General features: G+C 44.1%; 44 protein-coding genes and 1 pseudogene. 28 read left to right on the plus strand and 17 right to left on the minus strand.

Annotated features, from left to right (window positions below):
* The first annotated feature begins 6 nt into the window (after positions 1-6).
* Positions 7-6,720 (plus strand): Ig-like domain-containing protein, encoded by a 6,714-nt coding sequence (locus QTN95_RS02745; protein ID WP_331416248.1) that lies wholly within the window; start codon positions 7-9, stop codon positions 6,718-6,720.
* A 180-nt stretch (positions 6,721-6,900) separates the two neighbouring features.
* Here the strand turns inward: QTN95_RS02745 and QTN95_RS02750 are convergent, their stop codons facing one another.
* Entirely contained in the window at positions 6,901-8,094 is a 1,194-nt protein-coding gene (locus QTN95_RS02750) for a class I SAM-dependent methyltransferase (RefSeq protein WP_138972340.1), read from the minus strand.
* Between the two features lie 96 nt (positions 8,095-8,190).
* On the minus strand, positions 8,191-9,594 hold the full coding sequence (locus QTN95_RS02755) for a methyl-accepting chemotaxis protein (protein WP_331416249.1): 1,404 nt from the start codon (positions 9,592-9,594) through the stop codon (positions 8,191-8,193).
* 246 nt (positions 9,595-9,840) lie between these two features.
* Here QTN95_RS02755 and yccX point away from each other — a divergent pair, with 246 nt between their 5' ends.
* Positions 9,841-10,113 carry an acylphosphatase gene (yccX, locus tag QTN95_RS02760; protein ID WP_138972341.1) on the plus strand — a complete coding sequence of 91 codons (273 nt, stop codon included), beginning with the start codon at positions 9,841-9,843 and terminating at the stop codon, positions 10,111-10,113.
* 29 nt (positions 10,114-10,142) lie between these two features.
* On the opposite strand, the gene QTN95_RS02765 is transcribed toward yccX, so the two are convergent.
* The 6 genes from QTN95_RS02765 to QTN95_RS02790 all read right to left on the minus strand — a co-directional run bounded on the left by QTN95_RS02765 (position 10,143) and on the right by QTN95_RS02790 (position 15,635).
* The gene (locus QTN95_RS02765) at positions 10,143-10,472 is read right to left on the minus strand and encodes a TusE/DsrC/DsvC family sulfur relay protein (RefSeq protein WP_269376781.1); all 330 of its coding nucleotides are present in this window, start codon (positions 10,470-10,472) and stop codon (positions 10,143-10,145) included.
* Positions 10,473-10,601: 129 nt separating this feature from the next.
* The gene (locus tag QTN95_RS02770) at positions 10,602-11,264 is read right to left on the minus strand and encodes a Bax inhibitor-1/YccA family protein (protein WP_138972343.1); all 663 of its coding nucleotides are present in this window, start codon (positions 11,262-11,264) and stop codon (positions 10,602-10,604) included.
* A 194-nt stretch (positions 11,265-11,458) separates the two neighbouring features.
* Positions 11,459-12,208: an amino acid ABC transporter ATP-binding protein gene (locus QTN95_RS02775; RefSeq protein ID WP_138972344.1), complete on the minus strand. Its 750-nt coding sequence runs from the start codon at positions 12,206-12,208 to the stop codon at positions 11,459-11,461.
* A 20-nt stretch (positions 12,209-12,228) separates the two neighbouring features.
* On the minus strand, positions 12,229-13,326 hold the full coding sequence (locus QTN95_RS02780; RefSeq protein ID WP_331416250.1) for an amino acid ABC transporter permease: 1,098 nt from the start codon (positions 13,324-13,326) through the stop codon (positions 12,229-12,231).
* 1 nt (position 13,327) lies between these two features.
* Positions 13,328-14,530, minus strand: a complete 1,203-nt coding sequence (locus QTN95_RS02785; protein WP_331416251.1) for an amino acid ABC transporter permease — start codon at positions 14,528-14,530, stop codon at positions 13,328-13,330.
* A gap of 76 nt (positions 14,531-14,606) precedes the next feature.
* Complete coding sequence (locus tag QTN95_RS02790) at positions 14,607-15,635, minus strand: amino acid ABC transporter substrate-binding protein (protein ID WP_138972347.1); 1,029 nt, start codon at positions 15,633-15,635, stop codon at positions 14,607-14,609.
* A gap of 460 nt (positions 15,636-16,095) precedes the next feature.
* Here QTN95_RS02790 and QTN95_RS02795 point away from each other — a divergent pair, with 460 nt between their 5' ends.
* Positions 16,096-17,034 carry an NAD(P)-dependent oxidoreductase gene (locus tag QTN95_RS02795; RefSeq protein WP_331416252.1) on the plus strand — a complete coding sequence of 313 codons (939 nt, stop codon included), beginning with the start codon at positions 16,096-16,098 and terminating at the stop codon, positions 17,032-17,034.
* Positions 17,035-17,089: 55 nt separating this feature from the next.
* Here the strand turns inward: QTN95_RS02795 and QTN95_RS02800 are convergent, their stop codons facing one another.
* Entirely contained in the window at positions 17,090-17,575 is a 486-nt protein-coding gene (locus QTN95_RS02800; protein WP_138972349.1) for a YajQ family cyclic di-GMP-binding protein, read from the minus strand.
* 16 nt (positions 17,576-17,591) lie between these two features.
* Positions 17,592-18,644 (minus strand): 3-deoxy-7-phosphoheptulonate synthase, encoded by a 1,053-nt coding sequence (locus QTN95_RS02805; RefSeq protein ID WP_331416253.1) that lies wholly within the window; start codon positions 18,642-18,644, stop codon positions 17,592-17,594.
* 214 nt (positions 18,645-18,858) lie between these two features.
* On the opposite strand from QTN95_RS02805, the gene QTN95_RS02810 reads away from it, so the two are divergent.
* Together QTN95_RS02810 and QTN95_RS02815 are read left to right on the plus strand one after the other, a co-directional pair.
* Positions 18,859-19,746 carry a putative PEP-binding protein gene (locus QTN95_RS02810; protein ID WP_138972351.1) on the plus strand — a complete coding sequence of 296 codons (888 nt, stop codon included), beginning with the start codon at positions 18,859-18,861 and terminating at the stop codon, positions 19,744-19,746.
* A 110-nt stretch (positions 19,747-19,856) separates the two neighbouring features.
* Complete coding sequence (locus QTN95_RS02815) at positions 19,857-20,336, plus strand: DUF4442 domain-containing protein (protein ID WP_138972352.1); 480 nt, start codon at positions 19,857-19,859, stop codon at positions 20,334-20,336.
* Here the strand turns inward: QTN95_RS02815 and QTN95_RS02820 are convergent.
* On the minus strand, positions 20,305-21,690 hold the full coding sequence (locus QTN95_RS02820; RefSeq protein WP_138972353.1) for a hypothetical protein: 1,386 nt from the start codon (positions 21,688-21,690) through the stop codon (positions 20,305-20,307). The two genes, QTN95_RS02815 and QTN95_RS02820, sit on opposite strands and share 32 nt — an antisense overlap.
* An 89-nt stretch (positions 21,691-21,779) precedes the next feature.
* Between QTN95_RS02820 and QTN95_RS02825 the strand changes: the two genes are divergently transcribed.
* Positions 21,780-22,613 (plus strand): CvfB family protein, encoded by an 834-nt coding sequence (locus QTN95_RS02825; protein WP_331416254.1) that lies wholly within the window; start codon positions 21,780-21,782, stop codon positions 22,611-22,613.
* A 186-nt stretch (positions 22,614-22,799) separates the two neighbouring features.
* On the opposite strand, the gene rsmF is transcribed toward QTN95_RS02825, so the two are convergent.
* The 4 genes from rsmF to QTN95_RS02845 all read right to left on the minus strand — a co-directional run bounded on the left by rsmF (position 22,800) and on the right by QTN95_RS02845 (position 30,029).
* The gene (rsmF, locus tag QTN95_RS02830) at positions 22,800-24,224 is read right to left on the minus strand and encodes a 16S rRNA (cytosine(1407)-C(5))-methyltransferase RsmF (RefSeq protein ID WP_331416255.1); all 1,425 of its coding nucleotides are present in this window, start codon (positions 24,222-24,224) and stop codon (positions 22,800-22,802) included.
* Between the two features lie 86 nt (positions 24,225-24,310).
* A complete protein-coding gene (locus QTN95_RS02835) occupies positions 24,311-26,944 on the minus strand; it encodes a PqiB family protein (protein ID WP_331416256.1) in 2,634 nt (877 codons plus the stop codon).
* The gene (locus QTN95_RS02840) at positions 26,937-28,196 is read right to left on the minus strand and encodes a paraquat-inducible protein A (protein WP_331416257.1); all 1,260 of its coding nucleotides are present in this window, start codon (positions 28,194-28,196) and stop codon (positions 26,937-26,939) included. The genes QTN95_RS02835 and QTN95_RS02840 overlap by 8 nt, the downstream gene beginning before the upstream one ends.
* 36 nt (positions 28,197-28,232) lie before the next feature.
* The gene (locus tag QTN95_RS02845; protein WP_331416258.1) at positions 28,233-30,029 is read right to left on the minus strand and encodes an ABC transporter ATP-binding protein; all 1,797 of its coding nucleotides are present in this window, start codon (positions 30,027-30,029) and stop codon (positions 28,233-28,235) included.
* Between the two features lie 86 nt (positions 30,030-30,115).
* On the opposite strand from QTN95_RS02845, the gene QTN95_RS02850 reads away from it, so the two are divergent.
* The 14 genes from QTN95_RS02850 (at position 30,116) to rmf (ending at position 50,864) form a co-directional block, all read left to right on the plus strand.
* On the plus strand, positions 30,116-30,589 hold the full coding sequence (locus tag QTN95_RS02850; RefSeq protein ID WP_138972359.1) for a GAF domain-containing protein: 474 nt from the start codon (positions 30,116-30,118) through the stop codon (positions 30,587-30,589).
* 99 nt (positions 30,590-30,688) lie between these two features.
* On the plus strand, positions 30,689-31,318 hold the full coding sequence (gene proQ, locus QTN95_RS02855; protein ID WP_138972360.1) for an RNA chaperone ProQ: 630 nt from the start codon (positions 30,689-30,691) through the stop codon (positions 31,316-31,318).
* Positions 31,319-31,335: 17 nt separating this feature from the next.
* The gene (gene prc, locus QTN95_RS02860; RefSeq protein ID WP_331416259.1) at positions 31,336-33,333 is read left to right on the plus strand and encodes a carboxy terminal-processing peptidase; all 1,998 of its coding nucleotides are present in this window, start codon (positions 31,336-31,338) and stop codon (positions 33,331-33,333) included.
* Positions 33,334-33,469: 136 nt separating this feature from the next.
* Complete coding sequence (locus QTN95_RS02865; RefSeq protein WP_331416260.1) at positions 33,470-34,132, plus strand: hypothetical protein; 663 nt, start codon at positions 33,470-33,472, stop codon at positions 34,130-34,132.
* Between the two features lie 231 nt (positions 34,133-34,363).
* Positions 34,364-36,970, plus strand: a complete 2,607-nt coding sequence (gene pepN / locus QTN95_RS02870; protein WP_331416261.1) for an aminopeptidase N — start codon at positions 34,364-34,366, stop codon at positions 36,968-36,970.
* 97 nt (positions 36,971-37,067) lie between these two features.
* Positions 37,068-37,286 carry a DUF2835 domain-containing protein gene (locus QTN95_RS02875; RefSeq protein ID WP_269376760.1) on the plus strand — a complete coding sequence of 73 codons (219 nt, stop codon included), beginning with the start codon at positions 37,068-37,070 and terminating at the stop codon, positions 37,284-37,286.
* 186 nt (positions 37,287-37,472) lie between these two features.
* Positions 37,473-42,314 (plus strand): NAD-glutamate dehydrogenase, encoded by a 4,842-nt coding sequence (locus QTN95_RS02880; protein WP_331416262.1) that lies wholly within the window; start codon positions 37,473-37,475, stop codon positions 42,312-42,314.
* An 87-nt stretch (positions 42,315-42,401) separates the two neighbouring features.
* Entirely contained in the window at positions 42,402-43,412 is a 1,011-nt protein-coding gene (gene pyrD, locus QTN95_RS02885; RefSeq protein ID WP_331416263.1) for a quinone-dependent dihydroorotate dehydrogenase, read from the plus strand.
* A gap of 181 nt (positions 43,413-43,593) precedes the next feature.
* The gene (locus QTN95_RS02890) at positions 43,594-44,139 is read left to right on the plus strand and encodes a cell division protein ZapC (protein ID WP_331416264.1); all 546 of its coding nucleotides are present in this window, start codon (positions 43,594-43,596) and stop codon (positions 44,137-44,139) included.
* A 471-nt stretch (positions 44,140-44,610) separates the two neighbouring features.
* A complete protein-coding gene (rlmKL, locus tag QTN95_RS02895) occupies positions 44,611-46,734 on the plus strand; it encodes a bifunctional 23S rRNA (guanine(2069)-N(7))-methyltransferase RlmK/23S rRNA (guanine(2445)-N(2))-methyltransferase RlmL (RefSeq protein WP_331416342.1) in 2,124 nt (707 codons plus the stop codon).
* Between the two features lie 7 nt (positions 46,735-46,741).
* The gene (locus QTN95_RS02900) at positions 46,742-46,981 is read left to right on the plus strand and encodes a glutaredoxin family protein (protein ID WP_331416265.1); all 240 of its coding nucleotides are present in this window, start codon (positions 46,742-46,744) and stop codon (positions 46,979-46,981) included.
* A complete protein-coding gene (locus tag QTN95_RS02905; RefSeq protein WP_331416266.1) occupies positions 46,962-48,878 on the plus strand; it encodes an ABC transporter ATP-binding protein in 1,917 nt (638 codons plus the stop codon). Before QTN95_RS02900 ends, QTN95_RS02905 begins: the two co-directional genes overlap by 20 nt.
* Before the next feature lie 5 nt (positions 48,879-48,883).
* Positions 48,884-50,488 (plus strand): DUF3466 family protein, encoded by a 1,605-nt coding sequence (locus QTN95_RS02910; RefSeq protein ID WP_331416267.1) that lies wholly within the window; start codon positions 48,884-48,886, stop codon positions 50,486-50,488.
* 202 nt (positions 50,489-50,690) lie between these two features.
* A complete protein-coding gene (rmf, locus tag QTN95_RS02915) occupies positions 50,691-50,864 on the plus strand; it encodes a ribosome modulation factor (RefSeq protein ID WP_004414030.1) in 174 nt (57 codons plus the stop codon).
* 132 nt (positions 50,865-50,996) lie between these two features.
* On the opposite strand, the gene fabA is transcribed toward rmf, so the two are convergent.
* Both fabA and QTN95_RS02925 read right to left on the minus strand, forming a co-directional pair.
* Positions 50,997-51,515 carry a bifunctional 3-hydroxydecanoyl-ACP dehydratase/trans-2-decenoyl-ACP isomerase gene (fabA, locus tag QTN95_RS02920; protein ID WP_138972371.1) on the minus strand — a complete coding sequence of 173 codons (519 nt, stop codon included), beginning with the start codon at positions 51,513-51,515 and terminating at the stop codon, positions 50,997-50,999.
* Between the two features lie 91 nt (positions 51,516-51,606).
* Positions 51,607-53,253, minus strand: coding sequence for a Lon protease family protein (locus QTN95_RS02925; protein ID WP_331416268.1), 1,647 nt, complete (start codon positions 53,251-53,253; stop codon positions 51,607-51,609).
* A gap of 171 nt (positions 53,254-53,424) precedes the next feature.
* Here QTN95_RS02925 and matP point away from each other — a divergent pair, with 171 nt between their 5' ends.
* The 8 genes and pseudogenes from matP to QTN95_RS02965 all read left to right on the plus strand — a co-directional run bounded on the left by matP (position 53,425) and on the right by QTN95_RS02965 (position 57,570).
* Positions 53,425-53,871 (plus strand): macrodomain Ter protein MatP, encoded by a 447-nt coding sequence (gene matP, locus QTN95_RS02930; RefSeq protein WP_331416269.1) that lies wholly within the window; start codon positions 53,425-53,427, stop codon positions 53,869-53,871.
* A gap of 13 nt (positions 53,872-53,884) precedes the next feature.
* The gene (locus tag QTN95_RS02935) at positions 53,885-54,196 is read left to right on the plus strand and encodes a DUF3634 family protein (RefSeq protein ID WP_138972374.1); all 312 of its coding nucleotides are present in this window, start codon (positions 53,885-53,887) and stop codon (positions 54,194-54,196) included.
* A gap of 254 nt (positions 54,197-54,450) precedes the next feature.
* Positions 54,451-55,191 carry an outer membrane beta-barrel protein gene (locus QTN95_RS02940; protein ID WP_331416270.1) on the plus strand — a complete coding sequence of 247 codons (741 nt, stop codon included), beginning with the start codon at positions 54,451-54,453 and terminating at the stop codon, positions 55,189-55,191.
* A 142-nt stretch (positions 55,192-55,333) separates the two neighbouring features.
* On the plus strand, positions 55,334-55,828 hold the full coding sequence (locus QTN95_RS02945; protein ID WP_331416271.1) for a hypothetical protein: 495 nt from the start codon (positions 55,334-55,336) through the stop codon (positions 55,826-55,828).
* 172 nt (positions 55,829-56,000) lie between these two features.
* Positions 56,001-56,185, plus strand: a pseudogene (locus QTN95_RS02950) (Txe/YoeB family addiction module toxin).
* Positions 56,181-56,603 carry a hypothetical protein gene (locus tag QTN95_RS02955; RefSeq protein WP_331416343.1) on the plus strand — a complete coding sequence of 141 codons (423 nt, stop codon included), beginning with the start codon at positions 56,181-56,183 and terminating at the stop codon, positions 56,601-56,603. The pseudogene QTN95_RS02950 and the gene QTN95_RS02955 overlap by 5 nt, the downstream one beginning before the upstream one ends.
* A gap of 8 nt (positions 56,604-56,611) precedes the next feature.
* A complete protein-coding gene (locus QTN95_RS02960; RefSeq protein WP_331416349.1) occupies positions 56,612-56,758 on the plus strand; it encodes a hypothetical protein in 147 nt (48 codons plus the stop codon).
* Positions 56,759-57,414: 656 nt separating this feature from the next.
* Positions 57,415-57,570 (plus strand): hypothetical protein, encoded by a 156-nt coding sequence (locus tag QTN95_RS02965; protein WP_331416272.1) that lies wholly within the window; start codon positions 57,415-57,417, stop codon positions 57,568-57,570.
* Positions 57,571-57,671 lie beyond the last annotated feature (101 nt).

A 57,671-nucleotide genomic window follows, 5' to 3' on the forward strand; every position in this document is an offset into this window, starting at 1 on the left:
ACGCTTGTGATCCCTGAAAGTGGTAATGCAGTTCGTGTCCGCGTTGCTGTGATTGATGATCTGGAAACCGAGTCAACGGAAGGCGTCAAGCTAACAGCGACGACAACGGACAACAACGTAGCCGATCAAGAAGCATCGGATACGGTTTATATCTTTGATGACCGAGGCACTGGTAACCCTGACGTCGATGAAGACACCAAGGCAAGTTTTCAAATTGAAGGCGGTGATACTGTCGAAGAAGGAGACGATGCGTATTTGAGCTTTAATGTCTCCATTAGTAACGGAGTTGCTGAAGACGTAAGTTTCGCACTATCGGCCGCTATAGATGGTGTCTCGACTACACAGGATGCACAAGCAGGCATAGATTATGTAGATTATGAGTTCTATGTTTCTGATGGTAACGGCGGATTTGTTAAAGCTGAGGCTAGTGATCTTGTAATTCTTGCTGGTGAAACTTCTACTCAAGTCTTTGTAAAAGTAATTAATGACGGTGATTATGAAGGTGATGAGGTCGTAGGCCTAACAGCTGAAACAACGAGTGACCTTGTCACTGGGAATAAAGTAGATACAGCAACAGGAATTATTACTGATTCTACTGACAACCCACCTACAGCCGAACACTTTACTGCTCCGGTAAATTCTACCGGTAAAACGCAGGTTGTCTTTGAAACAGCAGATACGCCTATCAATACTGATCCATCTGATACTTCAACAGACCATATATCTGATGCTGAAGATGATGCAGCAGGCGTTGACCCGAAAGTAGTTATTGTTGAACTACCAGACCATGGCCAGTTGTTCTACAAAGAGGGCGGTGAGTTCTTCCCTGTAGAGGAAGAGCACTTACTCGGTGGCTCAAACGAGAAACACTTTGACGCAAACTCTATTCACTACGAACCAGATGCAGATTCTGAAGGCTTTATTCTTGGCGTTAAAGATGCTGAGCTTTCTGAAGCAGGAGCTTCAAACGAAGAGTTCCTTAACTGGGGTGACGCTACATCAGATAGCAATGTTAGAACCCTAGACTTGGGTAATGGTCACGTTGTGACTATTACTTCAAACGGTGATCTATTCCAGCATATGGGTGATCCAAGCGCGAATCACGTCGGTTACGGCATTGGCGTCAACAATGATAAAGGCATTGATAAAAATGATTCCATCTCGATTGACTTTGGTTCTCGCCCTGCGACTAGCGTCACTCTCGGTTTAGATGGTGTTGGTGGTTGGTTCCATGAAGGACTTGACACAAACGACGAAACCTCAGTCAGAATTGTAGTTCACTACGAAGGTGGACCAGCAGAAGGGGTTGAGTATACATTCCAGAAATCGACATCTGGCGACAGCAACCTATTCCACGAGATTACTATCCCAGCTAACGGTGAGTTAACTAGTGGTACTTTGGTAGGTGCCTCGCTTCCTGACGGCGCAATTATTACAAGTGTTGAGCTAGGAACTAATGGTAATGGTAACTGGGAGTTACGCTACCTAGAGACTGAAGCGACAGATAGCTTTGATTACCGTGCTGTTGATAGTGACGGCAATATGAGTGAAACCAAGACAGTTACTGTCGATGAAAGTAACGGTAGCTTGGAAGCAAATAATGATCCTCAAGGCTTTGAAGTTAAACTTGGCGAATACAGCGATGACAATAGCTCACCTTGGACAGACGAGGGTGTAGCGTTAAGTGCCAGCTTTAATGGTCAAGATAAAGCCTTCGCTCACGACGGCATTAAGATTGGCGTTGCGGGTCAAGTAGGTGGCCTTGGTGCTCAGATAGAGTACGACCGTGACGAACAAATCTCTGAGAAGTTTGAAATCAACTTAGACAAGCCAGCGACTCAATTTACCTTCTCTGTTTCTAATTTGTTTGAGAATGAAGGTAATGACGGTGGCTTTACAGACAACCATGAGCAAGGTCGTTGGGTTGCTTACCTTGACGGGATTGCTGTAGCCAGCGATACATTCGTTGCTGAGGGTAATGGTAAGGGTACTTATGAAATCGTTCCAAAAGGACCTGATGGCACTCCGATCGCATTTGATAGTGTTGTATTCGAAGCAACGGAATACTCTAACAGACCTACGCATGACAATGACGCATCAGATTATTTCCTAACGGGATTTAAAGCGTCTAGCGAAGGCGCATATGCTGTGAATCAAGGCGGTATCCTTACGATTCCAGCATCGCAACTTGCTGGCATAAATGGCTCTGAACTGCTTGATAACGACTTTGACTCTGACGGCGATAGTCTACGTATCACTTACGTATATGGTGAGACTGAAGGTAATGCTTACATCAAAGATGGTGTGGTGTACTTCGATCTAACTGGCGATGACTTTGTTGGCGAAACAACATTCAAATACCAGATTACTGATGACAATGGTGAAGTCGCAAGTGCTACAGTCAATGTTATCGTTAACCCTCAGCCTACTGCTTCGAATGTTGCGTCTGTCGACTTACTAGCAGATTCAGTATTGGAAGGCGATGAGCTCGGTTTCAAAGTAACGTTAGATTCGAGTGCGCTTGTCGAAACTAAGCTAGATGTTACGTTCGGCAAGGATAGCGATGATGCTAAAGATTCTGGTAATGAGAAGGATCTCGACCTAAGCAAGGTTCGCTTTACAAACGGTGTTACCTATGATGAGCAAAGCGGTAAGCTGATTGTTCCAGTAGGCGTGATAGATTTCGCAGTTCTTATTCCAACTCTTGTTGATGGTGTTCATGAGCTTGATGAAAGCTACAGCTTAAACGTTGGTGGAGTATCTGATACTGGTATTATTGAAAATGTTGATTCAACGACTCTAACTGTTGAAAGTGTTGCAGATGTAGCTGAAGGATCTAAAGCGGTATTCTCGGTAAGTCTGTCTAATCCATCTTCAGAAAATATCGATGTATCGCTCGCCATTTCGCTTGATGGTGATGCTACATCTGCAGAACAAGCTGACTTTAAAGATATCAGCGAATTGTTTACTGCCTACTATCTAGAACCTCAGCTGTCTGGTGAACCACTACGTGTTGAACTTGAAATAGTCATCAAGGATGGAAAACCTACTGTTACTATCCCTAACGGTGAGACAGAGATCTTCGTTGAAGTAGCAACAAAAGACGACTCTGTATTTGAAGGCGCGGAAGACTTTACTCTGGTTGTCACTGATGAGTCAGGTTATGTATCGAATGATTCTGCTTCAGATGAAGCGACTATCCTAGATGATGGTACAGACCCAGATGGTCCTCAAGGTCCACAAGTTGGTAATGATGATCGCCCTGTCGTAGAGAGTATCTCTAATCCTCAAGTCGATGAAGAAGCGCAAAGCCCTCAAGCAGTATTCGACGTAGAGTTATCAAGTGAAAGTACTTCGACAACAAAAGTCGAGCTGACACTGCGTGAAGGAACAGCGGGTAAACCGGAAGACTTTGATGCGACACAAGTGGTCATAAAAGTTTCTGGTCAGCCAGACCAAATAATTGGCGTGGACAGTAATGGCAAGTTTGTTATTGAGGCGCTACCTGCAAATACAAAGGCATTCCAGGTTGTTGTAGCGGTTAAACCTGATGATATCAGTGATGATGGTGAGCAGTTCCGACTGGACGCAAAAACAGAGTATCAAGTAGGTGGTGTAGTTACAGGTACAGCGACAATACTGGACAACGAGAAACCAACAATCGATTTAGATGGCAGCGATTACAGATTTGAGTTCGTTAGTCAGAGCGCAAGCTACAAGAACGTCTTTGGTTACTACGTAGTTGATGGAACAACCGGTAATAAAGAGCTACATGTATTGGTATCAAACTCGCACGAACCGCAAGATGGATCAGTACTTCCGGGAACAGTTAGCTCAATTGGAAATATTGAGTATTTCTTGATTCCTAATGGTGCAGACTTAGTCAAGGGTAAAGAGCTTTACATCACAGACAAAGGTAAGTTAGTGATCGATGGAAAAGAAAACGATCTGCCTATCTTCACATCTAACGATTCCCTTGGTCAGTTGCGTGTTAACAGCGATGGTAACGGTAATCTATTACTAGAGATCGACGATCAACATACGGGTAATGATGACAACGACTTTAATGACTTAGTGATTAAAGTGGTGAAACAGGACTCAACCAATGACTACCAAACCACCTTTACAGAAGGTGGAGCAACGGTCGGCATTGTAGATGAAGATGTTGATATCATCGACGATAAGAACACCATTGTGTCGATGACGATCGAGTTGTCACAACAACATATTAATGATGAGCTGTTACTTACTGGCTCCTTTGCGGGCTTCACGGTTAATAACCGTGGTACTACTATCACCGTAACTTCTGATAGTGGGGCTACGCCAGCCGAGTTTGAAGCGATTCTAAAACAGGTTCAGTTTAACAACACGAGTAGCGAACCAGGTACCGTTGACCGTACCGTTACTATTACAGTGTCTGATGGTGTTAACACCAGTGACCCTGCTTACACTACCGTTAAGGTTATCCCAGTTGATGATATTCAAACACCAGATGCAGAGAGCAAATCGGTTTATGGTTTTGAAGACACCGTATTAACCTTGTCACTCAATGATTTTGGTATCGAACATGGCAGCGATGTTCTCATCGTGACTAAACCAGTGTTGGGCGATCTGGTAATTAATATTGGAACCGCCGAGCTGCCAAACTGGCAGGTACTGGATGCAAACGAAATTATGTCAGAACAACTTACTTCTGGTGTGATTGGCTTTAAACCAGATGCAAACCAAGCTGGACACGATGATTTTGCTGACAACGGTGTTGGTAACAAGCTAAGCGATTACGCAGAAATCGTCTTTAAGGCTAAAGATGGCGATATCACTTCAGGAGAACACACTTTGACAGTCGATATTGCTGCAGTTTCCGATGCCCCGATTGTCGACATTAGTGTGCATCAAACAGTAACAATACCAGTCAAACCTGAAATTGATACTACAACAATCAAAACTAAATCTGATTCTGAACTTGAAGCTATATTTAATGGTAAAGTCTACTCAGATAAACATTCAGTAAGTCAGGACGATGTCGAAGGCCGTGTCAATGCGATTTTCATAGCTCAAACTGATGCTGATGTACATACGTACACAGGTTCTTATAAAGGCGAAGATGTGTTCATTGGTGGTGGGCAAAACGAGACTTTCCACGGAATGGTTGGAGAGGCTGTCGACCATGAAGCCTTTGGCATAGATGACCCGAATCATGACTACTTTACGAACGAAAAAGGTGAGGTAGTTCAAGCAGTAGATACTGTCATTTACCAAGGTAGTTATTACGATGAGAACGGTGTACCTCGTTTTGAAATAACGTGGAATGATAAAAAAGGTGGTGGCTATTTCCAAGTTGTAGACTTAAGCGAAACGGAAACTAAAGGTAAAGTCGGAGACCATCTTTACTATATTGAACGTGTCGTATTTGCCGACGCGATTATTGAATTAAACAATGAGACTGGCGATAATAATGTTCTCACTGAAAGTCTAGTTCCATTAACTATCGACGTGTTCATTCAAGATAAAGATGGTAGTGAACAATTAACGAGTAAGGGTGTTGAGCTTTCAGGGGTTCCTGTTGGCGTTGATCTGTTCATTGGTAATGTACTTCAAACACCGTCTAGCGTTGTTAACGGTATTAAGACCTATACACTAAACATCGCTATTAGCGAACTAACTCATTCTGGTTCTATTTCAGACGCGAAGCTTCATATTCCCGCTAACTACGATGGAACCCTAGACTTCGAAGTAACCGCGACAGCAGTCTCAACAGAGACAAGTAATGGCAGTCAATCAATCGGGCAGGATAGCGAAACTATCTTCTTGTCTGGTGATAGAAACACTAATGCAGACGAAGTAGATACAGTTACGGTTAAACCTCACGAACAAGGTACAGAGAGTGAAACATTAGATTGGGTTGTAACAAAAGGTAAAAACCCAGATTACGCTAGTGGAAATAATAACTCCGATCGCATAGATGTTGGTGGCTCAGGCGACCTAGTTGAATCAGGAATAGGTGATGATGTTATATTCTTGGGCGATAGTGCGGGAACATCACCAAACAAGAATGACAAATCCGAAGAAAATTTAGAGAACTTCGTTATTGGTGCCGACAGCCAGATCTATGACTCAAATAACGCTGAGAAACTGCACGTACCACATAGCGAATCTGATGATATTGACTACGCTCATGCGGGTAAGGGCAAGGACATTGTCTATGGTGAAGAAGGAATTGATGCAATTTACGGCGGTGAAGGTGATGATTCGCTATTTGGCGGTGAAGGTAACGATGGTCTTCGTGGTGGACAAGGCGATGACTTACTCTCTGGTGGCCAAGGGGATGATGTTTTAATCGGAGGTATCGGTGGCGATATCCTGATAGGTGGCGAAGGCGAAGACATCTTCAAATTCGTTGACCAAGGCTCAGGTGTCCGCAATGGCGAAGTCGATACCATCAAAGACTTTACCAAAGGTGAAGACAAGATTGATATCTCTGAGTTACTTAATACTGATGCGGATGATTCAATCGCTAGTCTATTGGGCAGCAATGCAATCGGCTTGTCTATTGATGGTGATAACTTGGAATTAACGATCTCTGACAACGGGGCTAACCAAAAAGTTGTTATAGAGGGAGCGACATCACAATATAGTGACTATATTTCAGGCAGTTCTATTACCGACACTAGCGCAATCCTAAACGACCTACTGAAGGTATACGACACAACTAACCACTAAACCAAAAAGGGCCGCAAGGCCCTTTTTTAATCCTAGTTACTTAGGCTGTGTATTCTTCAGCACCAGTAAAAAGAAAGGGTTGACACCAAGTGCCAACCCTTCAAAATTTTCTCGCAACTCGCAACTCGCAACTCGCAACTCGCAACTCGCAACTCGCAACTCGCAACTCGCAACTCGCAACTACAACACCTTACAAGCAAACCCCTTGAGGTAGAAACCTTCAGGATAAGCGCTGTCAGTTGGGTGGTCAGCCGCTTGTTCAAAGCGTTCGACAAACTTGACTTGGCGACCCGAATCGACAGCAGCGTCGGCAATCACTTTCTGGAATAGCTCACCACTCATTAAGCCTGAGCAAGAGTAGGTCAGTAGTGTGCCACCAGGTTTAAGGATCTGCATTGCCAGCATATTGATATCTTTATAGCCGTTAGCACCTGAAGTTAGATTGTTTTTGCTGGACACAAACTTAGGCGGGTCCATGATTACAACATCAAATTTGGTGCCTTGATCGCGATATTCGCGCAACAACTTAAATACGTCGGCATTGAGGAATACCGCGCGTTTTTTAGAGATATCAAACTCGTTGAGTTCAGCGTTGTACTTAGCAGTATCTAGCGCAGGCTGAGAGACATCCGCGTTGATCACACGTTTGGCACCGCCTTTAAGAGCGTACAAGCCAAAGCCACCAGTGTACGAGAAACAGTTAAGCACTTCTTTGTCTTTAACGTATTTCATCGCTTGCTGGCGACTGTCGCGTTGATCGAGGTAGAAGCCGGTTTTGTGGCCTTCGATAATATCCACGCTGATCTTTACACCGTTTTCTTCAATGACTACTGAGCGTGGTGGCTGTTCACCGTGCAATACACCCGTTGTCTCCTCAAGACCTTCTTTCTTACGTACTGCCACGTCTGAGCGCTCGTAGATGTTGCAATCAGGGAACACTTTTAATAGCGCATCGACAAGGGTTTGCTTGTGGTACTCTGCACCAGCGCTCAGCAGTTGGCATACCAAGTAGTTCTGAAACTTATCGATTGTGATACCAGGTAGGCCATCAGATTCAGCCGCAATCAAACGGTATCCAGTTAAACCGTCACGCTCGATGATGTCTTCACGTAACAGTTGCGCGTCTTGAATGCGTTTAACAAAGAAATCGGTGTTGATGTCTTGTTTGTCAAAACTCCAGACTCGTGCACGAATCTGAGAGTTTGGTGAGTAGGCCGCTTTCGCCAGCCACTTTCCATCGTGTGTGAATACATCAACCGTTTCACCTAATGTCGGTTCACCCTCAACACGGTGGATACCACGAGAGAATACCCATGGGTGTTTACGGCGGAGTGATTTATCACGGCCTTTGACTAGATAGATAGCTGGAGTCATTGGATTACTCAATTGTTTGTTTTTCAAGGTGGGGTATTTTCAAGGAACTACTAGGGAAAAGCAAATAAAAGAGCCGCTTAAAAGCGGCTCAATCGATTAGGCTTTAAGGCCTGTTAGCAGTGACTCCATCTGGTCACTCTGACTTCGGAGCTGGGCGATGTTAGCGTTGGTTGTGTTAATCATGTCGTGAACATTGTCGGCCTGAACACGGATCTCCTCAACGCTAGCGGCAATATTGTCCGCCACCACGCCTTGCTCTTCAGCGGCCGTCGCGATTTGTACACTACTGTCTGAGATGGATTGGTTCTTTTCAGCCAATGCGCCAATCTCAACATCGACTTCAGACATCAACTGCTGACCTTCTGAAGCATTAACGACGGTAGTCTCCATTAAACGAGTTAAAGATTGGCTATTGCGCTGTAGCGCTTCAATCATGCTCTGGATCTCAACGGTTGCTTGCTGAGTTCGTCCTGCTAATGCTCGTACTTCATCTGCAACGACGGCAAATCCTCGACCTTGTTCACCGGCACGGGCTGCTTCAATCGCAGCGTTGAGCGCGAGAAGGTTAGTTTGCTCTGAAATTGCGTTAATGGTTGTCACCACTTCATCGATTTGCGCAGCATTGGCGTCAAGTTCAGCAACGGCTTCAGAGGCAGACTGAATCTCCTTCGACAGCTGTGAAATCGAAGAAAGGGTGTGGACGACTTTGGCCTGTCCTTGAGTTGCAACGCTACGAGCATCTTCAGTTTGTGTGCTTGAGTCATGTGCTAGAGTGGCCACTTCGCGAATTGTTGATGCCATCTGCTCTGTCGCACTGGCCAGTGAGTTCAGGTGCTCTTGCTGAGTACCAGAGACTTCTGCGCTTTGCTGGTTAGACAGATTAAGGTCAGAACTGATCTGTTGCATCAGAGCGATGGACTCCTGAATAGAAATCACCATATTTTGTTCACGCTCAGCCACTTTATCAATGGTAATCGCAATTTCACTGAACTCGTCGCGTACTTTAAAGAAGTTCATACGGCTGGTCAGATCGCCGTTTGCTAATGTGGCCAATGCTTTATTCATGGTAAACATCGCGCCACCAATAAAAGTCATGATGTAGTAAACACCTAAAGCAATAAGTGACAGGGTGACTAAAACAATCACCATTTGAGTTGTCGACATTGCTGACCATAAATTTTGCTCATGGGAAGCGACGAGGCTGAATGCACCGTTATTCACTGAAACTGAGCCTAAACCACTGCCGATAGAGATGGTGTCTGAACTCGCCACAATACTTGCTACCTGTGCTTGCGTCAGGTTGCCCGCTTCGATCAAGTTACGCATCAAGTGGAGCTCATCCTGATAAAGATGAGCAAGCATGGTGTTTGCTGCACTGTTAAGTACCAGCGTTAGAATGATCACAGCCAGTAGGGGTAGAGCAAACAGTAAGTAGAATTTTTCCTGAATTTTGAGATGAATGAGATATTTGTCAATCCAGCGAAACGGTATTTCTTTCATTGCGAACATCCTATTATTGAGAATATGCAAACACTAATACATTTTATATTGAAATATACACAGATAACGTACGGCAGCATAGATAACTGTGATAAATATGCGCGCTTTCAACAGCAGCGATTAACTTGTCATCAAACCTTGGTGTGAAAATATCCAACACGGTATGATTGCGAATATATCGACCACAGATTCGTATCGGAATGAATTGATTAATTACTTAAAGTCTAACGGTGGGAGGCGTAAATCATGCAGGAGTGCAGTGCGAAGTTTATCGTTTCAGGAATAGTGCAAGGTGTAGGGTTTCGTTACCACACTTCGTATCAGGGGAAAAAGTTAGGCCTAGTTGGCTACGCTAAGAACCTCAACAATGGTGACGTAGAAGTCGTGGTTTGTGGGGCGCAAGAGAAAATTGATGAGATGGCTGACTGGCTGACTCAAGGGCCTAAAACATCAAGTGTTGACCATGTTCAAAGACAGAGCGTTTCCTACAAGCCATACAAAGGATTTCAGATCCTGTAGCGTGGCAACAGGATCTCAATCGCATCTTTTTATAAGCACTTGGCAGGCTTAGGCAGACCCGCTAATTTGGTAGCCTGTTTAGCTGGCCCTTGTTTAAATAGCTTAAACAGATATTTGCTGTTGCCTTTCTCCGGACCGTGGGCTTTTTCCATTGCCTTAACCAGCATTCGAACGGCTGGAGATGTGTTGAATTCTTCATAAAAATCACGCACGAAATGAACCACTTCAAGATGGGCTTCAGTTAGCTCAATGCCTTCTTGTTGAGCCAATATCTCTATCATGCCTTCTTCCCACTGAGTATGGTCTAGTAGGTAGCCTTGAGCGTCAGTTTCGATTTGTTTGCCGTTATACTCAAACATCTTAACGATCCTAAATAGTTTGATATTCAATAGGGTAGCGCAGCATACCGCGATTGGACAATATGGCAAGAAAGAAAAAGCCCGAAAGATTATCTTTCGGGCTTTTTGGTGTTTGATTAAACGTTAATCTTAATCGTCATTCATAATGCCAAGGATGCTTAGCAGGCTGATGAAGATGTTGTAGATTGAAACGTAAAGCGTAATCGTCGCTGAAATGTAGTTTGTCTCACCGCCACGGATGATGCCTTGAGTCGTCATCAGGATCGCCATGGTAGAGAACACGATGAACAGGCTGCTTAGTGCCAGATGTAGAATCGTTGACTGGATAAAGAAGCTCGCAATCATACCTACAACCAGTACGACAAACAATGACATCATCAAACCGCCCATCATAGACAGGTCACGGCGTGTCGTTAGAGCATAAGCAGATGCAGCCATGAAGGACAGAGCAGTACCGCCAAGTGCCGTTAGGATCACATCGCCCATTCCTGCGCCAATGTATGCGTTAAGGATTGGACCAAGCGTGTAGCCTAGGAAACCAGTAAACAGGAAGGTAAATACCAAACCCATGCTATTATTACGGTTCTTTTCGGTTAGGAATAGCAGACCGTAGAAGCCAACAAGTGTGATGATGATGCCTGGACGAGGAAGATTCATCGCCATAGAAACACCAGCAACCACTGCAGACCAAAGCAGAGTCATAGAGAGTAGAGCGTAAGTATTACGCAATACTTTGTTTGTTTGCAGAGCACTTTCTTGCGTTGAAGTGCGGGTAAACATAGGACTGTTCATAATCTTCCTCGTAAGGTTTTATGTTTATATCTACATTTATGAGGTTTAATGACCAAAAGATCAAGCCCCAAGTCAGTTAGTAGTAGATAAAATAATAATAGAAATAAAAACTTATGTATTTTGAAAGATGTAACACAATATAACAACTGCAAAGGGCGACCGAAGTCGCCCCTGTGTTATGCCATCTTTAGAAATTAGTGGTGCAGGATCTGAGCAAGGAAATTTTGCGTTCGATCTGACTGTGGGTTTTCGAAGAACTCAATTGGGTTGTTCTCTTCAATAATCTCACCCGCATCCATAAAGATAACACGGTCAGCCACTTCTTTAGCAAAGCCCATTTCGTGTGTTACACACAACATGGTCATGCCTTCTCCGGCTAACTCAACCATAACGTCAAGTACTTCACGAACCATCTCTGGGTCAAGTGCCGACGTTGGTTCATCAAACAGCATCACTTGCGGGCTCATACAAAGTGAGCGAGCAATGGCAACACGCTGCTGCTGACCACCAGATAGCTGGCCTGGATATTTATCGGCTTGATCTGGAATCTTAACGCGTTCTAGATATTTCATCGCAATCGCTTCAGCTTCCTCCTTAGGCATTTTTTTCACCCAAATTGGAGCCAGCGTACAGTTTTCTAAAACAGTTAGGTGAGGGAACAGGTTGAAGTGTTGGAAACACATACCAACTTCGCGACGAACGGCCTCAATGTTTTTCAGATCTTCAGTCAGCTCATTGCCAGAAACGATAATCTGTCCCTTTTGGTGTTCTTCCAAACGGTTAATACAGCGAATCATGGTGGATTTGCCAGAACCAGAAGGGCCACAAATAACGATTTTTTCGCCTTTCTTAACGTTTAGGTTGATGTTTTTCAGTACGTGGAATTCGCCGTACCACTTGTTCATATCCTTTATTTGGATCATGTAATCTTGTTGTTGCGTCATAATACGTCCTTGAGCTCTAATTATCGTTTGTGACCGGTATGAAGTTTGTTTTCTAGCCAGATCGAATATCTCGACATGCCGAAACAAAATACCCAGAACACTAACGCGACAAATACATAACTTTCCGTTGCAAAGCCTAACCACTCAGGGTCAGTGTTTGCAGCTTGTCCGATACCCAGTACGTCAAACATACCGATGATAAGCACCAGACTAGTGTCTTTGAACAATCCGATAAAGGTGTTCACGATAGATGGGATAGTAATCTTCAGTGCTTGTGGAAGAATAATCAGCCCCATTTTTTTCCAATAACTTAGACCTAACGCGTCTGCGGCTTCGTATTGTCCTTTTGGAATAGCTTGAAGACCACCACGAACCACTTCCGCCATGTAGGCAGCACTAAACATCACCACACCAATCAATGCGCGGATAAGTTTGTCTGTTTCTGAACCTTCAGAAAGGAACAGGGGCAGCATAACTGAAGCCATAAACAGAACCGTGATAAGAGGTACACCACGCCATACTTCAATGTAGACAGTACACATACTGCGAATGATCGGCATTTCTGAACGGCGCCCTAGTGCCAGAGCAACGCCGATAGGTAGCGAAACGACAATACCGACAAGTGCGATAATCAGTGTAACCAGCAAGCCACCCCATTTGTGCGTCTCGACAACTTCCAGACCAAATACACCGCCATAAAGTAAAGCAGCAATGATAAATGGGTAGACGTTTACGAAGAATAACCAAATCCATAGACGCTTAGGTGTTTTCTCGTAAGCCAGCAATACCGTAAAGATAGCCAGTGTCACGTAGAAAAACTGAGGTCGCCAAAGCTCGTCGGAAGGGTAGAAACCATACATAAACTGGTCCCAGCGAACGCTGATAAATACCCAGCACGCACCCTCACGACTACATGCGTCACGGGTTGTGCCAACCCAGTCTGCATTGAGAATAGCCCAGTTAAACACGTCCCATAGTACCATCGCGGATAAAACGGCGAGGATAATCGTTACGACTGAGTTTATTGGACCATTAAATAGGTTTTTTCTTAGCCAACCTACCAGACCAACCGTATTTGCAGGCGGCGGAAGGCTAGGCTGAAATTGATGTACTTTCATTCTATCTCTCCACCAAAGCCACTTTCTTATTGTACAAGTTCATCAGAGCCGATGTGACTAGGCTGAGTGTTAAGTAAACACCCATCGTCATCGCAATGATTTCAATCGCCTGACCAGTTTGGTTCAGCGTTGTACCAGCAAATACTGAAACCAAATCGGGGTAACCAATCGCCATCGCAAGCGATGAGTTTTTGGTTAAGTTCAAGTATTGGCTAGTCAGCGGTGGAATAATGATACGCAGTGCTTGAGGGATAACCACCAGCTTTAGCGTGCGAGAACGTGGTAGCCCTAGTGACATAGCGGCTTCTGTCTGACCATGGCTAACGGCATTGATACCTGAACGTACAATCTCAGCAATGAACGACGCCGTGTAAACACTAAGCGCGATGAGCAAAGCCGCCAGTTCTGGGATGATGGTAATACCACCTTTAAAGTTAAAGCCTTTTAGCACAGGGTATTCGGCAGAGATAGGTGAACCCGTTAAGAAGTAAACGATGACAGGTAGAACAACACAGAGCCCCAGCATGATACGTCCCATGGGCGTTTGCTGACCGGTCAGTTTTTGCTTGTTTTTCGCCCATACACCGATCAAAAGCGTCGCGATAATGCCAATAATCACACTTGCTACAACAAAGGAAGAACCTTCGCCAAAGACTGGGGCAGGGAAGTAGAGGCCACGAACGTTGAGGAAAATGGCTTCACCCAGACTTAAACTTTGGCGAGCTGACGGAAGTGCTTGCAGAACCGCGAAGTACCAGAAGAAAATCTGAAGAAGTAAAGGAATGTTACGGAATGTCTCAATATAAACAGCAGCAAAACGGCTAACTAACCAGTTAGACGAAAGGCGTGCGATACCCATTAGAAAGCCAATCACCGTCGCGAGGATGATACCAAAAAACGAGACTAGCGCAGTGTTGAGTAGCCCGACCATAAAGGTGCGGCCGTAAGAGAAGGTTTCATCGTACTCAATCAGCGTTAAGCCAATCCCAAAGCCAGCTTCTTGAGTTAGAAAGTCAAAACCCGTGGCAATACCACGTGCTTCTAAGTTGGTTAGTGCATTATTGACAATTGTGTAAAAGAAAAAGACGAGTGCTGAAATCGCTATGATCTGGAAAACAACAGCTCTAAAGGTGGGATTGTATAAAAGGTTAGCGTTTGAATTCGGTCCGTTATCCGATTTCGTCGCAAAATTAGTAGGTTTCATACAGCTATAACCTCAAATCCATTTTTATAAAAAGGGCGGCCAAAACCGCCCATTTTCTATTGTAACTATGTAAAAATTAACGGATTGGAGGAGCGTACATGAAGCCACCCGCATTCCACAGTGCGTTTACGCCACGTGAAATTTGTAGTGGTGAACCTTCACCGACTGTGCGCTCGAAGCTCTCGCCGTAGTTACCCACTTGTTTCACAACTTGGTAACCCCAATCGTCACGGATGCCTAGGCCTTTACCTTTAGGACCGTCTACACCAAGAATACGCTTGATGTTTGGATCTTGAGACTTAAGCATTTCGTCTGCATTTTTAGAAGTGATGCCGTATTCTTCAGCGTTCACCATTGCAGCTAGAGTCCACTTAGCGATGTTAAACCATTGATCGTCACCTTGACGAACCACTGGGCCTAGAGGCTCTTTAGAAATGATTTCTGGAAGAACTTGAGCAGATGCAGGATCTTGAAGATTCAAGCGAAGTGCGTAAAGACCTGATTGGTCAGTTGTTAGTACGTCACAACGGCCAGCGTCGAAACCTTTCGAAGTTTGAGCGGCTGTATCAAATACAACTGGCTTGTAAGACATACCACTGTTACGGAAGTAGTCCGCTAGGTTAAGTTCAGTTGTCGTACCAGACTGAACACATACAGAAGCACCGTCTAGCTCTTTAGCGCTTGTTAGACCAAGGTCTTTCTTAACCATGAAGCCTTGACCATCGTAGTAGTTAACACCAACGAAGTTTAGACCTAGAGCTGTATCACGGTGAAGCGTCCAAGTTGTGTTACGAGAAAGAACATCGATCTCACCAGATTGAAGTGCAGTGAAACGCTCTTTCGCTGTTAGAGGAACGTATTTAACTTTTGATTTATCGCCAAGCACTGCCGCAGCAAGCGCCTGACAGTATTCAACGTCAATGCCTTCCCATTCACCTTTAGAGTTAGGGTTAGAGAAACCTGGCAAGCCAGTACTTACACCACAAGTTAGGAAACCTTGTTTAGTTACTTTATCTAGCGTGCTATCCGCAGCAGCAGCGCTTGTAGACATCAGTGCAGTAGATGCCGCTACAACTGAAGCAAGAAGTGTTAGTTTATGTGCCATTTGTATCCTTCCTGTATGATCCATGTTAAATCAGGTTCAACCTGATACAACGATTAAATGGTGTTGTGTTTCTTAATTATTAGGTTGCGTATGCCCATATTTGAGCCTTAAACAAATCAACCAGTTATAAGCGTAGGAAAGGATTCGCAATTTCTCAAATGTATAATTTAAAAAGATTTTTGAATGAAATCACAAATCCTGACAGACTTTAGAATGACGAAATGTTGCTTAAATGTAAATAGTGCAAGAGGTCACAAATTTGGTGCGACAGGATGGTGTAATAAATTTATCAATACATATAGGGTTCAAATTGGTATCACTGTTATCAATTAGTTAAAAAAGCTAAAAATAGTTCAAAATTCGGTCATTTATTAGGTGTGATCTGAATTGGGAATGAATCTATTGCTCTATTTTTGGTAGTATCAAGGCTGAAGATGTTTTTAGTAACTCAAGGAATGAAATGCAGTATTTTCCACTGTTTATAGACTTAACTCATAAACCCGTTCTGGTCGTTGGTGGGGGTGAGGTCGCAAGCCGCAAAGTAGATAGCCTAGTTAGGGCGGGAGCGAATGTTACGATCGTCTCACCCAATGTGGAGTCTTACCTCGCCAACTTGATCGAAAAAGGGGACTGCCAATGGATCCAAGGGTTCTATTCTGCCGAGTTACTCGAAAGTTGCTATGTTCAAGTTTGGGCGACAACCGACAATCCAGATTTGAATCACCAAGTCCATCATGACGCTAAGCGTAAAGGGATATTGGTGAATGTCGTGGATGACCTACCATACTGCGACTTTATTACCCCCTCGATGATTAACCGTGGCCGGATACAACTCGCGATATCGAGTGGTGGCTCTTCACCGGTTTTGATTAGGAATGTGAGAGAAAAGCTAGAGGCTGTGTTACCGCAAAACCTAGCGATACAAGCTGACTTCGCGGCCTCTAAGCGTAATGACATTAAAAGTCGTTTTGCTAGCGTTGAGCAACGACGTAAGTTTTGGGAAGCTTATTTTTCGCGCTCAGATGTTGAAAGAGCGACCAACAATGGCGATCTAGAGAGAGCCTATCAAGCGCTGCTGCAAGAGGGGGTCGACCAGAGTGGTTCGGTAACTTGGATCGAGTATGGTGAAGATGTCGAGCTTCTTACCTTGAAAGCATTGAGATTGATGCAGCAGGCCGAGATAGTGTTGCATGACCCGAACTGTCCTTTTGCGTTTATTGACCTCGTTCGCCGTGATGCGGAAAGAGTTGAATGCAAGAGTGAGGCGGGTTTTAGCAATGAACTGCAGAAAGCTCGAAGTCACGATCAAAGAGTGGTGGTGTTAATGCCACCTAAATCGAAAAGAGTTACCTTCTTACAGGGCAAGGATCTGCTAATAGAGCTGGGATCGGTGAAATAGAAAAGGGCCACTAAGATGTGGCCCTTTTGCTTATCAAACAGGCGAATAAAAGATATTAGTCGCGGAAGTTCTCATACTGGAATGGTTGACCTAGATCTGATTCACGGATCAGTGCAATAGCAGCTTGCAGATCATCACGCTTCTTACCGGTTACACGAACCTTGTCGCCTTGAATCGATGCTTGAACTTTCATCTTGTTGTCTTTAATCAGTTTAACGATTTTTTTCGCCATTGGCGTTTCGATACCTTGCTTAAATACAACGATTTGATGCCAGTTTCTTCCTGATGCTTCTTCTGGTTTGGCTTCCATTGCATTAACATCAACGCCGCGCTTAGTTAAGTTACCGCGTAACATGTCGCGTAGTTGCTTAAGCTGAAATTCACCTTCTGCGCTTAGCTTTACCGATTCGTCTTTTTGCATCTCGAATGACGCTTCAACGCCACGAAAATCAAAACGAGTCGTTAGCTCGCGTGACGCATTGTCTACTGCGTTACGTAGTTCAACAGTATCGATTTCAGAAACAATATCAAATGATGGCATGTTGGAGTCCTTATTATTACGAGCGAGCTTTTACGGCATTTGCCAGCATGTCAAGCATAGTGGCTGTATCATCCCAGCCCAAGCAAGGGTCTGTGATCGACTGACCGTAAGTAAGATTACTTAGGTCTTCCATGGATTGATTACCTTCGTTAATGAAGCTTTCAGCCATGATGCCTGCTACTTGATTTTTACCTGACTTGATTTGTTTACAGATGTCTTCAGCGACTTCAAGTTGCTTTCTGTGCTGCTTTTGGCAGTTAGCGTGGCTAAAATCAACCACAAGGCGTTCAGGTAGGCCAAACTCGCCCAGTTGTTTACATGCTGCATCGACGGATGCTGCATCAAAGTTAGGGCCTTTTTCACCGCCACGAAGGATAACGTGACCAAATGGGTTACCGCTAGTGCGATATACGGTCATACGGCCGTTTTTGTCTGGTGAATAAAAATAGTGAGACGCTTGAGATGCACGAATTGCATCGATAGCGATCTTGATGTTCCCGTTGGTACCATTTTTAAAACCAACTGGGCAAGAGAGTGCGGACGCCATTTCACGATGGATTTGTGATTCGGTCGTACGTGCACCAATCGCACCCCATGTAATGAGATCTGCAATGTACTGGCCAGTGATCATATCTAAAAACTCGGTAGCAGTTGCTAAACCAAGCTTATTGATATCGAGCAATAGCTTACGGGCTTTGTTCAAACCTGTTTCTAGCGCATAAGAGCCATCAAGATTTGGGTCAGTAATTAACCCCTTCCAACCTACGACAGTGCGAGGCTTTTCAAAATAGGTGCGCATAACGATGAACAGTTCATCTTTATACTGATCTTGCACCGCGGCTAAACGCTCTGCGTAGTCAAGGGCGGCATCGGTATCGTGCACGGAACATGGGCCGACAATTACCAATAGGCGCTGGTCTTCCCCTGTAAGGATATTTTCAATTTGGCGACGTGACTGTGCGATACGCTCAGCGACCTCATCGGTAATTGGATGGGCGCTTCCTAATTCTGCCGGAGTTGGCATTGGACCCAATGGTTGGGTTCTTAATTCATCGGTTTTTAATGGCATACGACAGCCTGTTCTTTTTATTACGAAGCGGTAAAGATAACGGAAACCAAGATAGGAATAAACCACTTATCGCGATTCTTATTGGTATCAAACTGTAAAGTGCAAATTTATGCATTTTTATTTACTAAAAATGCTCACAACCCCTTGTATTATCGACATACGATAGGTATGTTGAGGAATAGAAATACAACGAAAACCTTTGCCTGGAGCAGTAATGAGTTTAACCCGTTCTAGCAGTATGCATCCTGCGCTAAACCTCGGCGATTCACTTCCTCAGCTTGATCAAGCAACCAGTGGTTCGCACCTTTTTGTATCATTGTCAGAAATGATTTTAGAACATGTCTTCTACCATCCCGATCATGCCGCGATTTTGCCATCTCTTGAAGAGAGTGAAGTGGCATCAATTAATGCCATCTTGGGCGAGCAGACGCTAGAGTTGCACTTCGTATCGACACTCACTGAACAGATTTTAGCGGCCGTGAAGCCACAACATCAGTCGGTACGCATCGATCTAGGTGGTGCCGACAGCTACAGTTTCCGAACACTGCTGGGGGGACAGCTTGAGCCAACTGAAGTTAACCCAGCGCTTGGTTTGCGCGGTGTCTCTCGTTTTGCCCATGAGAAATTTGTCCAGTTGTTTACGCTAGAGTGTCAGGTGATTAAGGCATTGCAGCAGCAAGGTTGTGATGTTGAAATTGTCGTACCTTTTGTCAGAGGATTGTCTGATGCCGCCAAAGTAATCGACTTACTCGCAGAACAAGGTTTACCAAGGGGACTCAATGGTTTGAAAGTTCTCTATACCGTTGATGTACCATCGGGCGCGTTGTTATCAGAGCGATTACTTCATTACTTTGATGGCTTGGTGATCAATGTGGAAAACTTAGCTCAATTCACCTTAGGGGTTGATCGCCTTAGTGAGGAGTTGGAGTATCTGTTTGATCCGGAAAGTGAAGCTGTCATGATGCTGATTGAGCAGGCCGTCGACGCGGCGACGAACAGCAATAAGCCGATTGTTTTAGTCAGCAATGGGTTAGTTCAATATGCTCGTTTACAAGAGTACATCGTTGAGCATCCACAGATAGACGTTTTGGTGACGTTGTAACTCAAACTGGTTGTTAAGTCACTGTTTATAACGCCCAATGTTAATGAAATGTTGACATTGGGCGTTATTCGTTATGAACTAAGATGAGTGTCACTGGTCGGACTAGTTCAATGTTGTCAGCTCTCTCAAAAGCAAATCTCTATCTCAATCTGTTCGGATTTTTTAAAGTGCCGTTTATTTGGCTGGCTCGGCCAAAGATATTGGAACTGAATGCCGAGCGTGTTGAAGTCAAAATTCCCCTAAAAAGAAGAACCAAAAATCACCTCAACAGTATGTATTTTGGTGCATTGGCTGTCGGGGCTGATGTCGCAGGAGGTTTTATGGCGATGAGTAAAGCTGAGCAGTGCGGCAAAAGGGTATCACTAGCCTTTAAAGCAGTAGAAGGGCAGTTTCTCAAACGTCCCGAAGCAGATGTTCATTTCGTTTGTGAAGATGGCAAGTTGATCGATGACATGCTAGAGAGGACTTTCGCTACTGGTGAGCGCGTCAATCAAGCAGTGAAAATTACCGCCATTTGCCCAAGTCTGCACGGCGATGAACCTATGGCGGAATTTTTACTTACTCTGTCATTGAAGAGAATGGATGGCTAACGTCATCCACTTCAATTTGTTCAATTGCGACGATCTTGCTTCGGTTGAGAATGATCTTCCAACGATAGTAGCGTGGCTGGCCGTCGTGATTATCTTCTTTGGCAATCAGATTGATAAGATGACGTTTTTCAACCGACTCGCGACTTACCTGCCCGTTATTGTTCATGTAAACCTTATTTGAGCCTTTGTCCATCAAGCGAGTTAATTCACGCATGCTAACCAACAAAGACTCACGCGTTTCTTCATAACCACTCATAAACTTCGATGTCGACATTTCAGTTTTAGAGCTGTAGTGAAGCACTTGTTCTTCACGCTGGACAACGCGTTTCTTGCGGATTGACTGAATTCGGTCAGGCAACTTATCGAGAACCTTATAGTCTAGCCATTCGAGTTTCTGTCCCACCGCTTTCATGGTTGTTGGGTCTAAGTAAAGTTTACGCCATTTTGGGCGGCCTTTGCGAAGCCATCGCCACATCACATCACGCAGGTCATCTTTAAAAATTTCCCTTAATGCGTAAACAAATGACATTAAGACAATGAAAGAGGCGGTGATCTCTCCCCAGTAGTCACGAGCAAGAATGGCTGTGATGGTAACAAACACCATGACAAAGCCAGTTGCACTGCCTTTAACGACTCGCTTCATATTGTTACCCAGCGACTGCGTGCGCTCCTTCAATACCACCGGATGTTCTATCAGGCGTCGCAATAGGCGCATTTTATTACTGAGTCGTATGACGTCATCACGAACACTTTTGGAGTTATAATTGTTGAGCTTTCGGTGCGCTGCTTCTTTTTCTACAATGGCGAGCAAACTCTCTTTAAGGCTCTTATACTCGCTATCACGAGGCATATGTGCGACAAGCGACATCAAACGTTGTCCTGTGTACCAAGAAAGATAGTTGTCTATATTGGCGTAGTAACGCTTTAAGCTCTCTTCGTAAGGAATACTGCGGCGCAGTTTCTTGAGAATATCGAGAGAGAGGTTGATGACTTCGTCGACCTCGTCAGTAGTGACAGACTCGGTATTGTGTTTATTGAGTTCGTTGACCGCTTTGTCTAGCGCGATAACATACTGATAGGCGAACAAACTCAAACTGACACGGTATTGAGTTGAAGAGAGCCTACCTCGTTTAGCTAAGCGGCTGTGCACGAGAGGAAGGAGGGTTTTGTCACTGTAGTAAGCGCGTTTTTGAGATATCGACTCATAGTAGAATTCACTCTCTTTAAGGATGTCCGGCGAAAGCCCAAGCTCACCAGGTACGAAAAAATAGAGATCTAAATCCGATTTCTTTGTCGCTGCCATCGCATGAGAAATCTTGAGAGTGATGCCGTCCTGCTTATCAACAGTGATCAATTAACGCTCCTAAAAAAGGTATAAATATCTGGCGCAAGCATAACAGAGATTCGCTATAATCACCGCAAATTTAACAAGAGACAGTTGAAATGATTAAAGTTGGTCAGACGAACCACTTAGAAGTAGTAAAAATAGCCGATTTTGGCGTATTTCTCGATGCCGGAGATTACGGTACGACCTTGCTTCCAAAACGTTTTGTACCTGAAGGTGTGGAAATTGGTAGCGTTATAGATGCATTTTTATACTTTGATTCTGACAGTCAGTTAGTCGCAACAACTGAGACTCCTGTTGCTCAAGTCGGCGAATGGGGGTTGATGAAGATCGAAGGTGTCAACTCTACCGGTGCTTTCGCTGATTGGGGTATCAAAGGTAAAGACCTACTGATACCTTTTAGTGAGCAACGTGCACGTTTTGCGGCGGGGCAAACCGTACTTGTTTATGTCTACAGCGATAAAGCTTCTGGACGAATTGTTGGAACAACGAAGTTTAATAAACTGCTGGATAAAACACCGGCAAATTACACTCGCAACCAACAGGTTGATTTAATCATCGCAGAGCGTAGCGAACTTGGTTACAAAGCCATTGTGGAAGGCCAGCACTGGGGAATGATTTTTAAATCAGATGTGTTTGGTAAGTTATTTATTGGTAAGCGACTTAAAGGTTACATCAAGAATATTCGCGAAGATGGCAAAATCGACCTGTCCCTGCAGAAAATCGGGGTTGGTAAGATGGATGAACTGAGCCAGAAGGTGATGGACTTATTGGAGAAGAAGGGGGGATTCTTACCTCTCAATGACAAGTCATCGCCAGAAGCTATCTTTGCCGCTTTCCGCACTAGTAAAGGCACGTTCAAGAAGACGATCGGCGGTCTGTACAAACAGGGTAAAATTGTGATTGAGAAAGAGGGCATTCGCCTGAGTTAACACAATTGGTTTGACTGTTAAGCCGAAAAAAAGGCCCAGAGCTGATCCTGCTTTGGGCCTAGGGGAACGGCTCCTACAGAGCCTGCGCTAACTGTCTGATATATTGTATATATCGATAACCTAATTGTAGTTTATGATCGGCAATGCGCTAGGCTTTTGTAGAATTTCATACTATTTAATGACCGCTTAAAACAAGTTTTTGTCTCTGACCAACTCTCTTGGTAGTCCATTCTTGATACGGTTACCCACCCACTTTCCTAATCCAATCACATCGTTAGCGAGTGTTACGATCACTTCACCTTGACCGGATAGGTCAGCAGGGCGAACATCACGTCCCATAAACCACTCACGAGCCTCATCAATAGAAAGTGCTAGGGCTGTTCTCTCTTTACCAGTAGCTAATGCCGTTGCAACTTGATGCTGCCAGCGGTAGCCCTTTTTGTGGGCTTCAGCAATTTTGATCCCCATTCGGGAGAATCTAAGCTCACCAAGCATAGGTTCAAGAGCATCAGGGAACAACCATACGTCGTTGTCTCTCAACCAGATAGAAGATGCTTGAGGTAAATTAATCTCCAGTTGAGTGTGGAGTTGTTTAGCAATGTCCGTTTGTACTTTAGCGCTCGCTTTCTCAAACGGAAATTTGCCCAAACGCTTTTTCACTTGAGGGGCGGTGACTGACGCAAGTTTGCGCATACGTGCAACAAAGAAGCCTTCACAATCATATACCTGAGGGAATATGTGTAGAAAACCGTCTTCGGTAAGAGCTTTATCGGCATCAGGGAAAAGGGAAGCGAGGCTATCGAACTCTACAGCATCACCAAAGGACGCTTTAAGGTGATGACATACTTGTTGATTCTCTTCAATACTGAGCGTGCAGGTTGAGTAGACCATAACGCCGCCAGGTTTTAACGCATGAAAAGCGCTTTCAATCAGATCTTTTTGTGTGTCAGAAATCGAAAGGACCGACTCTTTACTCCAGTTCTTCATGGCGTCTGCGTCTTTACGTACCGTACCTTCACCTGAACAAGGTGCATCAATCAATACTGCATCAAAGTGCTCGGGCAACCAGCCACCAAACACACGACCATCAAAGTTGCTAAGAGCGGCGTTACGTACTCCACAGCGCTCTATGTTAGCGTGGAGTACTTTTACACGGCTTGCGGAAAACTCGTTGGCAACGAGCACACCTTGGTTGTTCATCTTTGACGCAATCTGAGTGGTTTTCGAGCCTGGTGCAGCCGCCATATCGAGCACACTGGTGAAGTCATCTTGGTCATCCAAGAATAAAGCGGATACGGGCATCATAGAGCTGGCTTCTTGGATATAAAAAAGCCCAGACATGTGTTCTGCCGAGTTACCTAGCGGGACTTCCGATTCGTCTGCGTCAATCCAGAATCCTTCCTCACACCAGGGTACAGGTTGAAGTTGCCATCCTTTGTGTTGTGCTCGTTGAACAAACTCATCGATTGATATTTTGAGTGTATTGACCCGAATACTCTTACGCAATGGGCGCTGACATGCGGCGATAAAATCCGCCATGTTCAGTCCTTGGGGTAGGATTGATTGCATTTCAGCGAGAAAGTCGTCTGGTAGGTATACGTTCTGGTGCAAGGTTCTGTCTCTACAAGCGTAAAAGGTCGGTGATTATAGCTAATTTCAATAAAAAACGCAGCGAATTCGCTGCGTTTCCCCATGGATTAAGGTTTTGGTATTGCTGTACGCCATGTGCGCCAGCTGTCTTCTGCTTTGGTATATAGGTAGAAGGACTGACCTTGACGAGCGATTGGCTCCAATTGTTTTTGCTCTGGCGTCGCAAAAGTTATTCCACCACGAACAATACTATCAATTGTGCCGGCTCTAACATTGGCACCGGTAATACCGATCGATACGTCGACGCCAGATGTGTTCCAGAAAACACTGTTTTGACGAACTAAATAGGCGTATTGAGGCTCAATAGCAATGGTCGATATGACGCGATCAGCAAATTCACCTAACTGAACATTGGTTACTTGACCGACTTCTATCTCACGATAGAGTACCGGTGTACCAACAGTGATAGAGCCGCGAGATTCACTTTGTAGGGTGAAGGTTATGCCGTTTATCGCCGGTTGTTGGTGGTTAAGTTCAAAGGCATATGTCGCTTTTCCGTTACCCGGTAACACGTTGATCGATTGTGCCAGGAGATTTTGAATGTTCTTCACACCACTAAGACCCACTTGCGCTTTAGGTAACCAGAAGTACGACCCAGCAACCGCAATTGTATTGGTGTATTCAGGTAATATACGCGCCTTGACTTCTACTCTGTTGAGTTTGAAGTCTGGAATAACCAAAGTGACCTCACCAACTTTTACTCCGTTATAGTTGATTGAAGTGCCTTTTGCGACTGTGTTTTCGCCATTGAGTGTCAATGAGATCACTTGGCCATATTTCCTTGCAGTCTTGAAGTCTGAGTAGAGCAACCATTTGTCGTTTTGCTTATTTTCGACTCCAGGCAGAGAATCGAATGCAATGCCTCCCTGAATCAAAGAGGTGAGTGGGGCCGCCTTAACGTTGATGCCTGCAAGGCTTGCATCTATCTCAACGCCTGAGCGGTTCCAGAATACGGTTTGATCAGTGACAAGGTGCTTATATTGATTTTCTATACTCGCGCTGATGATGACACCACCGTCGACCAAATAGAAGTCAGCAACATTACCCACTTGCAGATTTCGATACAACAGAGGACTGCCTTTACTGATCGAAGGTAATTCGTTAGCAAAAAGGGTCAACTTGGTAGAACCTGAGATATTGTACTTAGCGAGTTCAGCAAGTGACTTGTTTTGATAGAGCGTGTATTGCGCCTGTGGCTGAGCTTTTCCTTCACTAACGAAACTAATAGAACCCGTTAGAAGCTGTTTTGCTGGTGGCACGGTAATATTCAAGCCTGATTCAGTCAATTCGGCACTGGCGCTACCTGTCACGAAGAAGCGGTTTTGAGACTTAATAAGGTGCGCATAGTCGCTATCGATTAGCGCATCTAGCTGCACTTTGTCGTTAACTAGGCTCACTTGCGTTACCGAACCTACGCTGATACCACGGTAGAGGATGTTGGCACCCTGATCGAGTCCAAACGAATTGTCTGACACTAATTGAAGTGAGACAGAGCGGGCTTGTTGGCGTTTGAAGTCGTCTTTTCTTACTGCGCTAAAATGTCGTGAACGCTCGCCGTCACCAGGAACCACGGTCAGGAAGTTACCTTTAACGATGTTAGCGATGTTTTCTACTCCCGATAGAGAGACTTTCGCTTCTTCAAGAATGAAGCGGCTACCCGTTGTCAGCATGTCACTAAAAGCAGGCTGGATTGCCGCAGAAGCAACGATGTTCTCTCTACCATGACTCAACTCTAAATCTGTAATCTGTCCGATTTCGATACCACGGTACATAATTGGTGCGCCAGAAGCGTTGATCTTGTTGTCATCTGGTAAATCAATCTTTATTGCGATACCTCGACCAGCGGTTTTTAAATTTGGGTAGAGTTTAAACTGAGAGTTATCTGCAACAGGCTCACCACCATCAGGTGAGTCGACAGCAATAGAGCCTCCAAGCAGAGCACTGAAACTTTCCAGTTTTACATCAACCCCTTCGAATCCTATGTTGGCACCAATACCACTGACGTTCCAGAAGCGGCTATCGTCAGTGATGATGTGGCGATACTCATCGCGTATTGAGGCTTGGATGATGACGTTTTTCGAATCACGGTCAAGCTGATAGCTATACACTTCACCAATCGGTATCTTTCGATAAACGATTTGTGAACCGACCGAGATACCGCCTAAGTCTCTCGATTTTAGTGAAATATTAAGCCCTTGGTTTGCCAGTAAATCGGAGGGAGCACGCTCTAGAGCGGTAAACTTGGTCTCAGGCTCGGAAGGGTTATTACCTGGAGAAATCGCGATATAGTTACCCGAAACAAGTGCATCAAGGCCAGAAATCCCAGACAGACTCGCTGTGGGTTTGACCAACCAGAAACGCGCTTCTTTGGTCAGCAATTTCGTGGCTTGTGGGTAGATGTCCGCATCGACGTAGATACTCTGTAAGTCTGGGGACAAATTGATATCTTTCACCATGCCCACTTCTAAGCCTTGATAGCGAATGGTGGTTCTTCCTGCGATCAAGCCTTGTGCATCAGAGAAGTAGATCTGGACTCGTTGCCCGGCATCTTGCACGGCTTTGAACACCAGCCATCCTGCCAGTACCATAGTTAAGATTGGTAGCAGCCAAAGTGGTGATATTCCTTTATTACGCTTGATATGCGGGGAATATGAGTTTTGTGTGGGAGAAGGGTTACTCATTTAACGACTCTTTTCTATCAAATTCTTCTGGGTAATTGTCCCAAATTAGTCTCGGATCCATGCTTTCTGCGGCTAACATGGTGAGCACAACTACAATACCAAATGCGACCGCGCCATAGCCTGGTGTAAAGTCGAGAATTTGGCCTCTATCAACTAATGTCATCATGATCGAGATGACAAACAGATCCATCATCGACCAGCGACCAATCCATTTAATGACAAAATAGATGCGCATTCTGTGTTTGTGGTAAATCTTGCGTTTGAACTGTATCGCCAGTAACAGGTAAGACAGCCCTAGGATCTTGGCAACGGGAACCACGATACTGGCAACAAAAATGATGATGGCGATGCCAGTCATTCCACTATTCACTAACGAAGCAACGCCAGAAAAGATGGTATCTTCTAAGCGTTTGCCGTTAGTTAATAAAATGGAAATTGGAATGATGTTAGCGGGAAATATCGCAATACTGGCCGCGATGAGATAAGCCCATGTTTTTTGAATCGAGTACGGTTTGCGATGATGGATAGGGCTTTTACAACGCAAGCATTCCGTCCCTTCAGGTTGAGAAAGGTGACAGTGATGGCAGTGAAGCGTTTTTTCTGACAACGCGTATTGCTCTTCCGCATGAAACACTTCCCAGTATCGGCGCACGCTTACTCGTGTCACCAGTAGTACGGTAGAGACTTGCAGCAACACTAGACCAATCAAGCCCGGTCCAACGTAGATATCCGAGTAATCTTGGAGTTTGAAACACGAAATGGCGATGCTAACAAGAAAGACATCAATCATTACCCACGCTTTGACATAGTCAATAATTGACAGCGAACTCTTGAGCAAACGAAACGAGCCTTTGCTAAGCGCGATATGCGCCGCGACAACCGAACTACACAACAAAAGGGGCGCTATCGAACTGCAAAAGAAAATAAGCAGTGACAGGAGTACAAAACCTTCTTGAAAAAGTGCAAATACGCCGGAGGGTAAAGTCGCAGGAATCATCATGCCGAAAAGACGAATGCTTATAAACTCGAAAAAGTGCGAAGGAACAAACAGTAAAAGGCAAGTTATTGCAATCGCTAAATTGCCTGACAGAGAAGGATTCCCCCCTCGGTATAGATGACTATTGCATCTCGGGCAGTAGGCGCTTTTGCCTCTCTCCACAGAGACAAGGTCAACGGGTAGTTCACAGCCGTGGCAAAGCCTAATATTGGTTGGCTTGGAGCCATGAGCATGCAATACCTGAGGGGCGTTCATCGCAGCCCCTCTATATTTTTGGCACGAGAAAAGGACCTAAGCGTGACTTTGCACGTTGCCGTATAAGGTTTGATATAAGCCTTGCTGTTCAACCAATTCTCCATGAGTACCTGCTTGAGATACTTGACCGTCTTCAAGTACGTAGATCAAATCTGCCTGTTTAACCGCGGACAATCTATGTGCGACAATTAACGTTGTACGACCACGTAGAAACTCGGTAAGCGCTTTATGCAATGCGGCTTCTGTTGCAGTATCGAGTGCCGACGTCGCTTCATCCAAAATGACAAACTTAGGATTACTCAAGATCATTCTTGCAATCGCTAGGCGCTGACGTTGTCCACCTGACAGCCGAATACCATTGCGGCCTATTTGCGTATCAAGCCCATCACTGAGTTGACTGATGACATCTTGCATCTGCGCGACTTCAAGCGCGCGCCATAAAGATAAGTCATCATATTCTGAGCCTAGCGTCAGATTATGCCTTAAAGTGTCATTAAAGAGTATAGGCTGTTGTAATACAACGGCAATTTGCTCTCTAATTATCTCAAAACTGATATCATTTGTAGTTTGACCATTGTAGCGGATATAGCCGGAGTTAGGCTGATACACACCGATAAGCAACTGGATCAATGTTGATTTGCCCCCGCCGCTGGAACCGACCAGCGCCACTTTTTTACCCGCTGGTATGGTGAGGCTCAATTTAGAGAGGACTTGTACTTCATCATTGTAAGAAAAACTCACCTTGTCGATTTCAACATCGACTTCTCGATCATCAGTAAATGGATTCACCTTACTTTGAGGGCGATGTTCTTCTTCTAAATCTAATAGGGCATTGATCCGTTTCAGTGCGGCTTTGGCACTATACCAAGAAAACTGAATGCCAAGCAGTTCTTGAACAGGAGAGAGCATGAACCAAAGGTAGCCAAATACTGCGAAGATTTGACCTATGGTCAGGTCACTAAACAAGACCATTAACATTGCAACTGCGCGGAATAACTCAAATCCTAATAAAAATAGAAGGAAAGAGACTCGACCAGCGGCTTCCGATTGCCATGCATACTTATCTGCATCTTGGCGAATGTGGTCTGCATGGGTTTTTAGTTCGTTAAGAAATTCCCGTTCTCGATTTGCCGCTCTTAGTTGATAGATGCCATCTAAGGTCTCGACTAATCGATTCTGAAAACGTTCAAACGATTGATTTTCGCGCTTTTTAAGATGCTTTACTTTACTGCCTAGCTTACGCGAAAAATAGATTACAACCGGATTGACCAACAGAATAAACAGACCTAAACGCCAGTCTAGCCAGAGAAGAACCCCTGCGGTACCTATGACAGTCAACAGGCTGATAAGAAATTTACTGAGAGTTGAACCAATAAACTGATCGATGGTTTCTATGTCAGTAATCAAGTGAGCATTGATACCTCCAGAGCCACGAGTCTCATACTGCCGAATGCTGATACGGCCCAGTTTATCGATCATTTTGCTACGCATTTGATACGTAATGGTTTTAGATACCAAAGTAAACTGACGGCTCTGTACGATGGAAAGTGCTTGGCTAGCCGTACGCATAAGTACAACTAGCAGCAGGGTCAAAAAGATATAGCCAGTTGCTGTCTGCATTGAATCAGGTAACAGTTGGTTCATCACTTTAAGGCCCGTACCGGGTTGGTTGAGCAACACTTCGTCGACCATAAGTGGCATCAACAATGGAATGGGCACACTGATTAAGGTGGCGATGAAAGCAATGACATTGGCAAATATCAGCTTATTGCGGTGTTGTTTTACTTGTGTTATCAACCAAGAACGGCTAATAGTGTTGGAATTGTTAGTCATTGTAATGAGAATGCTTACTATTTGTAGTTTGCGAAATTGTACGCAGATTCATAGTGGAAGTCTCTAGTTTTCAAATGGATGTATAAATGAAAATAGAACATTATCAACGCTTAACCAAACAAGTCATCGCACTTATCGAATCTGAGACCGATTTGATCGCCAATTTGTCAAACATCAGTGCTTTACTCAACATGGAACTTGAAGAGTTAAATTGGGTTGGTTTTTATCTAATGAAAGATGACCAACTGGTGCTTGGTCCGTTTCAAGGCAAGCCTGCATGTGTGCGCATTCCGGTAGGGCGTGGAGTCTGTGGAACCGCGGTCGCGACCAACACGGTTCAGCGTGTTCATGATGTGCATGAGTTTGAAGGACATATCGCCTGTGATGCAGCGAGCAACTCAGAGATCGTGATTCCATTTTCGATTGATGGTGAAATGTTTGGTGTGTTGGATATTGATAGTCCGAAAGTGGGGCGATTCAATGAAATCGATGAGCAGGGGCTAACTTTTTTGATGCAGGAAGTAGAAAAGCTGCTTAATTCACACGCTATCAAGGCATAAATTATCTATTGAGTGTGGTTTTTCGCTTGCAGGTCACTATAATACCTCAAATATTTAATCTTAATGCTCGCGGATGAACCGCAATAACCAGGAACCCACATGGAAAACACTGAAAAGTTAAAAAACAGCAAAGAAGTTATCGCATATATTGCTGAATGTTTCCCTAAGTGCTTTACTTTAGAAGGTGAAGCTAAACCACTTAAAATTGGTATCTTTCAAGATCTTGCGGATCGTCTAAGCGATGATCCTAAAGTAAGCAAAACTCAACTTCGTGCAGCGTTAAGACAATACACTTCATCATGGCGTTACCTTCACGGTGTTAAGCCTGGTGCAGTACGTGTAGATTTAGATGGCAACCCAGCAGGCGAGCTTGACGAAGAGCACGTAGAACACGCAAAAACAGCACTAGCTGAAAGCAAAGCTAAAGTGCAAGCTCGTCGTAAAGAGCAAGCGACTAAAACTCGCGAAGAAAGTAAAGAGAAAGCTAAGCCTGCGGCGAAGAAGCCTCAAGGCCGTCGCCCGCAACAAAATAAAGTACAAAAAGCCGCTAAGCCTGTAGAAACGCGTGCTCTGAATGCTGACGAAGTGAAAGTTGGTAATCAAGTAAACGTCAATATGGGCAAAGGAAACATGGCTGCGACTATCGTTGAAATCAATAAGGAAGATGTGCGTGTTCAACTGACTAACGGCCTACAAATGGTTGTAAAAGCGGAGCACTTGCGCGCATAAAGGAGATACTCCTACGCATGAAATGCCGTTCAAAATTGTCGCTGATTGCTGCTAGCTTATTGCTAGCAGCTTCTACTGCTCATGCTTTAGAAGCAAATATCAGTTTAGAGGACCTACCAGTCCTGACTCCAGAAGCTCAGCATGAGACAGCCAGCAAACGTGTCACATCTCGCTTTACACGTTCTCATTACAAACACTTCTCGCTAAACGATCAATTTTCTCAAGCTATTTTCGAACGTTATATCGAAATGCTTGATTACAATCGTAATATCTTTACGCAAGCGGATATCGACTCTTTCAAAAAATGGACATCAGGAATCGATGACCAATTGAAAGCGGGAGATAACCAGATTGCATTTGATGTCTACAATCTGTCAATCAAGCGTCGTTATGAACGTTTTAAGTATGCTTTGTCTATCCTCGATCAGGAGATGAGTTTCGATAATGATGAAACCATTGAGCTTGATCGCAGTGAAGCCGCATGGCCAGCCGATACCGCAGAGCTTGATGAACTTTGGCGTAAGCGAGTCAAGTATGATGCGTTGAACTTAAAGTTAACGGGCAAAGATTGGGATGAGATTAAAGACACGTTAGGCAAGCGTTATAACAACGCGCTCAAGCGTTTAGGTCAAACTCATAACGAAGATGCGTTCCAGCTCTACATGAACGCATTTGCTCGTCAGATTGATCCTCATACTAGCTATCTTTCACCTCGCAGTGCAGACCAGTTTCAAACTGATATGAATTTGTCGCTTGAAGGTATTGGTGCGGTACTGCAAATGGAAGACGATTACACTGTTATCCGTTCGTTGGTGGCTGGTGGCCCAGCGTCGAATAGTAAGCTTCTAGCGGAAGGTGATCGAATCATTGGTGTTGGTCAAGATGGTGAAGATATCGTTGATGTCATCGGTTGGCGTCTTGATGATGTTGTTCAGCTAATCAAAGGACCGAAAGGCACCAAGGTTAATCTGCAAATCTTGCCTGAAGGCAAGGAAGCGAAAGCGGATGTTGTTACCATCGTTCGAGACAAAATCCGTCTAGAAGACCGAGCGGTAAAATCTGAAGTGATTGAGAAGGATGGCAAAAAAATTGGTGTTCTAGAAGTACCAAGTTTTTATGTCGGACTTGCAAAAGACACCGATAAACTTATCGAAGAGCTCAAGGGCAAGGGTGTTGATGGCATCATTGTTGATCTTCGTAACAACGGTGGTGGTGCACTCACTGAAGCAACAGAACTTTCCGGTTTGTTTATCACTAGCGGCCCTGTTGTCCAAGTGAGAGACAGCTATGGTCGAGTCAACGTCAATAGTGATACCGACGGTAAGAGCAGTTATGACGGTCCATTAACGGTATTGATTAATCGCTATAGTGCTTCCGCTTCAGAGATTTTTGCTGCGGCAATGCAAGACTATGGGCGTGCCATTATTTTGGGTGAAAACTCTTTCGGTAAGGGAACGGTTCAGCAACATCGTTCGCTAAACCATATCTACGATCTTTTCGACAAAGAGTTGGGTTACGTTCAGTATACCATCCAAAAGTTCTATCGTATTGATGGTGGTAGTACACAAAACAAGGGTGTCGCCCCAGATATAGCGTTCCCTACAGCGATAGATCCAAGCGAAACGGGTGAGTCGGTAGAAGACAATGCACTGCCTTGGGATAGTATTGACAAAGCTAAATACGAAATGTTACAGCGTAATGAGGCATTGATTGGTAAGCTTGCCGCTAACCACCAAACTCGTATTGCTAAGGACCTAGAGTTTCGTTTCGTGGCCGAAGATATTGAAAAATACAAGGCAGAGAAAGACGATAACTCTTTGTCGCTCAACGAAAAAACACGTAAAGCGGAAACCGATGCAGCAGACGCACGCCGTTTAACTCGAATTAATGAGAGACAAAAAGCAGCAGGTCAAGAGCCGTATAAGACACTGGATGATATCCCTAAAGATTATGAATCGCCGGATGCCTACCTTAGCGAATCGGTAGCGATAATGGTTGATATGATTAAATCTTAATTGAAATCAATCGATTAAAAAGCGAGTCATTTGGGCTCGCTTTTTTTATACAATAAAATATTGTGATAAAGATCAATTTTTTTAGCTAAATATACCTGACGTGCCTAAGCTTAAAGAAAAGAGTGAGGAGCACGTGATGAGATTGTTAGCTCTAATATCATTAATTTTTAGCCTTTCGGTGCTCGCTGATGGAGTGAAAGACAACAGCGATTTAACTCAGTTCGATCAACCGTTTCTGCTAGGAGACTGGTACCTCGTTAATCCTAATCCTGAACAGTCGCAGGAAAACTTTTTAGCGATCAAGCTGTCCCTGGATTCAAACTATAGTTTTAAGATTGATATTCAGAAAAGGGACTATTCAGTCGACCACTGGGAAGGGTTGTACACAGCCAATGAAGATACTTTGGTTCTTGGATTGAATACTTCAGAGCCTCAAATGTACGAGTATTCAGCCAACCACAATTTACTCAGTTTAAATGGCGTTACTTTCACTAAAGCGTTGTCCAACGCATTGTCTGGTATGTGGTCGAGTGCACATTTGGGTGGCGATGATATTCATGCCAGCGACGTACAAAAGTTGGATCTGATTTTACAGCCAGATTTTGTCTTTATGTTCCGGGTGAGTAATGATGATGGCGATGAGGCGATACACAAAGGTGTTTACTATACAGAGGGCGAGCACTTGGTGCTTCTCTATGAAAATGGTGAACATGAAACACGATACACGCTGAACCGAGATACGCTGACTTTGGAAATGGAAGAAGGCGCGCTGTATGCCGTATTAAATCGAATCCGTTGATAAAGCGTGGTAGAGAAATGTGCCCCTTGCTGACTAAATAGACAAACAGTTTGAGTTTTATGTCAACAATAGAGAAAAAACGAGGTATTTCGACATCGAACCTCGTTTTTTTATATCCAGAGTTGTAAGCTAATACGCAAATTGTAACGGGAAAATTCCCGAACTTTATTATTACTGCGCTAGACTTTTACAGCGCAATGTTCAGATGCATTCAGTCAGAAGGATTTCGACATGGCTCAGACTCCTCAAGCCAAGTACCGCAAAGATTATCAATCACCATCACACACCATCACTGATATTGATTTGACCTTTGATCTCTACGATAACGAGACGACAGTAACCGCGGTTTCTCAAGTTAAGCAATTTAAAGATGCAACAACACTTCGCCTAGACGGAGAAGAACTCAAGTTACAAAGTATCACCGTCAATGGTGAAGCTTGGTCAGACTACAGCGAAATTGAAGGTGGATTAGAAATTCATCAGCTTCCATCTGAGTTCACTCTGACGATTGTGACCTTAATTGATCCTGAAGCTAATACCGCTCTAGAAGGTCTGTATAAATCGGGTGGGGCTTTCTGTACTCAGTGTGAGGCGGAAGGTTTCCGTCGAATCACTTACTACATGGATCGCCCAGATGTTCTAGCGAAATACACCACGAAAGTGATTGCAGATAAAGCACACAACCCATTCTTACTCAGCAATGGTAACCGTATTGCGCAAGGTGAGTTAGAAGGCGGACGCCATTGGGTGCAGTGGCAAGATCCTCATCCAAAACCAGCTTACTTGTTCGCTTTGGTCGCTGGTGATTTCGATGTACTACGTGACAAATACGTAACTCAATCTGGTCGTAATGTTGAACTCGAAATTTTTGTTGATAAGGGCAACCTAGATCGTGCTCCGCATGCGATGACGTCATTGATCAACTCGATGAAGTGGGACGAAGAGCGTTTCGGCCTTGAATATGACTTGGATATCTACATGATTGTAGCGGTCGATTTCTTTAACATGGGAGCGATGGAGAACAAGGGTTTAAATATCTTCAACTCTAAGTTCGTATTAGCGAATGAGAAAACAGCGACTGACACTGATTATTTAGGCATTGAAGCGGTCATTGGTCATGAATATTTCCATAACTGGACTGGTAACCGTGTAACTTGTCGCGACTGGTTCCAACTGAGCCTTAAAGAAGGTTTGACTGTATTCCGTGATCAAGAATTTTCTTCAGATCTTGGCTCTCGTGCTGTGAATCGTATCAACAATGTAAGAATCATTCGTGGTCCTCAGTTTGCTGAGGATGCCAGCCCGATGTCTCATCCGATCCGCCCAGATCAAGTGATTGAAATGAACAACTTCTACACTTTGACGGTTTACGAAAAAGGCAGTGAAGTGATTCGTATGATGCATACCTTGCTTGGTGAAGAGGGTTTCCAAAAGGGCATGAAGCTGTACTTCGAACGCCACGACGGTACGGCCGCGACTTGTGAAGATTTTGTCTCAGCGATGGAAGATGCAAGCGGTGTTGACCTTAAGCAATTCCGTTTATGGTATAGCCAATCTGGAACACCAACATTACGCGTAGCGAGCGAGTACGATGCACAAGCAAAAACCTACACATTGACGGTTGAGCAATCGACGGAGCCAACTCAGGATCAAGCAGAAAAGCAGGCCCTGCATATTCCTTTTGATGTCGAGCTCTATGCGGTAAATGGAGAGATGATTGAGTTACGCTGTAACGGTTCTGTTGTTGGTAATGTTCTTGATGTGACTGAAGCGAAGCAGACATTTGTGTTTGAAGACGTTGCTGAAAACCCCGTTCCTTCATTGCTACGCGAATTCTCTGCGCCAGTAAAACTGGAGTATGATTACAGTGATGAAGAGCTGATTTTCTTGATGGTTCATGCGCGCAACGAGTTTGCTCGTTGGGATGCAGGACAAATGCTTCTTGCCAAGTACATTCGTACGAATGTCGAAAATGTTCAAGCTGGTGGCGAGGTTAAACTTGCTGAGGCGGTCATTGACGCTTTCCGCGGTGTACTTCTGTCTAGTGACCTTGAACCTGCATTCATTGCAGAGATGCTATCGCTACCAAGTTTCAATGAAGTGTTAGGTTGGTACAAGCAGGTGGATGTTGATGCGATTGCTAAGGTGCTGAAAGCATTGAAAGTAATTCTCGCCACTGAATTGAATGATGAGCTGAGTGCGATTTATCATAGCTCTAAGCAAGCCAAGTACTCTATCGAACATGCGGCAATCGGCCAACGCTCTCTTCGAAACACTGCTTTAGGCTTTTTGGCTTACACCGAGCAGGGTAACGAACTTGCCAAGACGCAATACGCTGAGGCTAATAACATGACTGACACCATTGCAGCAATGAGTGCCGCGAATAGTGCACAGTTAGAATGTCGTGAAGCATTAATGCAAGACTACAGCGATAAGTGGAAACATGATGGTCTTGTGATGGATAAGTGGTTTACTTTACAAGGTACCAATCCAGCGCAAGATGCACTTGAGGTGATCAAGAAGACGATGGAACACGAAGCGTTTAGTCTTAAAAACCCTAACCGTATTCGTAGCCTAATTGGTTCTTTCCTCAATATGAACCCAGTACGCTTCCATGCAAAATCTGGTGAAGGTTATCAGTTTGCGGGGGAGATCTTACGCGAGCTAAATAGTAGTAACCCGCAGGTAGCTTCGCGTCTGATCGATCCGCTGTTGAAGTTCCGCAAGTACGATACTGCTCGCCAAGAGCTTATCAAAATGGAACTAGAGGCATTAAAATCAATGGATAATCTGGCTAAAGACCTGTTTGAAAAAGTGACCAAAGCGTTGGAATCTTAATCAATATGGCGAAAACAGTAGCACTTTTTAGTGCTACTGTTTATTTATACAGCTGTCTATCACTGTCAGATAAAACGTGACTTTTTTGACCGATTTCATGAAGCATTACTATTTTACTCTCAACATCAGTTATCAAACTTTTCTCGCACACTACAGTGGGGCAGCAAGCAATGTTTTAGTGGTGACTGACAATGGCTTACGCCTACAATTGCCTGCATCGCGTTTCAGGCCTTTTCTTAGTCAAATTGGCCTAAAAGGGCGCTTTAGATTAACAACTGACCAAAATAATAAGTTTTTAGAGTTAGAACTTCTGTGAGCAACTGATTTTATAGAAGTTTAAATAGAACATCAGTCACATTATCAAACATTTCACCTCCTACCACTCCCAAAAGAATTAACTATTTATCAATAAAGCTTTTACAATAAAGCGGCATTACCCGTGTTAAGCACTATGCTTACAACATCCCCAAAATACATACAATTCTAATTGTGGAGTGTGATTATGACCGCGCGTGAAACATTGATGCCGGTTCTGCTTGAAAAAGTATACAAACTTATTCAAGACAAACTCGAGCTTGCTCATCAACCCCTAGTCACCCAACTTGCTCAACATTTATTTAGCAACATTTCTCAGGACGATTTGGTCGAACGTAACGAATCTGACTTGTATGGCGCAGTAGTGTCACTTTGGCACCATATTAATGAGAAAAAAGCTGACGAGATTTCTGTTCGAGTTTTTAATCCAACCGTAAGTCGCCAAGGCTGGCAATCAACGCATACAATCGTTGAGATTGTGGTACCTGATAGTCCATTTTTGGTCGACTCAGTAAAAATGGCACTAAGCCGCTTGGATCTTTCATCACACTTAATGCTTCATGGTCCGACTCAAATCGCTCGTTCTAAGACAGGGGCGATTACCGGTATTAACCAAGGTGAGGGCGGACTTCAATCTCTTTTCCATATTGAAGTTGACCGTCTGAGTGACAAAGAAGCGATGGCGGCACTTAAAGAAGAGCTGTTGAGCATTCTTAACGACACCGGCTTGGTTGTTAAAGACTGGTTACTGATGGTCGAAAAATTAGAAGAAGTGACCACAAAAGTTGAGGCGCAGCAGGGTAAGATTGAGATTCAGCGTGATCGTTATGATGAATCTATCCAGTTCCTACGCTGGTTAGGCAGTCATAACTTTACCTTCATGGGTTACAAAGAATACGATCTTGTTACTGTCGATGGTGATACAGAGCTTAGACCTACTGCGGATAAAGGACTTGGTTTGTTTGCAAGCCGTGACCGTGTTCGTACCGTCAAACTTTCGGACTTCCCTGATTCTGCACGACTAGAAGCAAAGAAACCTTTCCTATTGATCGTCACCAAAGGTAACCAACCTTCACGCATCCATCGCCCTGCCTATACTGACTACATTGGCATCAAGAAGTTTGATGATAACGGCAAGGTGATTGGTGAGCATCGCTTCACAGGTTTATACACATCAGCGGTGTACAACCAAAGTGTTGCGAGTATCCCTCTGATCCGTGAAAAGGTAGGCCGTATTCTTGAAGCGAGTGGCTATCGCGAAGGATCATACTCTTACAAAGCACTTCACAATATTCTAGAAAACTACCCAAGAGATGAGTTACTTCAAGCAAAAGAAGAAGAGTTGCTAGAAGTCGGTATGGGTGTTGTTCAGATGCAAGATCGCGATCTGCTGCGTCTGTTCGTTCGCAAAGACCCGTTTGGTCGTTTCTTCAGTTGTATGGTGTATGTGACAAAAGATCGTTACAACACAGAACTTCGCCGTCAAACACAGCGCATATTGAAACAGTATTTTGGCTGTGAACAAGAAGTCGAATTTACTACCTACTTCTCAGAGAGCCCTCTCGCTCGTACACATTACATTGTTCGTGTTGATAACAACAACATGGGCGTAGACGTCAAAACGATTGAGCAAAATTTAATGGAAGCATCTTCAACTTGGGATGATCGTTTATCAGAAGCGATCGTAGCGAACTTTGGTGAGAGTAAAGGCCTGCCTTTAGCGAAAGAATACCTTCGTGCTTTCCCTCGTTCGTACAAAGAAGATGTTATGCCTGGCTCGGCAGTTGCGGATATTGAACGTCTAGAAAAACTCAGTGATGATAACAAACTTGGAATGCTTTTTTATCGTCCGCAAGAGTTGGCGGCGGATTCGAAGTCTGTCCGTCTAAAGCTATACCACCGTGATGAGCCAATCCACCTTTCTGATGTGATGCCAATGTTAGAAAACCTTGGCTTAAGAGTGATTGGTGAGTCGCCTTATGAAGTTCGCAAAACGAACGGTCAAGTATTCTGGATCCTCGACTTCTCAATGCTTCATAAGAGCGAAAAGAGTGTTGATCTTCGTGAAGCTCGAGATCGCTTCCAACAAGCTTTTGCTGCTATCTGGGCAGGCGAACTAGAGAGTGATGGCTTTAACCGCTTAGTTCTTGGCGCTTCATTGACAGGTCGCGAAATTTCGATCTTGCGTGCTTATGCTCGCTACATGCGTCAAGTGGGATTCCCATTTAGTCAACAATACATCGAGGATACTCTTAGCCATTATCCTGATTTGGCGAAAGGTCTAGTTGATCTATTTACTAAACGTTTTGAACCAAAATTCAAAGGTAGCCAGAAAGGGCAAAGTGAACTGATTGCTCATATCACAGAGCAACTTGATCATGTCGAGAGCTTGGACGACGATCGGATCATCCGTCGTTACATGGAAATGATCACGGCAACACTACGCACTAACTACTATCAAGTCGACGATAACAAGCAGTTTAAGCCTTGGCTTTCGTTGAAGATGAAACCAACCGAGATTCCAGAGATTCCTCAACCGGTACCTGCGTTTGAAATCTTTGTTTATGCACCTGATATCGAGGGTGTTCACTTACGTGGCGGTAAAGTGGCACGTGGTGGATTACGTTGGTCTGATCGTCAAGAAGATTTCCGTACTGAAATCTTGGGATTGGTTAAAGCTCAGCAAGTTAAGAACACGGTCATTGTTCCTGTCGGCGCTAAAGGTGGTTTCGTTTGTAAACGTCAGCACACGCTTAACGGACGTGATGAGATTTTTGCTGAAGGTCAACGTTGTTACAAACGTTTCATCCGTGCATTACTAGACGTTTCCGACAACATCATTGAAGGTGAAGTTGTTCATCCTAAGAATGTTGTTCGTCATGATGAGGACGATCCATACTTGGTTGTTGCCGCTGATAAAGGTACAGCGACTTTCTCAGATTTGGCTAACTCTGTGTCAGAAGAGTACAACTTCTGGCTTGGTGATGCATTTGCTTCCGGTGGTTCAAATGGCTACGACCACAAAGCCATGGGTATTACTGCTAAAGGTGGTTGGGAATCGGTCAAACGTCATTTCCGTGAAATGGGCATAAACTGTCAGACCACTGACTTTACCGCTATTGGTGTTGGTGATATGGCAGGGGATGTGTTTGGCAACGGTATGTTGCTATCTAAACATATCCGTCTCCAAGCGGCATTTAACCACATGCACATCTTTATTGATCCTAATCCAGACTCAGCAACAAGCTGGGAAGAGCGTAATCGTCTGTTTAATCTACCTCGCTCTAGCTGGCAAGATTACAACGCGGATCTTATTTCTAAGGGTGGTGGTATTTTCTTGCGTAGCGCAAAATCAATTGCACTGACGCCTGAAATCCAGAAAATGCTGCGTACTAAGAAAACGTCAGTCGCACCAAGTGAATTGATCAAAATGATTCTATCTATGGAAGTGGATCTTCTATGGAATGGTGGTATCGGTACTTACGTTAAAGCATCGACCGAAACGCATACGGATGTTGGCGACCGTGCTAACGATGTATTGCGTATCGATGGTCGCGATCTGAAAGCTAAGATTGTGGGTGAAGGTGGTAACTTGGGTATGACTCAGTTGGGACGTATTGAATACGCTCTAACTGGTGGTCGTGTCAATACGGACTTCGTCGACAATGTTGGCGGTGTAGACTGTTCGGATAACGAAGTGAACATCAAGATCTTCCTAAATGGTTTGGTTGCCAATGGTGATCTTACTGTTAAACAGCGCAACGAGATCCTTGAGTCGATGGAAGATGAAGTGGGTCAGATTGTTCTGGAAGATGCTTACTGTCAGTCAGAATCGATTTCGGTGACTGAACAGCAAGGCACTTCTTTAGTCAAAGAGCAAATTCGCTTTATCCATACAATGGAAAAAGCAGGGTACCTTGACCGTGCACTTGAGTACATCCCTGACGATGAGACTCTAATCGAACGCGAAAAACAAGGCATGGCTCTAACTCGTCCAGAGCTAGCTGTGTTAGTTGCGTACGGTAAAATGGTGCTTAAAGAAGAACTGGTACACGAAGACATCGCCAATGATGAATTCCATGCACAGCAGTTAACTCATTACTTTCCAACCGAGTTACGCCGTAACTATTCAGCGCAAATGGTTAACCATCCGCTACGCTCTGAAATTATTGCTACTGCGTTAGCAAATCAGATGGTGAATGAGATGGGGTGCAACTTTGTCACTCGTCTTCAAGAAGAAACCGGAGCACATGTCGTTGATATTGCTAACGCTTATGTTGCATCACGTGAAATCTTCGGTCTTGGTCAAGTTCTCGAACATATCCGTAAGCTAGACAACGACGCATTAACGGTTGCTCAGTATGACATGATGTTCTACGTACGCCGTACTCTACGTCGTCTATCTCGCTGGATCCTACGTAACCGCAGTGGACGTCAGAGCGTTAAATCTTTGATAGAGCTTTACCAAGCTGATGTAGAAACCATCAAGCAACACTTGGATGATATGCTCGTTCCTTCCGAAGTGAAAGAGCACAACCAAATGGCTCAAGACTGGATCGAGCAGGGTATTGAAGCAGAACTTGCGAATTATGTTGCTCGTCTCTCTAGTTTGTACTCAGTACTGGATATTTCTACAGTGGCGCGTGAAAAAGGCAAAACTGTCGAACAAAGTGCAAAACTGTACTACAACCTAGGCGATCGTTTGTCACTGCACTGGTTCTTGAAACAGATTAATGGCCAAGCAGTAGACAACCACTGGCAAGCACTGGCACGTGCCGCTTTCCGTGAAGATCTAGATTGGCAACAACGTCAGTTAACAGGTCAAGTTCTCAGCTGTGCTTGTGCACCGGAAGATTTCGATGTGATGAAAGCGCTTGATGAGTGGATCGTGACAAATGAAGTATCGCTACATCGTTGGGAAAATATCCTCAATGAATTTAAAGTAGGTTCAGTGCATGAATTTGCAAAATTCTCGGTAGCGCTACGTGAACTGATGTTGCTTAACTTGAATTGTTCAGCAAATGAGTAAACGATTGCTATAATTCGTTGAATTAATCGGTAAAACATTTAATAATACAGCCCCGTTTACACGGGGCTTTTTTCTTTCGGAGGCACAATGCTTTACCGTCTAGCCAGAACTGGCTTTTTCCAACTTGATGCCGAAAAGGCACATGATCTTGCAATTCAAAACTTCAAACGTTTTACTGGCACACCATTCGATCTTCTTTATCGCCAGCAGTTACCACACCGTCCCGTCGAATGCATGGGTTTAACATTTCGTAATCCAGTCGGCTTGGCAGCAGGTTTAGATAAAAACGGTGAATGCATTGAAGCATTTGATGCGATGGGATTTGGCTTTGTTGAAGTAGGGACCGTCACACCGCGACCTCAGTCTGGAAATGACAAGCCACGTTTGTTCCGCCTGGTTGAAGCGGAAGGCATTATCAACCGTATGGGGTTCAACAACCTAGGCGTTGACAACTTAGTTGAGAACGTGAAGAAAGCTAAGTTCGACTGTGTGCTTGGCATCAATATCGGCAAAAACAAAGATACTCCGATTGAAAAAGGTGCTGAAGACTACCTAATTTGTATGGAAAAAGTCTATGAGTATGCCGGCTATATCGCGGTAAACATTTCATCACCAAACACGCCGGGATTACGCTCGTTGCAATATGGTGAAGCTCTGGATGAATTATTATCAGAGCTAAAAGTTAAACAGGCAGAGTTAGCCGAAAAACACGGCAAATATGTCCCGCTGGCACTGAAGATCGCACCGGATCTTAGCGATGACGAGATCAAACAGATCTGTCAATCACTGCTCAATAACAAGATTGACGCAGTCATTGCTACCAACACTACATTAGATCGCTCAATTGTAGAGGGTATGAAGCATGCTAATGAAGCAGGGGGACTAAGTGGTCGTCCTGTGCAACTGCGCAGTACTGAAGTGGTTCGCCGCTTACATGAAGAATTACAAGATCAGATCCCAGTAATTGGTGTTGGTGGTATTGATTCGTATGTTGCAGCAAAAGAAAAAATGATGGCTGGCGCTCAGCTGGTTCAGGTTTACTCTGGTTTCATTTATCACGGCCCAAGCCTAGTACGCGATATTGTAAAAAATCTCTAAAGTTTAAAGGCTTAGTGACATTGTCACTAAATCAATACGCCGAACAAACAGCATTAATTGAGAGGGAATGAGTTTTCATTTCCTCTTTTTTTTCATCTCTGAACTAATAAAATCCAGATATTGCTTGGAAAGGTAATTAAGCGTTTTACCTAATTTCACACAACAATACAGAGATGGAACGATGCTTAAACCCAATGACAAATGGACTTGGTACTATGATGACGCAGAACAGCATCTGATGTTGGATCTGGGTGATGATATGGTATTCAAGACCAACCTTCCACGTAAGCTGATTGTCGATTGCGCAATTGGCGTCAATGAATTCTCAGTTGATGATGCTTCTGCATTTCAAACTTACAAAGAGCAAATCGCGCTATTAGGTTTAAGTGAACCTAGACAAGCAGAGTTGGCTTTGTATTGTGTCGCAGCAAAGCGCTTCCATAAACCGGTACAACCTAAGAGCTGGTTTTTCGACAATCTGTCCGACGGACAGATGACCCCAGAAGAGGGTGACTTAATTCGTCTAAGCAACGCCTACAGCGACGGATATTTTATCGTTCTTGAAGTGGGAGAGTGCGCCAGTTTATGCGCGTACGTATGTTTGGAAGAGTTCGCTTTAAATGGCGCTAAAAGCCTTCAATTTGGACAAGCGATTAAAGTTATGCATGACCGTCTCGTGGTCTGCAACCATCATTTCCATGCTCAGCCAATCGCTTTGGTTAGCTGACATAAATTAGTTATCGTTCCTTTGTTTCATTTCCCGCCAGCTCAACGCTGGCATTTTTTTGCCTAAAATTTGGCTGGGTTGATACGACCTGGCAGTCAATTAAATGTGATTCTTGTACAAATTTTAACCGAACGAAGCGATTGATTTTTACTCACTAGAATACCTCTAGCGCATACAAGTGCACGTAAATTCCTCATTTAGCTGAAAACTGTAACTTAATTTCATCAAAAAGCGGCCTTGGTATAGACCAATTTCAATGAGAATAAGTATTCACTTCGGTCGGAGTGCTTGATTTTTCGTTGGATGAGTTTTCGAAAAGTTTGCCTAGTGAAATTTGGCTACAAACGATGAAGAGGCGAGTAAATGAACGTTTAAAGAGATAATTGATGGGAAATTCTGGAATGAACTAACGATAAAGTGATGATGTCAGGTATAATGCGGGGTCATTTTCTACAGAATAAAAACATCACTATGCATCAATATCTTGCGGTTACGTCCAATGGTTTAGAAAACCTATTGGTTGATGAGCTAACTAAGCTAGGGATCAACGACGCTAAGCCAGTACAAGCTGGTGTTCGCTTCAAGGCGAGCAACGAGCAGATTTACCGTTGCTGCCTATGGAGTCGTTTGGCATCCCGTTTTGTGCGTGTACTCTCAGAGTTCACCTGTAACGATGATATGGATCTCTATCTTGCCTCTTCTTCAGTGAACTGGGTTAATCAATTCCACAGTTCTAAGACGTTCGTCGTTGATTTCAATGGTACTAACCGCGAAATCCGCAATAGCCAGTACGGTGCAATGAAGGTCAAAGATGCCATAGTGGATTGTTATGAGAAGAAGAATCTACCTCGTCCTTCGATCAGTAAAGATCAACCTGATCTTCGTGTCCATGTGCGTTTGCATAAGGACAAAGCCATCCTTGGCCTAGATATGGTAGGTGGTGGTTTGCACCAACGTGGCTATCGTACAGAATCGGGTCGCGCGCCTCTACGCGAAACGTTAGCCGCTGCAATCATCCTCAGAAGTGGTTGGAGTGCGGATAAACCATTACTAGACCCAATGTGTGGTTCAGGCACATTACTTATCGAGGCAGCGATGATGGCTGCTAACATGGCTCCAGGTGTGGACCGCGCTAAGTGGGGCTTTGAGTCTTTAGAAGATTTTGAACCAGAGCTTTGGGCAGAGATTAAATCTGAAGCTTCAGTGCAGGCTCGCCGTGGTGTCAAAAAAATTGACACTAAGTTTTTCGGCTTTGATAACGATGCTCGTGTACTAAAAACAGCTCAAGATAACGCACGTCGAGCTGGCGTTGATTCATTGATTGAGTTCAAACAGGGTGACGCCGCAGAGATTATGCGACCAGAAGGATTCGAAGCAGGGGTTATTGTTTGTAACCCACCATACGGTGAACGTTTAGGCACTCATCCTGGTTTAATCGCTCTATACACCGCATTTGGCGCACAGCTAAAATCGCAATTTGGTGGATGTCAGGCATCAATTTTCTCTAGTTCAGATGAATTGCTGAGCTGTTTACGTATGAGAGCAGACAAGCAGTTCAAATTGAACAATGGTGCGTTACCGTGTCACCAGAAGAACTATTCTATTAGTGAGCGAGCTGCTCAAGACTCTAGTGACAGTGTCATAGAGTCATTGGTTGCGCCGGATTTTTCAAACAGACTGAAAAAGAACATCGCTAAGATTGGTAAGTGGGCGCGTAAAGAGAAACTAGATTGCTACCGTGTTTACGACGCGGATTTGCCTGACTATAACGTTGCAATTGACGTTTACCTAGACCAGTTGGTTATTCAAGAGTACGCCGCACCTAAGGACATTCCCGAAGAGAAGGCTAAGCGCCGCTTGACGGACATTATCCGTGCCACGATTCAAGTGACGGGTACACCGGCGAATAAGGTGGTACTTAAAGTACGAGAAAAACAGAAAGGTCGTGCTCAATACCAGAAGCTGTCTCAACAGTCAGAGACACTTGTGGTCAATGAGTATGGTGTAAAGCTTTCCGTTAATCTCCACGATTACTTGGATACGGGTTTATTCCTCGATCATAAGATTACCCGACGTAAACTGGGTGAAATGGCTCAGGGTAAGGATTTCCTTAATCTTTTTGCTTACACAGGCTCTGGCACCGTTCATGCGGCGTGTGGTGGCGCAAAATCCACAACGACGGTTGATATGTCGAATACCTATCTTGAGTGGGCGAAAGAGAACATGAAGCTCAACGGGCAGGTTGGTCGTCAACACCGATTTGAGCAAGCAGACTGCTTACAGTGGTTAGAGAAATCGACTGCTCAGTTTGATCTTATCTTTATCGATCCACCGACGTTTTCTAACTCTAAACGTATGGAACAGAGTTTTGATGTCCAGCGCGATCACATTCAGCTAATGAAAAACTTAAAACGTCTGCTTCGCTCTGGCGGTACGATAGTGTTCTCGAATAACAAGCGTCACTTTAAAATGGATTTAGAGTCGCTTGCAGACCTAGGACTCCAAGCGAACAACATTTCTCACCAAACGTTACCTATGGATTTTTCGCGCAACAAGCATATCCACAACTGCTGGGTGATAACACACAAGGAATAATGTTGACGTGATTACGTTATACAGTACAGAAGGGTGCCATCTTTGTGAGATGGCATTTTCCCTAACTCAACAACTCCACATTTCAGATCAAGTCGAGATTATCGATATAGCTTTCGATGATGAGCTGTTTTCTCGTTACGGTGTCACTATTCCGGTGCTCAGTTGCCAAGGTAATGAGTTGAATTGGCCGTTTGATTTGGAACAATTAAAAGTTTGGTTACGCAATAATGGCATTACTTACAATTAATAACGGATTGCTGGCATACGGTGATCATCCTTTACTAGACCATGCTGACTTCGCTCTACAAACCAATGAAAGAGTCTGTTTGGTTGGCCGAAATGGTGCGGGCAAATCTACCTTAATGAAAGTTCTGGCGGGTGAGGTGCTATTAGATGATGGCAAGCTGACAGTTACTCAAGATGTTGTCGTCTCTCGCTTAGAACAAGATCCGCCGCGCAATGAAGAAGGGACAGTCTTCGATTACGTTGCTGGTGGGTTAGCAGAAATCGGTCAACAACTAAAGATCTACCAAGATCAGTTAGATCTGATTGCTCATGATGCCTCTGAAAAAAACATCAACAAATTGGCTAGAATTCAAGAGCAGCTTGAACACTCGGGCGCATGGCGTTTCGAAGATCGCATTAAAAATGTTATGGATGCGCTAAATCTTGATGGTCACACCAAGCTGACGGATTTGTCTGGTGGGTGGCAGCGTAAAGCAGCGCTAGCGCGTGCCTTGGTGCGTGATCCTGATGTTTTGTTGCTTGATGAGCCTACTAACCACCTCGACGTGACGACAATCGAATGGTTGGAGAACTTTTTAAAGGATTTCCGAGGTTCGATTATCTTTATTTCTCACGACCGTGCATTCATCAAGTCTATGGCTACACGCATCGTCGATCTTGATCGCGGTAAGTTAGCGTCTTTTCCTGGTGATTATGATAATTACCTCGTTGAAAAAGAAGAGATGCTGCGCGTTGAAGAGATGCAAAACGCCGAGTTTGATAAAAAGCTTGCTCAAGAAGAGGTCTGGATTCGTCAAGGCATCAAAGCGCGTCGTACCCGTAACGAGGGTCGCGTCCGCGCACTTAAGAAGCTTCGAGAGGAACGCTACAATCGCCGCGATGTGCAGGGTAAGGCGAACATTCAGATTGATGATGCATCACGCTCAGGCAAAATCGTATTTGAAGCGCAAAATCTTGGTTACAGCATTGAAGGCAAGGCCATTGTTAGAGATTTTTCTTTCAACATCATGCGTGGTGACCGTATCGCTCTAATCGGTCCTAATGGTTGTGGTAAAAGTACCTTGCTTAAGTTGCTGCTGGATGAGCTCAAGCCTTCACAAGGCAAGCTTCACTGTGGTACCAAGCTAGAAGTCGCGTATTTTGACCAATATCGTGAAGTGCTTGATCCAGAGAAATCTGTTATCGATAACCTTGCTGATGGTAAGCAAGAGGTGATGGTTGGTGGTCGACAGCGTCATGCGTTGAGCTACTTGCAAGATTTTCTATTTGCCCCTCATCGCGCGCGAACACCGGTCAAAGCCTTGTCTGGTGGTGAGAAAAACCGTCTTCTTTTGGCGCGTATTTTTCTTAAATCCAATAACTTGTTGGTACTTGATGAACCAACTAACGATTTAGATATCGAAACATTGGAACTTTTAGAGGATTTACTTGCCAATTATCAGGGTACATTGTTGCTTGTCAGTCACGATCGTCAGTTTGTCGATAACACCGTGACCAACAGTTGGATATTCGAAGGCGATGGTGTTATTGAGGAATTTGTCGGTGGCTACCACGACGCACAGCAACAACGTCTTCAGGTTAAAAAAGCGCGTAATAGCGAAAAAGTTGAGTCGAGCGTTAAACAGGTTGAGGAAACTCCCAAAACCGCTGTAACAAAGAGTAAACCTAAGAAGTTATCTTATAAACTACAGCGCGAGTTAGAAGCATTGCCAGCCAAACTCGAACAATTAGAAGTGGATATTGAAAACTTGCAACAGCAGGTTAACAGTGCTGATTTCTTTTCCAAACCCGTAGAGCAGACGCAACCCGTATTAGATAAGCTAGCTGCGACAGAGCAGGAGCTTGAGATTGCTTTCGAACGCTGGGAAGAGCTCGAAGCGATGCAACAGGAAAGTTAAGATTAATGAGTAGTAATATTTTTAAAGTTTCACTAGTGGCAGCAACGGTCGCTGCTTCTTTCGGTGCTCATGCAGCGCTTTATGATGTTTATTTGCAAGACCCAGAGGGAACCAGCTCTAGCCTACAAACTTACGGTGTAGCTGTTGCTCCAAATGCAACTAATTGCTGGAGCAGTGCGTGTTCAGATTCTACTTCTGAAATGGCGACAGAAGTTAAGCGCTACCGTGAAGGGTTCCAGTATCGTGATGAGTCACCGTTCTTTTTACCATACGGTTGGACATACCTTGATGATAATTACGATGGTTTTAGAAATTACTGTCGTAATTTCTTAGGTTACTCAGATTCTTTGTGCGATGACTGGGCTGATAAACAGTACACGCAAGGCTATGCTAAAGAACAAGGTGGCAAGAACTATGCGGGGTCTATTGCTTACATAAATGATTCCGCTTTGTACGCAGAGAATACCGTCGTCAATAGTATTGATAATGGCTTTGCAACAGGGAATAGAACTATTGGAGGCTCTCCACGTAACGTTGCGTTTACTAGTATCAATGGCACATCAGTTGCTGATTTATCTCTAACTCAAAATAGTACGACTTACGCTGAATCACATGCTTGGAAAACGTTGGAGGATGGTGGCACGTACTACACAGTAGGAAGCGTTACTAAAACATCAAACCACGCTACCAGTGATAACAATTCGTATGCCGCGGTTTGGGTCGATGGAGTATTACAGGCTCCGATTGATTGGTTCAGTAGTACTACCACAAATAATGGCGATCGTAGAGCTCACGCAAGTGCTCGAGACATTATAAAAGATGGGAATGTTCTATATGCTGTTGGTTATAACTCCGACAGCGATGTGTATTTTAGAGCAACCGTGTTTAAATCGGATAACAATGGTGGAACGAGCTGGACTTCAAAAGCTGTTGATGGTTTCCCTTATGCAACGTCTGAATACGCTAACCAAACGCTACAAGCAGTGAATAACAACGGTATCGCAATTGGTACAGCAAAACTGAACCAGGCCCTTAATGGTGCATATGCGAATACATTGTTTTATGTCGACAACTTAACATCACCAGTCTACAAAGCATTTAGTGGTAGCATCTTTTTTAACGGCGCAAGTGGTAAAGCAGGCGGTATTAACAACTCAAACGATGTAGTTGGTACTATTGACTTTGAAAGTCACAAAGAGACCAATGGTAAACCGCGTGCTAAACGTGCGTTTATCACTAACTTAGGTACTGTCACTGGTTCCGCTCCTATCGGTGGTATTGCGCGTTACTTGGATGATCTAACCTATGGTGCTGGTGCTTCTACTGATAACAATCAATATCGCATAATTGAAGCCGCTGACATCAACGACGCGGGTATCATTGCAGCGACAGCGTACTACTGTGCTGGTGGCTTTGACAGTGAAGCTATTGACGCCACATGTAATGCAGGCGCATCACTTGTTGGGGTGAAACTTGTTCCTATCAATGGTCAGACAGCGACAGATATAAGCACTCGTCCTGTTACTCAGGAGAGGGTTGAGCGTCAAGGTGGCACAATTGGCTTTATCGCTCTGACTCTATTAGGGTTTCTAGGGTTCCGTAGAAAATAGGTTAAATTTTCAACTAGGGCACAGGTTCACAGTTTTGGATCTGTGCCTTTTTTATACCTTGAATTAAGCATCATTTTGATCGAATCTTAATGGTGAAGTCATAAAAACTTCACTTCTATCGACTAGTGCTGTGCTAACGATAGTCAGTCTGCGATAGATAAAGTAGTACGTTAAGACACATTTTATGTATGAGGACGACACTATGAAGAGACAAAAGCGTGACCGCTTAGAAAGAGCTCAATCTCAAGGATATAAAGCGGGCCTAAATGGCCGCTCGATGGAGGCTTGTCCATACCAGCAGATGGATGCTCGATCTTATTGGCTTGGTGGTTGGCGCGATGCCAGAGAAGATAAACACTCTGGTCTCTACAAATAACACTCACTCTCCACATACGAAATAGGATTTAGCCCCGAAAGGGGCTTTTAATGATGCTATTAATGCACTATAACTAAATGCGGTTGATTCAAAAAAACGACTCCGAAGAGTCGTTTGTTGAAACATTTGCGCTTAAAAAGCCGATGTGTCTTGGAAAAGGCCTACTTTAAGGTCTTTTGCAACGTAAATCTCTTTGCCATCAACTAATACACGGCCATCAGCAAGACCCATTACTAGCTTACGGTTTACTACACGTTTCATGTTAATTTCGTAAGTAACTTTTTTGGCAGTCGGTAGGATTTGGCCAGTAAACTTAACTTCGCCGACACCTAAAGCACGACCTTTACCTTTACCGCCAACCCAGCCAAGGAAGAAACCAACTAGCTGCCACATAGCGTCTAGACCAAGACAACCAGGCATTACTGGGTCGCCAGGGAAGTGGCAATCAAAGAACCATAGATCCGGAGTAATATCTAGTTCTGCTAGAATTAGACCCTTACCGAAATCACCTTCAGTTTCTGACATTTTAGTGATGCGATCCATCATTAGCATATTAGGTGCTGGAAGCTGAGGATAGCCTTCACCAAATAGTTCACCTTGGCTAGATGCTAGAAGATCTTCACGGTTATAAGAATCACGTTTGTTTTGCATTATCAATTACTCCAAATTTTGATAGCAGCATGTTAGTGAACACGTGTACGCTAAACAACTCCGATCAGTAAAAATATGAATTAAAACTCGGTTAAAACAACCAGTTTTTGATGCGTTCCACAATTCCTTGTGGGTGTTCATGTCTTTCAAAGTTTTCAATACGTTGCGCGATTCTACTGATCACACTCTCTTCGTCATCACCACGGAATGGTTTACCCATAATGATTGGAATTGCCTCATCGACGTTAGATACCGACCAGATATGAAATTCGTTATTTTTGATGCTTTCTACCACATCTTTATTAAGCGATAAATGTTTTAAATTCGACTTAGGCAGAATCACACCTTGATCACCTGTAAAGCCATTATGCTTACATACGTGATAGAAGCCTTCGATTTTTTCGTTGAGACCGCCAACAGCTTGCACGCGACCAAATTGGTCTACCGCGCCAGTCACCGCGATCTGCTGATCAATCGGATATTCCGAAAGTGCGCTGACAAAAGAGCAGAGCTCTGCCAACGACGCACTGTCTCCATCTACTTCACTGTATGACTGTTCGAAAACAACCGAAGCAGAATAGGGCAAAGGTTCATCTAAATTGAGTGCGCTGCTGACGAAAGCTTGCATGATCATCATGCCTTTGGCGTGTAGATTACCACCAAGTTCCGCTTTGCGTTCCACATCTGAGATATCACCATCACCAAAATGGATTACACAAGAGATTCGTGCTGGTTCGCCGTAAGACATGGGATGCCCAGGAACATCAATAACAGTGAGTCCATTGACCTGACCAATACATTCACCCTCAGTCTCGATGATTACTTGACCGTCCGTAATGTCAGCCAAAGCGCGCTCTGGGAGATAAGATTCACGCTGATATTTATTTGCAATCGCTTGGTCGAGGTCTTGCTCTGAAATGACTTTACCATTTGAGGTGAGCACAGCTTCATTAAGTAATGAAAGGTACCAAAGTGTCTCTATCGGCATGTAGTGCTGATCTTCTGTGTACCTTGCACCTGCAATCATTAAACGGTGAATAGCACCAAAGGAGAGTGCAGGGAGCTGGTATTCATCAACTAGCCAAGCAATATACCCTAAGTAAGTATCGATGCTCTGTTTATTAAGAGGAAGTTCTTGCTCAATCTCTGTAAACATCGCAAGGCCGCAATAAAGCTCTGGTTCAATGTATTCGAAATCTGCAATTTGGTGACGGTCACCAACAAGAACAAGCTTGATTTCGTATTGACGACAAGGTTTCTCTACAGCAATTTTGCGAGGATTTGCATTGACAGGGCTAATCTGTTCACCAAGAACAGCAGACTTAATCATCTGCCAACTAGCGGGATTGGCGAGTAATAATGTGACCGGTGTGATCAGATATCCGCCGTCTGCTTTATCTAAAAGCCCTTCAACTTTAGTGACAATGTCACCTTTGTCGTCGCAGGTATATGAACCGACTAAAGTGGCAATGTCTAAAGATTCCGTCGTTAATACCGGTTTGGAACTATCCGTTCTAACTAGACCATCTTTAACGATATTGCGGTAAAAGGCATTGTCGACCGCATTGACCATCAATATACGGTTAAAGCCATTCACGCTACATAGGGTATTAATTGCTTGTTTGAGACGTGGCTGGATGTCAAAAAAATCAACTTTCTCTAGCTGATTAAATCGATTGATTTGAGCGTCATATTGCGAATATTGCGGGGTAACAGCGTGCCAGCTTTCTTGATTCATCAATTCAGTTCATATACGTAAAATGGAGCGAAATTATATAGAAAAATGCTTCTGGTATATATAGATAATTTTATCTCATGATCTTGATCTCTTTTCGATTACAATAGGGATTGTAACTTTGCATGGTTAGGGTTACGCTGTCACCTACAACTGAAACGGAATGACTTTGCAATGAAATATCAACAGCTTGAAAACCTAGAGTGTGGTTGGAAATGGAATTATCTAATCAATAAGTGGAAAGCGGGAGAAGCGATCACTTGCCACATTGATACTAGTGAAGCAGATAGCGCGGTTAACGAGTTACGTCAGTTAGAACACCAACCCATAAAGGTGGTTGAGTGGATAGAAACTCATATGGCTCCTGAACTCGATAACAAGCTCAAACAGGCCATTCGTGCAAAACGTAAACGTCATTTCAATGCAGAACAGATACACACAAAGAAAAAATCTATAGATCTTGATTACCGTGTATGGGAGAAGTTGTCACACCGAGCAAACGAGTTGGGTTGCACTTTATCCGATGCTATAGAGTATCTGCTTTCTGAAGCTTCTCGAAGTGAAAAAGCGAGTAAGGCAGTGAGTAGCCTCAAAGAGGATTTAAGTAAGCTTCTCGATTAATAAGGATAGAACTATGCTATACGTTATTCTTGTCGCATCCGCTATTATATTTTGGTTAGTTGCCGTCGATAGGCCAGTACTTAGAGTGACCTTTACCGAGGGTAAAATTACCAAAGAAAAAGGGCATTTCCCGCCGGGCTTTAAACACAATGTTGTTGAAATTGCGGAACGTACGCCATTCAGTGGGGAGCTTAAAGTTTATCAGCAACGTACAGGCACTAAGCTCGTGATGTCTAAGCAGATTCCGAAAAAAATACAGCAGCGTATTCGCAATGTATTCCCATTTCAAGGCTTTACGAGCAAAGGCAAAAAACGCAGCAGTTAAGCTTATACAATGTTTGATACTCTAGATCGTAGCAGTGTCGTGGTTAAAAACTACCCAGACAAGGCACTATAACTAAACATTTAGTTAAGAAATCCCTATCTTTAGCTTATCAACCCCAAGTTTTCCAGGGTTGAAGTTATTGTTACGTTGTAATTTTTATCAAGGAATGGATTGAAAGATGATTCAAATCTGAAACACAGCATCATCGATAAATAATTAATCTGTAGTGAACGTATTCACGCAATTAAATTAATATGCTCAATAAACAATACTACCTATTAATTTTGGCTTCTCTATTAGTATTCGAATCATCACAAGCTGAGGAGAACGGCTACCCACTTTCACCATTCATTGATCAAAATGACACATACCAATTCCCTGTCGATACGTCAAATGGGCAAGCTTCAAATGGAACAATGCAAGGTATCTATGGCGGACTTGAGTTAAATCGAATGTATAGTTGGGACATTGTATTTCAACAGCGCGGAGCTTTAGATACCGAAAACACGAGCACCGCCTCAATTGTCGAGAGTGCGCTTAAGTACGACTACTTTCTGTCAAATAACTACAGTATCTATGCTCGGCTCGGCGTCGCATATTGGGATTCGAAACAAAGCCAAAGTACGCTAAAAGACGTATCCCCGATGGTTGAAACAGGCTTAACTTATTGGGTTACCGATAAATTTAAGGTTTCTGGTGGATACCAGTACATTGATGAAATTGGTAATTACAACAGCCATACCTTATTGTTGAGCGCCGCATTTACTCTGGGAAGTTCCGTACCACGTTTACCATCTGCGTCATCGACTAACGTCGCAATGTGGCTTGAAGGAAAGGAAATACTTCCTGAGCAAATAGAGACTAAGGGCGAGGGTGCATCAAAGCCTATAACATCGAACATGACGCCAGAAAGCAGATCATTGAACCGATGTGTTGAAATGCGCCTGTTAACGGTAGATGACAGCGAAACATCATGTGAAATCGATACGCCGTAATACCAGTGAGCTGTGTTCTATGATTGGGAGCTTTTTGCTCAAGCACTGAAGTCTGTTGATCCAATTCGCAGAGCTCGATTAGAACAGATCGCTTACAATACGGCTTCGCTATCGATGGGAAAAGAAAAGGAGTTTTGGACCTGTGTTTACAATGCGTTATAGAAAACAATATGTCACTGCATTATTCATGCTCCTTACTTTACCAGCCGGTGCCATGAGTTGGTCTGATCACCTGCGCATCAACATGCTAAAGGCTTACGATAACTTAAACCTTAAAGTGGAGCAATGTGCTCAAATGCGACGGCCGCTTGAAAAGCAAGAAGTGACCTCACCATGGTTTAATGAACTGAGCAGTGAGCAGAAAAAGGCAGCATTATTGCTGCTAAGTCAGATGACAATGGATACATGCATCGCGGAAGAAGAAGCCGAATATAGCCGAACGTTGCTAGCATATGTAGCAGAAACAGGCGACTCTCAACGACTGGATGATTGGCTAACAATTAAGAAGGTGTTTCGACATAGAGAGCAACAAGATGCCTTTGAGAGTATAGATTTGCGTCAAATTCAAATTCTCTTAGAGACCAAGCCATTCAATAAACCATTTGATCCGTTGCAAGTATCGGAGCTGTATGACTAGCGATTAGCCCAGGTATGTGGGGGTGTTATTTACCGAGTCTAGAAATGGCCTTAAAGCCGCGTTCACAGCAAAATGCAGATCACTTGAACCGTTCTATCGCACAGTATCGAGCGGGGGAAATCACCCAGCGAGATCTGATTGGCAAGACCAAGACAAGAAAACCCTCAAGCGTATCAACAAGCTCATTATCGACGTAAAGCGTTCTCTGTTTGAAGGCATTGGTAAACCAGAGCCGTTAAAAGAAAACTCAGTTGGATTCTGGTCACGCAGAATTGAAGATACCAATCGACTGGTTTGTGACGTCGATGAGTCGATGAGCAGGCCATAACGATTATTTCATGCCGTTACGATTATTAAAACTAGCCAGCTCGGCGCTCTTGTCAGTCTGTTTAATGGTGGACTCGAAACTTATAGGCAGTATAACCGCAATAAATCCGAGGCTTTATTGCGCAAAGACGAACTAGATCAGGAGAAACATCAGGCGAGGGTGCGCAGACTTCAACAAGGGGAAGAGCAGGTCAGTAGTCTCGATGAAGTCAGTATCCGAGAGCGGGGCTACAAAGACGAATTTATCCTGCTCGTCGTATTTATTCCGCTGATCCTATCCTTTATTCCCGATTACGCACCCTACGTCGAACAAGGCTTCGCAGCCCTGCAGAACATCCCAGAACCGTACTGGTATGTGGTTGGCGCGGTTGTCATCGATACCCTCGGCATGCGTGCCATGGTTCGCTACCTGCTTGAATTCTTCTCAAACAAGTTCAGGGGTAAATGATGGGACTATTGGAAGCACTGCTCATTTCCTTAATCACAGGCCTGGTCTCGAGCGCAGGCACCATCGCCGCGCTCAAAACCGACATCAACTGGATCAAGAAAGTCCAACAAGACCAAGAACAACGGATCCGACAACTGGAGGACAAACATGGCTAAACGAAGCAGAAAAGGGCGCAAGGCCAACGGCCAGCTCAAAAAGGGCTACACCATCGAATAGCTAAGTCTGAATCAGCGTTAACTAATGTAGTGTGCAAAGAATGTGGCACGAAATATCAGGCAACTCTTAATGGAGTATTTCAAGTTAACGGTGAATATGCTGCAACTTGTACTGCTTGCAACAAGCAAACGTTTTTTACATGGGATGTTGAAGCTGCACCAATTGTGTCGACTTTTCCTGAAAATACGTCTCCATATAGTTCAGACACATGACAAACAATTTAAGAGTAATTATGTCATTCGTTGTTGTCAGATCTCTATAATATTAACGGAAATATTTTCTGAAATATTTTTCTGAAATATGGTGCAATGAGATTGTCCAACCAACTCATCTAGCAAACACATACTGCATTTAAGAGTCATGCCCAACGCCTGGCATGTTTCATTCCATTGTTGGGTTTTGTATTTACGGTAGTGTGGTTTAGTTTCAAAGTAACGTTGTCCACTTCTCACGTGGTTCAATCGCCACGTTAATATGTATCCGTGCTCACTTCAGTATTTCATAATATGCCTGCCGTAGCTCTTTACGTTGATAATCCGAGGTTGTTGTTATAGGATCTAAACATGCACTTAGTGATACGAATCGGTAATTTCTTATGAAAGATGAAAAGAAGAAAAGAGTGACTCAAGCGATGATCTTTCGCTCTGTTGCCAGCTCCACAGCGATTGAGACTGGTGAATCAGTGAAGAAGATCGAACGCAAGTTGAGATCGAATAAGCATAAATTCGACTCACTTTCACTGGCTGTCTAAAACATCACGAACAAGCCGTTCCATGTGCTGATAATCACCACAAACCCCCGCCAAATCTCCCCGAATCCATATACGTCGCATAAGCGGCGTTTTTTATACTG

Origin of the sequence: Vibrio sp. M260112, from assembly GCF_036533775.1 — a bacterium.
Classification (GTDB): Bacteria; Pseudomonadota; Gammaproteobacteria; order Enterobacterales; family Vibrionaceae; genus Vibrio.

Excerpts from the sequence above, each read along its gene's own strand:
- QTN95_RS02750 (WP_138972340.1), bottom strand. The coding sequence starts at position 8,094 with ATGACTCCAGCTATCTATCTAGTCAAAGGCCGTGATAAATCACTCCGC.
- QTN95_RS02755 (WP_331416249.1), bottom strand. The coding sequence starts at position 9,594 with ATGAAAGAAATACCGTTTCGCTGGATTGACAAATATCTCATTCATCTC.
- yccX (WP_138972341.1), top strand. The coding sequence starts at position 9,841 with ATGCAGGAGTGCAGTGCGAAGTTTATCGTTTCAGGAATAGTGCAAGGT.
- QTN95_RS02765 (WP_269376781.1), bottom strand. The coding sequence starts at position 10,472 with ATGTTTGAGTATAACGGCAAACAAATCGAAACTGACGCTCAAGGCTAC.
- QTN95_RS02770 (WP_138972343.1), bottom strand. The coding sequence starts at position 11,264 with ATGAACAGTCCTATGTTTACCCGCACTTCAACGCAAGAAAGTGCTCTG.
- QTN95_RS02775 (WP_138972344.1), bottom strand. The coding sequence starts at position 12,208 with ATGACGCAACAACAAGATTACATGATCCAAATAAAGGATATGAACAAG.
- QTN95_RS02780 (WP_331416250.1), bottom strand. The coding sequence starts at position 13,326 with ATGAAAGTACATCAATTTCAGCCTAGCCTTCCGCCGCCTGCAAATACG.
- QTN95_RS02785 (WP_331416251.1), bottom strand. The coding sequence starts at position 14,530 with ATGAAACCTACTAATTTTGCGACGAAATCGGATAACGGACCGAATTCA.
- QTN95_RS02790 (WP_138972347.1), bottom strand. The coding sequence starts at position 15,635 with ATGGCACATAAACTAACACTTCTTGCTTCAGTTGTAGCGGCATCTACT.
- QTN95_RS02795 (WP_331416252.1), top strand. The coding sequence starts at position 16,096 with ATGCAGTATTTTCCACTGTTTATAGACTTAACTCATAAACCCGTTCTG.
- QTN95_RS02800 (WP_138972349.1), bottom strand. The coding sequence starts at position 17,575 with ATGCCATCATTTGATATTGTTTCTGAAATCGATACTGTTGAACTACGT.
- QTN95_RS02805 (WP_331416253.1), bottom strand. The coding sequence starts at position 18,644 with ATGCCATTAAAAACCGATGAATTAAGAACCCAACCATTGGGTCCAATG.
- QTN95_RS02810 (WP_138972351.1), top strand. The coding sequence starts at position 18,859 with ATGAGTTTAACCCGTTCTAGCAGTATGCATCCTGCGCTAAACCTCGGC.
- QTN95_RS02815 (WP_138972352.1), top strand. The coding sequence starts at position 19,857 with ATGTTGTCAGCTCTCTCAAAAGCAAATCTCTATCTCAATCTGTTCGGA.
- QTN95_RS02825 (WP_331416254.1), top strand. The coding sequence starts at position 21,780 with ATGATTAAAGTTGGTCAGACGAACCACTTAGAAGTAGTAAAAATAGCC.
- QTN95_RS02835 (WP_331416256.1), bottom strand. The coding sequence starts at position 26,944 with ATGAGTAACCCTTCTCCCACACAAAACTCATATTCCCCGCATATCAAG.
- QTN95_RS02840 (WP_331416257.1), bottom strand. The coding sequence starts at position 28,196 with ATGAACGCCCCTCAGGTATTGCATGCTCATGGCTCCAAGCCAACCAAT.
- QTN95_RS02845 (WP_331416258.1), bottom strand. The coding sequence starts at position 30,029 with ATGACTAACAATTCCAACACTATTAGCCGTTCTTGGTTGATAACACAA.
- QTN95_RS02850 (WP_138972359.1), top strand. The coding sequence starts at position 30,116 with ATGAAAATAGAACATTATCAACGCTTAACCAAACAAGTCATCGCACTT.
- proQ (WP_138972360.1), top strand. The coding sequence starts at position 30,689 with ATGGAAAACACTGAAAAGTTAAAAAACAGCAAAGAAGTTATCGCATAT.
- prc (WP_331416259.1), top strand. The coding sequence starts at position 31,336 with ATGAAATGCCGTTCAAAATTGTCGCTGATTGCTGCTAGCTTATTGCTA.
- QTN95_RS02865 (WP_331416260.1), top strand. The coding sequence starts at position 33,470 with ATGAGATTGTTAGCTCTAATATCATTAATTTTTAGCCTTTCGGTGCTC.
- pepN (WP_331416261.1), top strand. The coding sequence starts at position 34,364 with ATGGCTCAGACTCCTCAAGCCAAGTACCGCAAAGATTATCAATCACCA.
- QTN95_RS02875 (WP_269376760.1), top strand. The coding sequence starts at position 37,068 with ATGAAGCATTACTATTTTACTCTCAACATCAGTTATCAAACTTTTCTC.
- QTN95_RS02880 (WP_331416262.1), top strand. The coding sequence starts at position 37,473 with ATGACCGCGCGTGAAACATTGATGCCGGTTCTGCTTGAAAAAGTATAC.
- pyrD (WP_331416263.1), top strand. The coding sequence starts at position 42,402 with ATGCTTTACCGTCTAGCCAGAACTGGCTTTTTCCAACTTGATGCCGAA.
- QTN95_RS02890 (WP_331416264.1), top strand. The coding sequence starts at position 43,594 with ATGCTTAAACCCAATGACAAATGGACTTGGTACTATGATGACGCAGAA.
- rlmKL (WP_331416342.1), top strand. The coding sequence starts at position 44,611 with ATGCATCAATATCTTGCGGTTACGTCCAATGGTTTAGAAAACCTATTG.
- QTN95_RS02905 (WP_331416266.1), top strand. The coding sequence starts at position 46,962 with ATGGCATTACTTACAATTAATAACGGATTGCTGGCATACGGTGATCAT.
- QTN95_RS02910 (WP_331416267.1), top strand. The coding sequence starts at position 48,884 with ATGAGTAGTAATATTTTTAAAGTTTCACTAGTGGCAGCAACGGTCGCT.
- rmf (WP_004414030.1), top strand. The coding sequence starts at position 50,691 with ATGAAGAGACAAAAGCGTGACCGCTTAGAAAGAGCTCAATCTCAAGGA.
- fabA (WP_138972371.1), bottom strand. The coding sequence starts at position 51,515 with ATGCAAAACAAACGTGATTCTTATAACCGTGAAGATCTTCTAGCATCT.
- QTN95_RS02925 (WP_331416268.1), bottom strand. The coding sequence starts at position 53,253 with ATGAATCAAGAAAGCTGGCACGCTGTTACCCCGCAATATTCGCAATAT.
- matP (WP_331416269.1), top strand. The coding sequence starts at position 53,425 with ATGAAATATCAACAGCTTGAAAACCTAGAGTGTGGTTGGAAATGGAAT.
- QTN95_RS02935 (WP_138972374.1), top strand. The coding sequence starts at position 53,885 with ATGCTATACGTTATTCTTGTCGCATCCGCTATTATATTTTGGTTAGTT.
- QTN95_RS02940 (WP_331416270.1), top strand. The coding sequence starts at position 54,451 with ATGCTCAATAAACAATACTACCTATTAATTTTGGCTTCTCTATTAGTA.
- QTN95_RS02965 (WP_331416272.1), top strand. The coding sequence starts at position 57,415 with ATGAAAGATGAAAAGAAGAAAAGAGTGACTCAAGCGATGATCTTTCGC.